This window comes from Bacteroidota bacterium, assembly GCA_016715425.1.
GTDB lineage: Bacteria > Bacteroidota > Bacteroidia > Chitinophagales > BACL12 > JADKAC01.
The window spans coordinates 807,402-865,072 of record JADKAC010000005.1; the positions used below are offsets into that span (position 1 = coordinate 807,402).

General features: G+C 33.9%; 59 protein-coding genes, 1 tRNA gene and 1 pseudogene (1 of these 61 only partly in view). 32 read left to right on the forward strand and 29 right to left on the reverse strand.

Features of this window, described 5'->3' with window-relative positions; all coding sequences use genetic code 11:
• The 3 genes and pseudogenes from IPN31_09220 to IPN31_09230 form a co-directional block, all read right to left on the reverse strand.
• Positions 1–150, reverse strand: a pseudogene (locus IPN31_09220) (ImmA/IrrE family metallo-endopeptidase) (it extends 969 nt beyond the left edge of the window).
• A gap of 489 nt (positions 151–639) precedes the next feature.
• Positions 640–1,320, reverse strand: coding sequence for a hypothetical protein (locus IPN31_09225; protein ID MBK8682066.1), 681 nt, complete (start codon positions 1,318–1,320; stop codon positions 640–642).
• Positions 1,321–1,337: 17 nt separating this feature from the next.
• Entirely contained in the window at positions 1,338–1,712 is a 375-nt protein-coding gene (locus IPN31_09230; protein MBK8682067.1) for a hypothetical protein, read from the reverse strand.
• Between the two features lie 737 nt (positions 1,713–2,449).
• On the opposite strand from IPN31_09230, the gene IPN31_09235 reads away from it, so the two are divergent.
• The 15 genes from IPN31_09235 (at position 2,450) to IPN31_09305 (ending at position 12,645) form a co-directional block, all read left to right on the forward strand.
• The gene (locus IPN31_09235) at positions 2,450–2,926 is read left to right on the forward strand and encodes a hypothetical protein (protein MBK8682068.1); all 477 of its coding nucleotides are present in this window, start codon (positions 2,450–2,452) and stop codon (positions 2,924–2,926) included.
• 10 nt (positions 2,927–2,936) lie between these two features.
• Positions 2,937–3,845, forward strand: coding sequence for a hypothetical protein (locus IPN31_09240; GenBank protein MBK8682069.1), 909 nt, complete (start codon positions 2,937–2,939; stop codon positions 3,843–3,845).
• Positions 3,842–4,018, forward strand: a complete 177-nt coding sequence (locus tag IPN31_09245) for a hypothetical protein (GenBank protein MBK8682070.1) — start codon at positions 3,842–3,844, stop codon at positions 4,016–4,018. The genes IPN31_09240 and IPN31_09245 overlap by 4 nt, the downstream gene beginning before the upstream one ends.
• A 609-nt stretch (positions 4,019–4,627) precedes the next feature.
• The gene (locus tag IPN31_09250; GenBank protein MBK8682071.1) at positions 4,628–4,888 is read left to right on the forward strand and encodes a hypothetical protein; all 261 of its coding nucleotides are present in this window, start codon (positions 4,628–4,630) and stop codon (positions 4,886–4,888) included.
• Between the two features lie 331 nt (positions 4,889–5,219).
• Positions 5,220–5,609 carry a hypothetical protein gene (locus IPN31_09255; protein MBK8682072.1) on the forward strand — a complete coding sequence of 130 codons (390 nt, stop codon included), beginning with the start codon at positions 5,220–5,222 and terminating at the stop codon, positions 5,607–5,609.
• A gap of 649 nt (positions 5,610–6,258) precedes the next feature.
• Complete coding sequence (locus tag IPN31_09260) at positions 6,259–6,522, forward strand: hypothetical protein (protein MBK8682073.1); 264 nt, start codon at positions 6,259–6,261, stop codon at positions 6,520–6,522.
• The gene (locus IPN31_09265; protein ID MBK8682074.1) at positions 6,519–6,809 is read left to right on the forward strand and encodes a hypothetical protein; all 291 of its coding nucleotides are present in this window, start codon (positions 6,519–6,521) and stop codon (positions 6,807–6,809) included. Before IPN31_09260 ends, IPN31_09265 begins: the two co-directional genes overlap by 4 nt.
• A gap of 402 nt (positions 6,810–7,211) precedes the next feature.
• Positions 7,212–7,640, forward strand: a complete 429-nt coding sequence (locus IPN31_09270) for a hypothetical protein (protein MBK8682075.1) — start codon at positions 7,212–7,214, stop codon at positions 7,638–7,640.
• Positions 7,641–7,900: 260 nt separating this feature from the next.
• Positions 7,901–8,284, forward strand: coding sequence for a hypothetical protein (locus tag IPN31_09275; GenBank protein MBK8682076.1), 384 nt, complete (start codon positions 7,901–7,903; stop codon positions 8,282–8,284).
• Positions 8,285–8,317: 33 nt separating this feature from the next.
• Positions 8,318–8,890 (forward strand): hypothetical protein, encoded by a 573-nt coding sequence (locus IPN31_09280; protein MBK8682077.1) that lies wholly within the window; start codon positions 8,318–8,320, stop codon positions 8,888–8,890.
• 619 nt (positions 8,891–9,509) lie between these two features.
• The gene (locus IPN31_09285; GenBank protein ID MBK8682078.1) at positions 9,510–10,166 is read left to right on the forward strand and encodes an RHS repeat-associated core domain-containing protein; all 657 of its coding nucleotides are present in this window, start codon (positions 9,510–9,512) and stop codon (positions 10,164–10,166) included.
• 93 nt (positions 10,167–10,259) lie between these two features.
• The gene (locus tag IPN31_09290) at positions 10,260–10,550 is read left to right on the forward strand and encodes a hypothetical protein (protein MBK8682079.1); all 291 of its coding nucleotides are present in this window, start codon (positions 10,260–10,262) and stop codon (positions 10,548–10,550) included.
• A 671-nt stretch (positions 10,551–11,221) separates the two neighbouring features.
• Entirely contained in the window at positions 11,222–11,614 is a 393-nt protein-coding gene (locus IPN31_09295; GenBank protein ID MBK8682080.1) for a hypothetical protein, read from the forward strand.
• 273 nt (positions 11,615–11,887) lie between these two features.
• Positions 11,888–12,289, forward strand: a complete 402-nt coding sequence (locus tag IPN31_09300; protein MBK8682081.1) for a hypothetical protein — start codon at positions 11,888–11,890, stop codon at positions 12,287–12,289.
• An 11-nt stretch (positions 12,290–12,300) separates the two neighbouring features.
• Positions 12,301–12,645 (forward strand): hypothetical protein, encoded by a 345-nt coding sequence (locus IPN31_09305; protein ID MBK8682082.1) that lies wholly within the window; start codon positions 12,301–12,303, stop codon positions 12,643–12,645.
• 197 nt (positions 12,646–12,842) lie between these two features.
• Here the strand turns inward: IPN31_09305 and IPN31_09310 are convergent, their stop codons facing one another.
• The 13 genes from IPN31_09310 to cdd all read right to left on the reverse strand — a co-directional run bounded on the left by IPN31_09310 (position 12,843) and on the right by cdd (position 20,935).
• Positions 12,843–13,256 (reverse strand): hypothetical protein, encoded by a 414-nt coding sequence (locus tag IPN31_09310; GenBank protein ID MBK8682083.1) that lies wholly within the window; start codon positions 13,254–13,256, stop codon positions 12,843–12,845.
• A 13-nt stretch (positions 13,257–13,269) separates the two neighbouring features.
• Complete coding sequence (locus IPN31_09315; GenBank protein MBK8682084.1) at positions 13,270–14,238, reverse strand: hypothetical protein; 969 nt, start codon at positions 14,236–14,238, stop codon at positions 13,270–13,272.
• A gap of 150 nt (positions 14,239–14,388) precedes the next feature.
• Positions 14,389–14,844 (reverse strand): hypothetical protein, encoded by a 456-nt coding sequence (locus IPN31_09320; protein MBK8682085.1) that lies wholly within the window; start codon positions 14,842–14,844, stop codon positions 14,389–14,391.
• Between the two features lie 306 nt (positions 14,845–15,150).
• Entirely contained in the window at positions 15,151–15,459 is a 309-nt protein-coding gene (locus IPN31_09325; GenBank protein MBK8682086.1) for a hypothetical protein, read from the reverse strand.
• A gap of 44 nt (positions 15,460–15,503) precedes the next feature.
• Positions 15,504–15,836 carry a hypothetical protein gene (locus tag IPN31_09330; protein ID MBK8682087.1) on the reverse strand — a complete coding sequence of 111 codons (333 nt, stop codon included), beginning with the start codon at positions 15,834–15,836 and terminating at the stop codon, positions 15,504–15,506.
• A 240-nt stretch (positions 15,837–16,076) separates the two neighbouring features.
• Positions 16,077–16,532, reverse strand: coding sequence for a hypothetical protein (locus tag IPN31_09335; protein ID MBK8682088.1), 456 nt, complete (start codon positions 16,530–16,532; stop codon positions 16,077–16,079).
• Between the two features lie 110 nt (positions 16,533–16,642).
• The gene (locus IPN31_09340) at positions 16,643–17,206 is read right to left on the reverse strand and encodes a hypothetical protein (protein MBK8682089.1); all 564 of its coding nucleotides are present in this window, start codon (positions 17,204–17,206) and stop codon (positions 16,643–16,645) included.
• A 79-nt stretch (positions 17,207–17,285) separates the two neighbouring features.
• A complete protein-coding gene (locus IPN31_09345) occupies positions 17,286–17,594 on the reverse strand; it encodes a hypothetical protein (protein MBK8682090.1) in 309 nt (102 codons plus the stop codon).
• 122 nt (positions 17,595–17,716) lie between these two features.
• Entirely contained in the window at positions 17,717–18,166 is a 450-nt protein-coding gene (locus IPN31_09350; protein ID MBK8682091.1) for a hypothetical protein, read from the reverse strand.
• Between the two features lie 3 nt (positions 18,167–18,169).
• Entirely contained in the window at positions 18,170–18,505 is a 336-nt protein-coding gene (locus IPN31_09355) for a hypothetical protein (protein MBK8682092.1), read from the reverse strand.
• Positions 18,397–18,981 carry a hypothetical protein gene (locus tag IPN31_09360; GenBank protein MBK8682093.1) on the reverse strand — a complete coding sequence of 195 codons (585 nt, stop codon included), beginning with the start codon at positions 18,979–18,981 and terminating at the stop codon, positions 18,397–18,399. Before IPN31_09360 ends, IPN31_09355 begins: the two co-directional genes overlap by 109 nt.
• Positions 18,982–19,137: 156 nt before the next feature.
• A complete protein-coding gene (locus tag IPN31_09365; GenBank protein ID MBK8682094.1) occupies positions 19,138–20,193 on the reverse strand; it encodes a hypothetical protein in 1,056 nt (351 codons plus the stop codon).
• Between the two features lie 268 nt (positions 20,194–20,461).
• Complete coding sequence (gene cdd / locus IPN31_09370; GenBank protein MBK8682095.1) at positions 20,462–20,935, reverse strand: cytidine deaminase; 474 nt, start codon at positions 20,933–20,935, stop codon at positions 20,462–20,464.
• Between the two features lie 81 nt (positions 20,936–21,016).
• Here cdd and IPN31_09375 point away from each other — a divergent pair, with 81 nt between their 5' ends.
• Entirely contained in the window at positions 21,017–22,357 is a 1,341-nt protein-coding gene (locus tag IPN31_09375; protein MBK8682096.1) for a saccharopine dehydrogenase NADP-binding domain-containing protein, read from the forward strand.
• Positions 22,354–22,830, forward strand: coding sequence for a GNAT family N-acetyltransferase (locus IPN31_09380; GenBank protein ID MBK8682097.1), 477 nt, complete (start codon positions 22,354–22,356; stop codon positions 22,828–22,830). Before IPN31_09375 ends, IPN31_09380 begins: the two co-directional genes overlap by 4 nt.
• On the opposite strand, the gene IPN31_09385 is transcribed toward IPN31_09380, so the two are convergent.
• From IPN31_09385 to IPN31_09410, 6 genes are all read right to left on the reverse strand, one after another.
• Positions 22,810–23,301, reverse strand: a complete 492-nt coding sequence (locus tag IPN31_09385; GenBank protein MBK8682098.1) for a septal ring lytic transglycosylase RlpA family protein — start codon at positions 23,299–23,301, stop codon at positions 22,810–22,812. The two genes, IPN31_09380 and IPN31_09385, sit on opposite strands and share 21 nt — an antisense overlap.
• 62 nt (positions 23,302–23,363) lie before the next feature.
• The gene (locus IPN31_09390; protein MBK8682099.1) at positions 23,364–23,873 is read right to left on the reverse strand and encodes a methylated-DNA--[protein]-cysteine S-methyltransferase; all 510 of its coding nucleotides are present in this window, start codon (positions 23,871–23,873) and stop codon (positions 23,364–23,366) included.
• Between the two features lie 25 nt (positions 23,874–23,898).
• The gene (gene clpX / locus IPN31_09395) at positions 23,899–25,131 is read right to left on the reverse strand and encodes an ATP-dependent Clp protease ATP-binding subunit ClpX (protein ID MBK8682100.1); all 1,233 of its coding nucleotides are present in this window, start codon (positions 25,129–25,131) and stop codon (positions 23,899–23,901) included.
• A gap of 3 nt (positions 25,132–25,134) precedes the next feature.
• Positions 25,135–25,824 carry an ATP-dependent Clp endopeptidase proteolytic subunit ClpP gene (clpP, locus tag IPN31_09400; GenBank protein ID MBK8682101.1) on the reverse strand — a complete coding sequence of 230 codons (690 nt, stop codon included), beginning with the start codon at positions 25,822–25,824 and terminating at the stop codon, positions 25,135–25,137.
• A complete protein-coding gene (tig, locus tag IPN31_09405) occupies positions 25,814–27,190 on the reverse strand; it encodes a trigger factor (GenBank protein MBK8682102.1) in 1,377 nt (458 codons plus the stop codon). The genes clpP and tig overlap by 11 nt, the downstream gene beginning before the upstream one ends.
• Positions 27,191–27,240: 50 nt before the next feature.
• Positions 27,241–27,322: transfer RNA gene (locus IPN31_09410), tRNA-Leu, on the reverse strand.
• 144 nt (positions 27,323–27,466) lie between these two features.
• Here IPN31_09410 and IPN31_09415 point away from each other — a divergent pair.
• Genes IPN31_09415 through IPN31_09425 form a run of 3 tightly spaced genes read left to right on the forward strand, consistent with a single transcriptional unit; the run spans position 27,467 to position 30,563 of the window.
• On the forward strand, positions 27,467–29,665 hold the full coding sequence (locus IPN31_09415; GenBank protein MBK8682103.1) for a bifunctional (p)ppGpp synthetase/guanosine-3',5'-bis(diphosphate) 3'-pyrophosphohydrolase: 2,199 nt from the start codon (positions 27,467–27,469) through the stop codon (positions 29,663–29,665).
• A 4-nt stretch (positions 29,666–29,669) separates the two neighbouring features.
• A complete protein-coding gene (locus tag IPN31_09420; GenBank protein ID MBK8682104.1) occupies positions 29,670–30,200 on the forward strand; it encodes a transcriptional repressor in 531 nt (176 codons plus the stop codon).
• Between the two features lie 3 nt (positions 30,201–30,203).
• Positions 30,204–30,563, forward strand: a complete 360-nt coding sequence (locus tag IPN31_09425; protein MBK8682105.1) for an STAS domain-containing protein — start codon at positions 30,204–30,206, stop codon at positions 30,561–30,563.
• A 1-nt stretch (position 30,564) separates the two neighbouring features.
• Here the strand turns inward: IPN31_09425 and IPN31_09430 are convergent, their stop codons facing one another.
• Positions 30,565–31,413 (reverse strand): hypothetical protein, encoded by an 849-nt coding sequence (locus tag IPN31_09430; GenBank protein ID MBK8682106.1) that lies wholly within the window; start codon positions 31,411–31,413, stop codon positions 30,565–30,567.
• 82 nt (positions 31,414–31,495) lie between these two features.
• On the opposite strand from IPN31_09430, the gene IPN31_09435 reads away from it, so the two are divergent.
• The 3 genes from IPN31_09435 to IPN31_09445 are packed head-to-tail and all read left to right on the forward strand — an operon-like array spanning position 31,496 to position 34,688.
• Positions 31,496–32,764, forward strand: coding sequence for an adenylosuccinate synthase (locus IPN31_09435; protein MBK8682107.1), 1,269 nt, complete (start codon positions 31,496–31,498; stop codon positions 32,762–32,764).
• A gap of 4 nt (positions 32,765–32,768) precedes the next feature.
• On the forward strand, positions 32,769–34,073 hold the full coding sequence (locus IPN31_09440) for an anthranilate synthase component I family protein (GenBank protein MBK8682108.1): 1,305 nt from the start codon (positions 32,769–32,771) through the stop codon (positions 34,071–34,073).
• Positions 34,074–34,097: 24 nt separating this feature from the next.
• Complete coding sequence (locus IPN31_09445; protein ID MBK8682109.1) at positions 34,098–34,688, forward strand: T9SS type A sorting domain-containing protein; 591 nt, start codon at positions 34,098–34,100, stop codon at positions 34,686–34,688.
• Here the strand turns inward: IPN31_09445 and IPN31_09450 are convergent.
• Positions 34,675–35,952, reverse strand: coding sequence for a tyrosine--tRNA ligase (locus IPN31_09450; protein ID MBK8682110.1), 1,278 nt, complete (start codon positions 35,950–35,952; stop codon positions 34,675–34,677). The genes IPN31_09445 and IPN31_09450 overlap by 14 nt on opposite strands.
• 107 nt (positions 35,953–36,059) lie before the next feature.
• On the opposite strand from IPN31_09450, the gene IPN31_09455 reads away from it, so the two are divergent.
• The 3 genes from IPN31_09455 to IPN31_09465 are packed head-to-tail and all read left to right on the forward strand — an operon-like array spanning position 36,060 to position 42,892.
• On the forward strand, positions 36,060–36,731 hold the full coding sequence (locus IPN31_09455; GenBank protein MBK8682111.1) for a hypothetical protein: 672 nt from the start codon (positions 36,060–36,062) through the stop codon (positions 36,729–36,731).
• A 7-nt stretch (positions 36,732–36,738) separates the two neighbouring features.
• Positions 36,739–37,839, forward strand: coding sequence for a PorV/PorQ family protein (locus IPN31_09460; GenBank protein MBK8682112.1), 1,101 nt, complete (start codon positions 36,739–36,741; stop codon positions 37,837–37,839).
• Positions 37,840–37,852: 13 nt separating this feature from the next.
• On the forward strand, positions 37,853–42,892 hold the full coding sequence (locus IPN31_09465; protein ID MBK8682113.1) for a hypothetical protein: 5,040 nt from the start codon (positions 37,853–37,855) through the stop codon (positions 42,890–42,892).
• A 98-nt stretch (positions 42,893–42,990) separates the two neighbouring features.
• Here the strand turns inward: IPN31_09465 and IPN31_09470 are convergent, their stop codons facing one another.
• Both IPN31_09470 and IPN31_09475 read right to left on the reverse strand, forming a co-directional pair.
• Entirely contained in the window at positions 42,991–43,209 is a 219-nt protein-coding gene (locus IPN31_09470) for a type II toxin-antitoxin system HicB family antitoxin (protein ID MBK8682114.1), read from the reverse strand.
• A 99-nt stretch (positions 43,210–43,308) separates the two neighbouring features.
• On the reverse strand, positions 43,309–44,796 hold the full coding sequence (locus IPN31_09475; protein ID MBK8682115.1) for a S41 family peptidase: 1,488 nt from the start codon (positions 44,794–44,796) through the stop codon (positions 43,309–43,311).
• A gap of 297 nt (positions 44,797–45,093) precedes the next feature.
• On the opposite strand from IPN31_09475, the gene IPN31_09480 reads away from it, so the two are divergent.
• Positions 45,094–45,957, forward strand: coding sequence for a DMT family transporter (locus IPN31_09480; GenBank protein ID MBK8682116.1), 864 nt, complete (start codon positions 45,094–45,096; stop codon positions 45,955–45,957).
• Here the strand turns inward: IPN31_09480 and IPN31_09485 are convergent, their stop codons facing one another.
• Entirely contained in the window at positions 45,958–47,121 is a 1,164-nt protein-coding gene (locus IPN31_09485) for a phosphoribosylformylglycinamidine cyclo-ligase (GenBank protein ID MBK8682117.1), read from the reverse strand.
• Positions 47,122–47,371: 250 nt separating this feature from the next.
• Here IPN31_09485 and IPN31_09490 point away from each other — a divergent pair, with 250 nt between their 5' ends.
• The 5 genes from IPN31_09490 (at position 47,372) to IPN31_09510 (ending at position 52,955) form a co-directional block, all read left to right on the forward strand.
• Complete coding sequence (locus IPN31_09490; GenBank protein MBK8682118.1) at positions 47,372–47,905, forward strand: hypothetical protein; 534 nt, start codon at positions 47,372–47,374, stop codon at positions 47,903–47,905.
• Positions 47,906–48,056: 151 nt separating this feature from the next.
• Positions 48,057–50,159, forward strand: coding sequence for a polyphosphate kinase 1 (gene ppk1 / locus IPN31_09495; protein ID MBK8682119.1), 2,103 nt, complete (start codon positions 48,057–48,059; stop codon positions 50,157–50,159).
• Positions 50,156–51,067, forward strand: coding sequence for an exopolyphosphatase (locus IPN31_09500; GenBank protein ID MBK8682120.1), 912 nt, complete (start codon positions 50,156–50,158; stop codon positions 51,065–51,067). The genes ppk1 and IPN31_09500 overlap by 4 nt, the downstream gene beginning before the upstream one ends.
• 167 nt (positions 51,068–51,234) lie before the next feature.
• On the forward strand, positions 51,235–51,909 hold the full coding sequence (locus IPN31_09505; GenBank protein ID MBK8682121.1) for a response regulator transcription factor: 675 nt from the start codon (positions 51,235–51,237) through the stop codon (positions 51,907–51,909).
• Positions 51,909–52,955 (forward strand): sensor histidine kinase, encoded by a 1,047-nt coding sequence (locus IPN31_09510; GenBank protein MBK8682122.1) that lies wholly within the window; start codon positions 51,909–51,911, stop codon positions 52,953–52,955. The genes IPN31_09505 and IPN31_09510 overlap by 1 nt, the downstream gene beginning before the upstream one ends.
• Positions 52,956–52,985: 30 nt before the next feature.
• Here IPN31_09510 and IPN31_09515 read toward each other — a convergent pair whose 3' ends face one another.
• Together IPN31_09515 and IPN31_09520 are read right to left on the reverse strand one after the other, a co-directional pair.
• Positions 52,986–55,841 (reverse strand): TonB-dependent receptor, encoded by a 2,856-nt coding sequence (locus tag IPN31_09515; protein ID MBK8682123.1) that lies wholly within the window; start codon positions 55,839–55,841, stop codon positions 52,986–52,988.
• 159 nt (positions 55,842–56,000) lie between these two features.
• Positions 56,001–57,662 carry a T9SS type A sorting domain-containing protein gene (locus IPN31_09520; protein MBK8682124.1) on the reverse strand — a complete coding sequence of 554 codons (1,662 nt, stop codon included), beginning with the start codon at positions 57,660–57,662 and terminating at the stop codon, positions 56,001–56,003.
• Between the last annotated feature and the right edge of the window lie 9 nt (positions 57,663–57,671).

Below are 57,671 nucleotides of genomic sequence, written 5' to 3' on the forward strand. Positions count from 1 at the left end.
AGGGTCAATGTAATAATTCAAACCTTTGCCGAAAACTTTATCAATTTTTTTCAATAAACTGGTGTTGATTTCATTTTTAAAAACATCCTCTGCGGTAAACTTTCTCTTCAGGCCTTTGCTTAGAAGTAATAAAAATTCTTGCCTCTCCAACTTGTAGAGTTTAAGCAGGTGATTTATCCGTTCTATATTTATTCTGATGGTTGTCAAGAATTCTTCTGTGTTGTGTTTGCGAACATATTTATTTTAACTCTTGTACTGCAATTTTTGTTTGTACCTATTCGGAAAATTACGAAGTAAAGTCTAATAATGTAATTGGCGATTATGGACTCAAGATTTTTTAAGTTTCCGCAAGGGGCTTGTCGCTTATAAAAGACTTTGACTATTGACTTAGAACATTGACTCAAAAAACATTGACTGTTGACTAAGAACATTGACTAAAAAAATAAAAGTTTCGAGTATAAGATTTCGGGTTTCGAGTTAAATAAAAACTCAACGCTGATTATTGATTTTTTTTTCGATTACACGATTTCACGATTACAACGATTACACGATTACACGATTACACGATTACACGATTCGACAGTTCGACATTTTTTACTCACTACTCACTACTCACCATTCACCATTCTCCCTCCACCCTCAAGGTATCACTGCTGAAACAGCGTTTATAATCCATTGACCACCCTGACCTGTAGCATTCATCCAGCGACTGTATGTCCATATTCTACGACCACTCATGCCCGAATCGAAATTTAGCATTACAGGACTGCGGGTAGCCATTATTCTCATCGGACAATCTGCCGGACTTGCAGGTGCATCTCCATCCACTTTATAATAGAATTCGCAACTAGCCGCACCCTCGGGTTTACCACGGCGGCTGCTGCCATTGGCTTCCGGCTGCTGGCGGAAATTCAGCAACAGGGTGCTTCCATTGCCGGGCATTATTTCCACCATGGGTAGGGTAGAAGGTGCAGGTATTTTGGTGCGGGTTTTATCTCTCGGCTTTATATTCATGCTCACTCGATCAGCATTTGTTACTGCACTGTTTAGTTGTACCCATTGTTGCACAAACGGACGCAGTGCAGCCTCATATTGCTTTCGAGCCACTGTTTTTGCCATTACCTGCGCCTTACTGCGGTTGCCCCTGTCTTTAGCTACAAGCCATGCCGCAGCCCAAGCGGTTTGTAATACTTGTAAGTTACTTAGGTTGGCAGCCGGAATATTCCAGCCTAACATGTTTGTGGTGCTTGTACTTACTACAACTTCTTGAAAAATATTGAACTCAATGTCCTGCGGTGGAATTATATCATGCTTTAGCATTGTGAAATATTTAAGGGTTAAGAAATATTTGAAAGCGTATGTTTTCCGACAGCGATGATCCTGCTAATTTCTTCTACCGGCCTATAAACAGGGGGTTTAGTGACTATTTCTTCATTAAAAGCGAACAAATATTGGCTGCACTTATTTGATAAATTAGCTTCCGAAAATGTTTCAGGGAAGGTTTTTAATGTTTCCGGGAAGGTTCTAAAAGTATCCGGTAATGTTTTTAATGTTTGCGGGCATGTTTTAAATGTTTCCCGATGCATCAATAAAGTTTCCGGGAAGGTTTTAAAACTTTGCGGGAAGGTTTTTAATGTTAGCCGATACATCGAAAAAGTTTGCGGGAAGGTTTTTAAAGTTTGCGGGTATATCGAAAAAGATATTTGATGCATAGCCTATTCTTATCTATTGCTCTTTATAATTCTTTGGAAGTAAGTTATTGTTTCCTAAAGTTAAGTGCAACAGCAAATACCAATCAGGAACATTTTTAGGGATATGTGATGAGGTAAAATTGAGGTGGGGGAGGATTCTTTTCATTTCAGTAAGGGGCATAAATACCGCAGGGGGGTGTTTATTCATTTTATAACAGGCGACAAGCCCAATTCGGAAAAAAAGATGGGTCAAAAATTCGTAAAGGAACAATTGATCAATATAAGATTGTATTAGGAGAAATAATCAGATTTCAAGAAAAGGAAGGGATTCGTTTACGAATTTTTAGTTTAATCCGAAGTAGTAAAAGGGTATTGAAGTCCGAGCGATTGTATTGGAATCGTTTCTATAAAAATATTCAGCTCACCTTTATTCGTTAGGTTGTTTTGATAATTATGTCGGACTTCATTTTAAAATCATTAAAACATTTTTTAATTATCTAAATACTGAAAAATTAATTTTTACAGGAAATTTCCAAAAAATTTTTATGTTCGAAAAAAGAGTGTCCCCATAATTGTAATTTCTCCTAAGCAATTACAATTTCTTATTCACGATGTTGAATTTGAAACTTCGCTTCCTTTGTATTTGCAATATACCAAAGACACTTTTGTGTTTGGTTGTACCGTAGGTTTAAGATTTTCTGATTTAATGTCGCTCACCAAAACAAATGTTGAATGCACTTCACTTTCTTACTATTTGAATGTCCGATCTGGTAAAACTTCTTGTAGATACACGTATAAAATTACCAGAATATGCGGTGGCAATTTTAATGAAGTACAGAGGTAGAAAACAACTATTACCTCAAGTTAGCAACAACACGCTAAATGAGAATATAAAGGAACTATGTTTAAAGGCAGGTTGGTGCCAAGAAGTTGGCAAGAAAAGGGAAAAGCATGGAATCACAAAGAATCTATACAAAAATGGAAAGGCTTATCGCTTCTGCGATCTTGTTTCCTCACATACCATGAGACGAACTGCGGTAACAACTCTTTTAAGCTTAGGAATGCCAGAAACAATGGTGAGAAAAATATCTGGACATGCGGCAAACAGTCCAGAGTTTTACCGCTATGTTAATTATGCGCAACAATTTATTGATGCTGAGCTAGACCGCATTTATCAAGAAATTTTACCTTCTAAAAATACCTCTAAAATTGCTAAAACGACACTTTTTAGTTAATTTTATTTTCTTGGAAGAATTAGGATACATAACGTTTTTGGGTGTTTTACCTCACTATCCCTTTGGGATGTTAACGCCGGGCAGAAATTGGAGCTCTGGAAGTGAGTATAGGTTTGGGTTTAACAGCAAAGAGAGCGATTCTGAAACCTACGGGGATGGTAATATTTATGACTATGGGTTTAGGATTTATAATCCACGATTAGGAAAGTTTTTGAGTGTTGATCCATTAATTAAAACTTATCCAATGTTGACACCATATCAGTTTGCAAGCAATACACCAATAGCAGCAATTGATTTAGATGGACTAGAATCAGAAATTAAAATAATTAAAAATACATATTTTATTGAGCTAAAAAATGTTGATTTTTCATTTGTAATAAGAAACTCCGATCAATATTTCACTCAAGCTGCTGGAAACAGATCGAACTACGAAGATTTTGGTATTAATACACAATTATTTGACAAAAATGTTAATGATTTAAAATACTATACCGCATCAACTCCACAGCCATCAAACGATTACACACCACAGGGTTTTAATGTTGTAGATGGAGTTAATATAAAAGGACGTAGTTCTAATAATACATTTTATTTTTCAGAATCTAATTCGTGCGGGTGGTCCTGTGGATCAGGAGACGTTCCAAAGGATAGCCGTTTTGGTTTTGGTGGAGGAATACCATTGATAGTGAATGGACTCAAATATGGTGAAACAAATTTATATAGTAAAGATGCTCCTGATAATTTGCCGGTAACCGGATCTACAGGGCATAATAATGAAAAATATCTTGTTCAAAGAAGTAACAATGGATTTAAGTCTCAAAATGCTAAAGATTTAACCACAGGTAAAACCATTTTAGGATTTCACTCTCAAACTGATAAATGGATGATTGTGTCTCAACAAGATGGAAAACAGGTATGAGTTATTCTCAAATTCGAGATTATTATTATAAATTAGGATATGATAACGTTTTAGGATTTGATGGATCAAGTTCATCAACTTTAACTCAAGATGGAAATACATTGGTAAAACCAAAATCATATAAAAATTCTTCTATACCCACCGGACTTAATTTATCCGTTCCATATAAATAAATTTTATGAGGAAATTGTTGCTTTATTTTCTATGGTTTTTGTTATTTGTAATTACAATAACAAGTTGCAGTGAATTCCGAATAATTTCATATACACCTGATAGTAATACCGATTTGATTAGGATTAATCAAATAAATTTTCTTTCTTCCTACTTATCATTAGCGTTAATACTAATTTTAATAATCTTCAATTTTAAAAAATATATTAGACTTACTTTTGGAATACTTTTACTTTGCATTTGGCTATATAGTGGAAGGACTATTGCCTTGAAAATATGGCCTGAAAATGAAGCATATGTAAGTAGTGGTTTTATATAATTGAAGTAAATCACAAACAACTGTGCAAGGGTTTTAATTGTGAAATTATTATAAATGAGAATACTAAAGCTACAATTAATAAACCTTGGAATTTAAATGTAGAGAATGACTATTGCAATAAATCATACTTTATAGGGCCTCTAACATGGAAAAGTTCCAAATTAGTTGTAGAAGATTTATTGAAATAAATTATAGCTGTTTTAAGCTTGAGTACATTTTACTCCTAAAAATTTTTAACTCATTATCCAAAATTTTTCAATAAATATTTACAAGGAAAACCTTACTTTATAATATGAACCAATCCATTTCCGCAAAATCACCTCATTATCCCTTCGGGATGTTAACGCCGGGCAGAAATTGGAGTGCTGGAAGTGAGTACAGGTTTGGGTTTGGTGGGCAGGAGCAAGTTGATGAAGTGTATGGAAATGGAAATAGTTATACTGCTGAATTTTGGCAATATGATCCACGGTTAGGAAGGAGATGGAATGTAGATCCAATTTTTAAATCTTATGAATCACCTTATGCTACCTTAGGCAATAATCCTATTTTTTAATTGATCCCTTAGGAGCAGATACACTAAAAGCACCCACAGGGGAAAATTTAATGCAGGTGAAGGATATAAATCTACTAGTGATGGTAATATATTATTTGGTGAAGGTCTACAATCAAAGAAATTTGATATTAATTATGATGGACCTATTCAATTAGAAGGCGGGGGCGGATATGTTGACTATGATGGCGAACTTCCAGAAGAAGCAACACTTCTTATGGGCTCTGTATATAAGGAAAATAGATCTTTTACTCAAAATCCTAATGGTGGTTCCTAATATCTAATACGAATATTATGCTTGGTATAGCTCAAAATCTTTATTTTAATAAACAGTTTGATACATGGATGGGTAAAGATTTTAAAGATACGATCACAAGAATGGGGTGGTAATGGAGCTACCGGCGGTAAATATAAGTTTGCGAAAACTACAAGCGATTATTTAAAATGGGGAGGTAGGGCGTTAGCAGTTACTAATGCAGTTCAAATTGAACTTGAAAGAGAATCAGGTCATATTAGCAACTATACAGCAACTATGGAACAAGCATCTAATGTCATAGGAACTGCGGCGCCTGGAATTTATGGGCTTAGTTGGTCAATAGGGTGGGAAGCGGGTAGAGGAATTGCACAAACAGAAGGTTGGTTAGATTTTAAATATCAGTTACAAAAAAATGTATTCGGATGGGATGTCCAAAGATCAGAAATGTGCACAGCTTGTCCTAAATAAATAAAAAGGTATTACCGTATGTTTGATGTTATTTATTATAATTATTATTTATTTTATCAAAGATTTAAGGTCGAAACACAACCCGAGTTAACTGCTACCTTTATTTTAAGTATATCTCAAGCTTTTTTTTTAAATGGGTTACTTGCGATAATATTTTCATATTTATATTGCCGTCAATTAGAGATGTGGATTAGAATCGGTTTAATTGGATTAATTTTTCTAATTAATTATCTTATTTACCATAAGAACTCACGTGCAAAATTGGTAATTGATACAAAGCCCACATTCTTAAAGAATAAAAATCTATCAAAAGTCCTTTCTTTAATGTTTTTATAATCACTTTCTCTACAATTTTCTGGTCTCCTGAAGTTATTAAAAATATTCTAGAAAATCATTGCAAATAATGGATAAAAAATTAATTTAATATTCATTTTACTTGAATTCAATTTCTCAAATCCCCGTCAGCTTAGCCGCTTTAATCCGCTCATTAATTGTAAATAATACGCTCCTATGCTTGTTTATTTAATTTTTGAATATCAAATATTCGATTTATTTATCAAAGTTTAAACTACAAATGAATTAAATTCAAACCGTAACTTTATAATATGAATCCATCCATTGCTTCTCCCTCTCTCTCTATCCCTTTGGGATGTTAACGCCGGGCAGAAATTGGAGTGGAAGTGATGGTGGGTATAGGTTTCGGTTTAATGGACAGGAGAGTGACGACGAAATAAAGGGCAGTAACAATTGCCTAGATTTCGGTGCACGCATATATGACTCAAGATTATGTCGATTTCTATCTATTGATCCCAGATTCTCGGACTATTCATGGCAGACTCCTTATGCATACTATTCTAATAATCCAATTAAAAATGTTGATGTAAAAGGGGAAGGTGGCCCAGTAATGAAATGAGTACTCCAGACGGTGGGACTATAACATTACCTGATGGAGCTACAGGATATACTTTGGGCACTGAACAGGATTGTATAGATGTTTGTTTCGCAGATGGGACAATATTTGGTGTAAATGTTACTTCTGGAAGTTTGAAATCATTTGAGATAGATGGATCGTTTTATGATGCAAGATGGGATAAAAGTGGAAATTTTACAGGTTATGCAGAACAACCTTCTTGGGGAGAAAACAACTTTACCGTCGCAAAATTACTTATGATCATTCAACAATTACCAATTCCAATTTAGTTTGGTCACCTAATGACGGATCAACATCATTAGAAGCTGGCGCAACGGTAGCTACATTTGGAGGAGACTTACCACCTTCAGTTATAGCAGGGATAGTAACTTCTGGAGTAGTTTATACTCTGTCATCCATAGCAATTGCGTCAGATATTCATCACCTCGACATGCAGAGACCCTCTATGGATTTTGGAGGAATTTTTCAATCAAATAAAACCGAAAAAACATTAAACGATTTGATACCAGGGGTATTAAAGCATCTCCTAGTTGGCATGATCCATATGGTGAACTAACTCCTCCTGAGATTGAAAATTTAGCTAAACAAGGTGACAAGAAGGCCAAAAATATGCAGAAACTTCTGCGTAATCAAGAAAGATTGTCGGAAAAAAATAAAAATAAGAGAAGGAAATGAAAATAAAAGAAGTCATACTAACTCAGATCGAGCTAATCAATAATTTCATTTTAGAGTTAGATCGAATTAGTATAGAAATGGGAAAAGAGAATGTCAATGAAGATTATATTTTGGACTTATACTTGAATCTCTTAAAAAAGTATCCAGGAAACCCGGTTATATTAAAAAAGTTTGCTGAATTCTTGCAGCTAATTTCTTCAAAGTCTTTATATACACAATATAAATTAGATGACGTATCAAATTTATATGAAAACCTAACAAGGTTGAATCCTTCTGATATTGATCAGGAACTTGAACATTATTATTTCATGTATAATGTTATGGATGAAGTATCAAAAGCGAAAAGTATTTTAATGAAAATTAAAAATCAAATGAAACAAATTTCTGATGCTGAAAATTGGCCAGACGCAGTTTCGGATAGTTGATATTATGGATTATTTGATTGCTGCTGAAAATTTAAGTAAATGTAGTTCGCCATTCAATTACAATTAAGTCAATCAAATTTATTTACTAAAAAAATTCTGTTGCCAGAGGTTCCGCTCCCGACTTCTATGACAAAGCCAAATCATTATTTAAGATTATTTTTTATTTAATGTGTTTCTTCACCATTTTAAAAAATGATATGTAAAAATTTGAATAAATAAATTTAATTTTTAATCACTATAGAAATTCCTATTTTTATAAATTGAATTCTGCAAGTGAAATAAAATATTTAGTGATAAATAATCCATATCCCTTCGGGATGTTAACGCCAGGCAGAAATTGGAGTGCGGGAAGTGAGTACAGGTTTGGGTTTAACGGACAAGAACAGGTAGATGAAGTGTATGGAAACGGGAATTTAAATACTGCAATGTTTTGGGAATATGATACAAGATTGGGAAGGAGGTGGAATGTTGATCCAGTAGTTGTACATTGGGAAAGCAGCTATGTTACCTTCTCAGGAAGCCCAATAACGAAAACAGACATCAACGGAGATAATGCAGATTGGGTTGAAAAGAAAGACGGAAGTATTGCATGGGATGATAATGCTAACAGCCAATCTTCAACAAAAGAAGGGAAACCTATTTAGGTAAGAATTTAACTTTTACTTTCAATAGCACTATTGACGCAGGGCTTTGGGACGGACCAGGTGGAAGTAGCCCGGCGGGGAGATAAATTAACTTCAACACTTTCACTATCTGCATCAGAAAACTCAAAAGGACAATTAACAGGTTTGAATGCAACATCTTCTGTAAAAATTGGCGATACTCCATTTGGAACCGCAAGAGATTATTTTCCGGGCTTAGGGAGTAATCAAAATAAGTTTACTTTTAGTCAATCATCAAATGCTGATGGAACTTTAGGCGGATTCAGTTTAAATTTTGAGCAACATGCAAGTGTTTCCCCTATAGAGCAGTTGGGCCTAAAAGTAATGGGATATGATATTGTAAATGTAGCTCAAGGTATTTCTTTGAATTATTCTAGCAGTAAACTTTCAATTTCAGCAGCGACAGACGTTTTTCCTTCAGCATCTTTAGCGGTTAATGGTATACAACTTTTTCAGTATGACCAACCTTCATTTAAAGCAACTCATGGTAGAAATAGCAGTTTTATTGATAACGGCATGGGAGGAGTTGAATTAGAAACCACCCCAAGAAGACCTGCACCATCACTTATTAAACGGTACTCAAAATAGGGAAAATGCTAAAAAGTTCAGTAGTAAATATATTGTTGTTTTGGTTCATTAAATACGTCATTTTTTACCTCTTTATGATGTTTAATAATAGTAATTACGCTTTATTAAAAGTGAACGAGATTAAGACTGGAGAAGACTTGTTTTATTACTTGTGGTTGTTCTTGTTTTTGCCTATTGTTTCTATTGTAGTTTTTACTGCTCCAACATATTACTTATTTAAAGTTAAGGGTATTATATACGTCATTTTAATTGCATGCTTAGTAATTGTCATAGAATATTTTATGTACACTTTGCTTGCCTCACAGGCTAATTGGATTAACGGAATTTACAATGGTATTATTACTGTTATTATTTTTCTATTATTCTTTTACAAGCCAATGAAACTTCGTATTGAACATGGACGGTAAGAAGGATTTACAGCTGTCTTGTCCAATTTAGTGCAACAAATTTAAATCTTGCAAAGATTTTAAAATTTGATCACTGCTACAATAGGGTTTTAAATATTTATAATGATAAATAAAACTGTTTTAACGTTGAGTACATTTTACTTCAACTTGTGGTCAATTCAATCGTTAAATTAAACTCTCAATTCTTCCAAATGTATCATTACATTTATAAGATGAAACCATTTAATTTTCTACCTCCAGACCCCTATCCCTTCGGGATGTTAACGCCGGGGAGAAATTGGAGCAGCGGAAGTGAATACAGGTTTGGGTTTAACGGCAAAGAGAGCGATTCAGAAACGTATGGTGAAGGAAATATTTATGATTATGGTTTTAGGATTTATAATCCACGTTTAGGAAAGTTTTTGAGTGTTGATCCTCTGGATAGAGTCTATGTATGGCTATCACCTTATGCATTTGCTGACAATAGCCCAATAGCTTATACTGACTTAGATGGTCTTGAACGATATTATTCTGCCAAAGGAATTTATGCTGGGCCAATTGGAAATTCTACCGAATTAAGAGTGCTTTCTGACGAAGGAATGAACGAATTTAAAAACTATCAAAATGGCATTTGTGACCCTAATTACTTGTTTGATTATGAGAGTTATTCGTATCATTCAGCAGATCAAGAGGTACAAACCTCTATTTCGAAAACAATTTATCAAGATTTAGGTAAAGGAGCTATTGCTAAAAAAATATTCAAGCCGATAAATTTTCCAAAAAATCCACCAGTAATGGAAACAGATCGAAATGACAAATCAGGAACAATTACTGTTTACTCTCAGAAACAATTTGCCGGAGAATATTTAAATGACAATTATTATAACTAACTCGCCACTTTTAACCATGAAAACCAACATGTAGCCAACATTCAATCGAGTAAAAGCCCTGGAATCGATGGATTCACCCATTTTGATATAGGTATGAATATGGTTAAAAATAGTGGAGTTTTTGGCCAAACTACTCAAGGTTTTCAGACTTATACATTTAATAGAAATCTACATGGATACCTACAGGAGCAAAGTAATTATTTGTCTCAACGATTATTTAATAGTGATGACCCACTAAAAGAATATAAAAATTCTGAGTATCAGTATTATTATAAAAAATATATTAATAATGTGGATGAATTTAATAAAAACTCAAGCGGAATTAAAATAAAAGCCCATGATAAGCTAATATTAGCAAATCAAATTATAGAAGATAGAAAATGAAGATATTTTATACCTTTCTTATAATAATTTTTTTAGGGTGCACCCAATATTCTAGAATTATTCCAGAAATTACCAACTTAGAAATTATAAAGATTGATCGGAATAAGTATGATTGTATGGAATGTTTAATTAAAATTAATTTACAAGTTTATAACGGCACAAGTATGGACTTGCTCTATTGTAAAATGCCTTTATCGAATATTTGTACTAGAACTCCAAAAGTGATGATTTTACGCTTGTTTTGGATACTGCCAAAATACCTCCCTTCGCTTGGGATTTTCACTTTAAGGATGCAAGGGAATTGCCACTTTTTTATTATGACTTAGTTGATACTTGTAGGGTTTGTAATGATAGTATAAATATATTTTGGAAGTCCTCTTCTAAAAATAATATTGATTTATATTTAAGTACACTAGCATTTTGCTCTGATACAAATGTTATGAGGAATTTTATCAATATTTGGCGGATTCTGATTTTTATATAAGATTTAATAATCCTATAGATAATAAAATAATATATGCAAGGAAATCAGACAATTTTTTATATAATATTATTCAAGCACAATAGGAATTGTCGGGAATATATAGAAGCACATTTCAGAATGTTTCAAAAAGCAATTAAAAATTAACAATAATCTCAATACAAATATTGTATTTCATTAATTCAATTCAGTGAAAATACTATTAAATATCAAAGCCTCACATCACTATCCCTTCGGGATGTTAACGCCGGGAAGAAATTGGAGTGCGGGAAATGAATACAGGTTTGGGTTTTCCGGAATGGAGCAGGATAATGAATTACATGGAAATGGAAACAGCTATGATTTTAATTTTAGAATTTATGATTCAAGAGTAGGTAGATTTTTATCTACTGACCCTTTAGAAAAAGAATTCGCATGGAATAGCACCTATGCTTATGCAATGAATAGAGTAATTGATGGTGTTGATTTAGAAGGTTCTGAATATGTAGATGGTGATGAATCAAGAGTTTCAATCGTTGATGGGATTATCAAACTCAAGCTTGAAAACATGACGGGCCCTATAGAAATGTGGTATATCAAATGAGGCACATGGAAATGATCCAGGAGTAATTTTAGAAGTGCTTGACGTAACAATTACAGATGCTACAAATGCTTATAATCAACCATCAATTGTCTATCATACAAAAACAGAACAAATAGATAGGCAAGGGAATAAAAAAATTCTATTGATAACACCCAGTCTAAAACGTCAGCTGTTACTTATATAATCACTTCTAACAAAGCGCTCAGTCGAGCAAATGCAGCAATTGCAGTTTTAGGCTATGCAGAAGACTATCTTAATGGAAAAGCGCAGGCTATGATAGATGAGGATAATAATCTAATAAATCAGCATACAAAATTTGCTCATCAGGCTTTAAATGCTGTTAATAAAGCCTCAGGTGATGGAGGTTATATAGAAAACAACTTTATGTCTGGCAAAGAAACAGGTACTCATTTGAGCAATATAGCTAATTTTATTTTAAGTGGAACTGTTGGATATAGTGATGAATCAATAGCACAAGATGCAGGTTTTTCAAATGTAAGTGATTATAATAAAGCAATTAAAGACACTGCCATTCCAATTATGAAAAACATATCTAATAATTACAAAGAGTTTGGTACATATAAAACGGAATTTACTGGTGGCGGAGGTCTTGATGGCTTTAAGGGAAATGAGGTGCCAGTGTTCCAATCATTAAAAACAGAAGATAATAAATAATTAATTTCTACGTGAAATATAATATTCTTTTATTGCTATTAGGTGCATTTAGTATTTTATCTTGCAATGAATGCACAGATTCTTTTGCTTATGAATTCATTCAGGATGATATGAAAGCGGGAATTTTAAATCCTCAAACCGTTATTTTTTTACCATTGGATAGTGTCGTAATAATCAAAGAAAATAAAGATATTTCAATTTCCTCAAGATATGTTCAAGTATCAAAATGGGCAATTGACTCAACAGATTTCATTTACAAAGTGAAATGCTTAGGGCGTGGTGAATGGGAAATATTAGAAAAAGAAACTACAAGCCGGTTTTATAAAATAAAAGGGACACAATATCAAATACAATAGATGATTTTTTTCGGATTCAGAATAACAATAGTCTTTATAAATTTAAAGAGTAATTAGAAAATTAAAAGTATATGTTTATTCAAAGTAAAATAACACAAGGTTAAAACGGTTTTGTTTATATTTTTATTTGTATTAATTTTGTTTGAACCCAGCTGGAACAAAGACCCTCTAGGGCTTTGTTATTTCTGATTTTGTTTTTATTTTCTCTTAAACTCATATCGCTCTCCTCCTTCTTCTCCCTTCCATAAAAAAAGATTGCGCCAAGGTGGTTTATTTTCCAGAAAATTACTTCCAGAGATTAATAATGAGTGACCGTATCTATAATGTCGATTGGAAGTTTCAGTAAAATCTAAATCAACTTTCCAAGGAATTTGGTCCCATGATTTTCGCTCTTTTTCAATTGTCCATTTTCCATTACCCCCAAACTTTTCCCCTTCATACTCATCATGAAAAAATAATTCAGCAGGTATTGATGTGGCTGTAAATGTTCCGTCGTCTTTAAGAATTAACTGAGCACCATCAGCGTTAAACCATATTCCTGTTATTTCATTCTTTGCAGGAACCGAACCCCACAGCCAATAAACAGAAACGGGAATAAGATTATCAGACATGTCACTGGTTGTTTCATTTCATATTGATTGTTTCTGTCCATTTAAAATCCTGATAAGTTTCTGACATAGGACCTACTTGCAAATAATTATTTAATGGAGTGCCGATGTATTTGCTCCACCACTGTGTATAACCAATAAGAGGCGGATGTGTTGCTGAACTTATAGATGACCGGTTTGAAACCATGAACTCTACTGTTGCCACTTTCTTCTCAACATCAACCGCTGTTACTTTATATGTCAAAGAGAAAGAACCCAAATAAGTTACTGCAAGATTTCCTGTTTGTCCTGCTGTAGCCAGTGTTGAATAATCTCTCATATACTTGGGAACACCTTCAAGTCCTCCTAAGTTATAGTCATTGTTATCTTCCAATTTACCTCCTGTAGCAATACGATTTGCTATCAATTTTCTTGTTTCCTCAATATGCTCATGTGTTTTAAGTAATTCAGTGAAAGGGTCACCATTAAAAAAGTGATGCTCTAATGGTCCCTGTCCAGTTAGCCACTCTTGACCCACTTGAAACGGAGTAGCATTATCATAAGCTTTTCTATTTACACCATCATGCCATTCAGCTCCCGGACCTTCTTTGGGTATTGTATTAAAGCCCCATTCTTTTGCTACTTGATAAACATCCGGAGTTTCTGCTAAGTCATGATTTCTTGAATATCTCCGTGCTGCTCTCTCTGCTCTTTTTTCTGACCCATAAAGACCGAAGGGGTCATTATAAAGTATTGGATTATTATTAAAAGTGGAGTAACTGGATTGCCATGAGAAAGGAACAGGGTCAAGATTCCACCTTCTGCCCAATCGTGGATCATACTGCCAAAATTCCGCAGTATAACTATTTCCATTTCCATACACTTTATCTACCTGTTCCTGTCCGCCAAACCCAAACCTATACTCACTTCCAGAGCTCCACTGCCGTCCAGGCATTAACATCCCAAAGGGATAGTGAGGTGAGAGTGATGAATTGTACTTATTCATGTTATAAATGTAAACTTTACTTTCTAATCAATAAGAGTAAAATTTTTTTATAATAAGAGACCAAAATGACCTGTTCAATTTTATACATAGCAAAGTGCTCCCCAAACAATTTTAATAGTTTTTCAAAAATTACATGAAAAAATAAATTTATTACTTTGTTTGAATATTAATAGAATTTTCTTCAAATAAGCGTAATAAATATTCTCCTAAGTCATAACTACTATAATTACCTTTTACTCCTCCTGTATTGCATCCGGTATGTTGTAAAATTCTCGCATAATGACTCAATCCAATATAAATTATAAAACACTCCTCTTTCCCATTACAATAATTGAAAATACGAATGCTGGCAATTTTAGATTTTTCGTCCCTAATACCTGAATCAGAGTTCTCAAATATTTTTTTAAACTCACTTAAGTGAATTTTGTCAAAAATTTTTAATGTGTCGCTAGAATAAGAGAAGTCAACTTGAAATGTATGATTCACCATAACAATTAAAGAATCTGTTTGTAAGCAATTAAATTTTAATTGAGAATCGTTTCTATTTGGTAAGCAAGAAAAGAATAACCAAATAAATACAATCATATAAAATAATAGCCTAATCATTTGTCGATCTTTGTTTCTATTTCGCCAAGATATGTTGAATAGATTCCAGTTCTCATGAGGGAAACCCCGGGAGGATCTGCTTTTACAAGGACAGATTTCCCAGTCATTGTGGGTTTCAATGAACCTCGGAGTTTTGATTCAAATAAAACAGGATCATTACAAGTACCCCAAAAACATTCAGGATTAGAAGTACCATAGGAGGTTACATTTGAACCTGCAGCAATTCCATAAGACCATGAAGTTTGAAATGACCAACCTTTGAATAGGTCTCTATCTAAGGAATAATATTTTGAAACATTATCATCCCTAGCGGGATTGTAATTTACTTCTCCCTTTCATAAATGAAATGTCCGGCGTGCCTGCTCCTAGCCCAATGCCTGCGGAGAAATATGCGAAAGTTTTTCCTTTATCATCACCCTTATTTATATTTACTATATCTATTTCCATTTGACCACTAACAACCAAACCCATCGAACCTGAAATGGATGCCATTTTTGCATCCGCATTGTAAGGTTTATTGACATCACCAAAAATGGACGTTATTTCAGGATCATTTAGAGTAATTGGGTTGATAGATTTAAGATCTATTTGTTGTTGAAGTTCCTTTGGTAGCATATTATAGTTGATAATAAAGGATTGATCTAAAGCCGTCCCAATTTTCAAAATGGATAGCTCTTAGCTCCTTTTTGCAAGTAAAATGTAATTGTGTCCCCGCCAGGATCTGTTATGTAAATCGGGCAGTTATTAAATGCAGAATATGGACTTAAAGCAGGATATTTTGATTGAGCCGGATCCACACTCATCCACCTCCCCAACCTTGCATCATATATCCTCGCTCCAAAGTCATAAGAATTTCCTTCTCCATACATTTCTGAATCGCTTTCTTTGCTGTTAAACCCAAACCTATATTCACTTCCAGCGCTCCAATTTCTACCTGGCATTAACATCCCGAAGGGATAATGATGCTGAGGTGATAAAGTGGTTAGGTTCATCTTATAAATTTAAAGATAGAATTGGAATTATTAAATTGAGGATTATGGCAAATGAATTTATAATAATTAGTAATGAAAATTACGCAGGGTTAAAACAGTAATATTTATTTTTTATTGAGTTTAGAATCCGGATGATATTAAAAAAGAAAAACAGACTTTCTTTATTATGCTTGATGCTTTCATCTGTAAGAAAAATTAAATGTTTCGCTGGGGCATGTGTTGCAGAGTGTGGAATAAAGCTTACTGCCTAATAAATAAATTGTTCCTCTCTATATTGAACAGAATACTTTCTATTCTATATACCCACTCAACCACATGATATTCTTCCTCCACATCCTCATAAAAAATATCAGGTAATTCCGTTTCATACAAACTTGAACCCGATAACACTTTAATTTTTAAATAGTGATTATGTAGCAGTTCAGCTTGGATTGTTGTCTCCTCTTCATTAATTAAATTCTCATTTGTAAAATAATATTTGAATATATCTCCTGTCACGTCCACAGACTTATAAATGCCTGACGCATCAAACTTTTTTAGTTGAGTTTTTCCTTCATTTACCCAAAAAATATATGCAGCTTCAGAGATATTCCCGATGCAACCATAACAGCCCTTTATATAATATAGAATAGTATCAACGTCGTATCTTGAAAGAGAATCAACCGTCCTACTCAATTCCTCACTAGGACTAATCACCTGCCTGCTGTTAATTTTTACCTGCTTAGCTGCATTGCAGTTAAAACTTGTATAACTTAAAAAATAATTATCATTATTAAGTATCGCTTCATAAAATTTATTTTATATAATTACAGACCGTAAACAGTGTGTTTTTCGGCTTTACCGCCAAGATATTTTGGATCGCCTATTTGAACATCTAAGCCTGCTTTCTTGGCTCGCTTTACTTCCTTTTTTGTTTCATAAGTTCCGATCTGATAAACCTGCCGAGCAACGGTTTCGAAGGCCTCCACTATATCAGCATGCTTAACACTTATAATTTGAGGCTGTGTAAAACGGTAATAAGCATGACCACCAATTTCATGCAAAGTATTCAAACCTCGTAAATAGGATGGCGCTGCTACAAGGCCATTTATATATCTCTCGCTATAGATATTAAAACTGTTGTAATTAGGATTTTCAACGACTCCTACAGTTTTGGGATTTCTAGCTACCCACGTTTTTTCTCCTGTTTTTAATGTCGCTCCGTTCAAGGATGATTCTCCTAGGCTCATATTATTTAGTTCAGCTATTGGCTCATTAAAATCTACAACCATAAGTTCATTCACTTTCTCGCTATTTACGACACCGCCCAAATGATCGATAACAAAGAGTTGATCCTCATTATATTTTGTTCTGTCAAAATTATTATCCATAGTTACTTTTCCTTTTTCTTCATTGTAACCAAATGGATTATTTGCGCCTAAAGAAGCTGTTAACCCCTCCTGTAAGATTTTATTTCCCTTCCTGGCTGGTTTTCACGGTATCTCCTAAAATATCAGTAAAGAAGATCGGATTATTGCTGAATGTTGAATATGAACTCCATGAAGGATTAGGTTTCGGGTCAATATTCCACCTTCTTCCTAACCGTGGATCATACTGCCAAAACTCCGCAGTATAGCTATTACCATTTCCAGACACCTCATGTACTTCCTCTTGACCTCCAAACCCAAACCTGTACTCACTTCCCGCATTCCAATTTCTGCCCGGCGTTAACATCCCGAAGGGATAATGATTTGAAGGAAATGAATATGATAGTTTCATTAACTAAATATACTGTTTATGAAGAATATAAATAAATTCAATATCGCATGGTTTTACATTTTTATTATTTATTAACGAGGTAAAAACCCTATTCATATAACACTTTGAAATGTAAACATCATCTACAATGGATGATAAGCTTTAACCTTTGAATTGTTTTGTTGATTTCGTTCAATCTCTATTTGCAAAACATCAAATAATTCTATTGTATTGTTATAATTTCCCTGAATACTATCTTTCCATGCAATAAACCTAATATTATCTATTTCTTTAATATTGAAATTAGAAATAATTCCTGTTTTTTCAAAAGATCCCATAATTCCAATAATTTCAACTTGTTTATTTGGAAGAAAATTTAAGTAGGCTTGCATTCCACTATTAAGTCCACTATACTCAGCCTCTACAAACATTTCTGGAAAATTTTCATTATCAAACTTTCCATAGAAGAAAAGTATTTTATTTCCTTTGTTTATTCTTGTAATTGTAGTCTCATTATATTCGTAATATATTGCAGTTTCTTTTGAACAAGCTATAAAACCAAATATTATTACTAAAAATAAAATATATCTCATTGTTTAGCTACTTTTGAAATATGATTTACCTGCTTCAATACCCATGCGAGATAGTTTATCTTCTCCATTTACCTTATCCAATATAATACCAGTGCCTTCGACAGGACTAAAAGTGATATTAATTACATCTGTGGCAATCATTAGAAATGATTTACCTACACTATTTCCAGAAATGTTATAAGTCCCAAAGCCATAATCTAATATTATATTAGGAACGATAGATTTTTGAGCTACTGCACCTGCTGTAAAATTTCCAGCATCTCTGGCTGAAGCATATTTACCATATAGCTTAGAACCATAATAAGGATTACCACCGGAGCCTTTGTTTTTATATCCCAATCATGTCCAGACCGTGCATTCCAACCATATTCTATTATACTTGGGTTTTGATTTAAAATTCCACTCACTTGGTTTGTTGCCCAATTAGAAGTAAAATCAATTTTAGCACCTAATCCAGGCTTAACGGATCCGTCTTTTTCATATGCATCAAAATCAGCAAAACCCAGTGGAGTAAAGGTTTCTCCCATTTTAGTACCGCCAGCTGATGTATTCTTAAAGCTATAATTTTGATCAAAATTTTTCTTTGCTCCGTTCCCCATCCCATCATGTTTATATACACCTAAATCACCATCGTCTTTTACAGCTATAACATTTCCATCTTCATCAGTGTGCGTCGAAGGATTGTTACCTTTTGAATCTTGAAACCAAATTGGGTTTCCCTTATTGATAGCATAAGGGCTTTCCCATTCTTTTAGGATCGGGTCGGTGTTCCAACGTATTACTACTCTTGGGTTATACTCCCCAAAACTCAGCACTGTAGTGATTTCCCTTACCTGAAATTTCGTCTGTTTTCAATTGCCCGTTAAACCCAAACCTATATTCACTTCCAGCACTCCAAGTTCTACTTGGCATTAACATCCCAAAGGGATAGTAATCTTGAATGTTTAATATATCAGCGGTAAAGTAATCTATTAGACCATCCGAATCATCGTCAATAGCAATTTTTTATCAGAAATTACAGCCAAAACATTTCCCAGATGATTAGTTATTTCGTAACAATTATCTCCCCTGAACTTATTTGTTGTAATGTGTATGCCTTGAATACTATCTAAACTTTCGCTATCACATTTACAACCAGTAACCGGATCATATAATATTTTATCCGGTTTCCAATATCCCAGTCTTGAACTTCCGTAAATATGCGCTTCATCAAACCAAAGTGTGTCATGAGATTGTGTATAGACTGCAAGAATGTTTCCCTGAGGATCTCTGGCATACCAAGTTGTTATAACCTCGTTGTTATCTTTTGTTACAATTTTTGCCACTCTATTGCCCATTGGATCATATAGAAATTTCAATTCATCCTTTGTGCTTGCAGAAGTCCTGCTTATACTATCAACCTTTCCAGTTAAGGTCCATAATATTGTGTCTATTTCTTCTGAAGCATCACGAGCTAAATTACCGATTTCATCATATTTATAATTAGTACCGCTTTGATCATCTATATCAACTGAATAGTTAGAGCTTCCGACAATATCATCCACTCTTTTCAATTGGTTTGTATTTGCATAGTAATTATAGGTGAGACTATCCATTCCGATCGGACTGTTTCCATTCCTGTTATAGGTTTGAATGTTGCCATTTGCATCATAAGAAACTCTTTCTTTCCATTTAGTGGAGGCCGATCCTCCATTTGGCCATGAATAAGATGAGGCATTAAAGTTTGTCCAAACATCCATTCCTGTCAATCTATTGAGTTGATCATACTGGTAGCTATATCCCAGAGTTTCATCGGTAAGGTTTTCAAGAGCATAAGTTGCTCGTCGGATATTGCCATTATAAAGTGATGGGCTGGAGTTTCCGAATCCACCAGAGGCTCCTATACTTGCTATAAATTTTGAATTTCCAATTGGCTTGTAATCATCTTTAAAATAACTAAGTGAGAAACCCGCAACATCTCTACCGAATCCCCAATGCGTACCGGCTTTGCTATCTAATCCCATATCTTTTCCTTGAATAAAAAACATTTGAATTATTTCTTTAATTTACTTTACTCCTACGAATACAATCAAATAATATTTCCTTCGCTGTCTTCAAAAAATACCATATAACCATTTTGTTCTCCAACAGGTGTTTGAGCAATGAGAAATGAATAATCAGTAATCAATAATCAGAAATCAGATATGAGAAATCAGTAATCAGTAATGAGTAAACCGTTATGAATTTTTTTAACCCGGAACCTGAAACCTGAAACTAGGAACTTTTTTTTGTCAAAGTCAATGTCAATAGTCTATGTTATTTTACATCCAGCATAAACGGCAACGGCAATAAGTTTTCCATGCTTTCAGAAATCCAAACCATACCATCAATATGTCCTAAAATAATTCGAATGGGGGATTGTTGATTTATTTCATATTCTGAAATTACTTGTCGGCACGAACCGCATGGAGCAATGGGATGGTCTGCATATTTTTCAGTAGTAATTGCAATGGTTTGAATAGGTTCTTTTGGGTATTGAGATCGTGCTGAGAAAATGGCAACTCTTTCTGCACATAAGCCGGAAGGATAAGCTGCATTTTCCTGATTGCTTCCAGAAATAATTGTATTATTCTTCAATCGTATTGCAGCTCCAACTCTGTATTTGGAATAAGGTGCATAGGCAGTGTTAATTGCAAGGGTTGCCATAGTGAGCAGTTCCTGATCCTGATCATTCAACATTGCAAATGGCATTTTTGTAATCACTATTTTAATTTCTATTTCTGATTTCATTAGCAACTAAATTAAAAACTAATTAACGATGTGAAAAATTTATCGGGAATTTTAAATATTACCTTTGAGCACATAAATATTATGAAGAATATATTAATACTTGGAGCGGGAAAATCATCCACAGCACTTATCAGTTTTATGCTTTCGAAAGCAGAAGAAAATGATTGGTTAATTACGGTGGGAGATATTTCAAAAGAAGCAGCAGAAGCAAAAATTAATAATCATCCCAAAGGAGCGGCTACTTATTTTTCGGTAGATGATGATGTAATTCGAAATCATTCAATCAGAGAAGCGGATATTGTGTTATCCTTATTGCCACATAATTTGCATGCGGTGGTTGCAGCAGATTGCGTGAGATACAGACGTCATTTTTTATGTGCATCTTATGTAAGTGATGAAATGAAAGCACTACATACTTCGGCAGAAAATGCAGGAGTGTTATTGTTGAATGAATGCGGTTTAGATCCCGGTTTAGATCACATGAGTGCTATGCGTATTATTCATGAAATTCAAAATAATGGTGGAGTAATTACAGCTTTTGAATCTTATGCCGGAGGATTAATTGCGCCGGAAAGTGATGATAATCCCTGGCATTATAAATTCACCTGGAATCCTCGCAATGTGGTGTTGGCAGGGCAGGGGGTTGCAAAATTTATTTGGGGGAATAAAGTAAAATATGTGCCTTATAATAAATTGTTTGAACGCTATGATGAATTGCAAGTAGATGGTTATGGAATTTTTGAAGGCTATCCTAACAGAGATTCTTTGAAGTATGTGGACACCTATCAGTTAACCAATTTGCATACAATGGTTCGGGGCACATTGCGCACCAAAGGCTTTTGCGATGCATGGAATGTATTTGTTCAACTTGGAATTACAGATAATTCCTATCAAATAGATGGTCTGAAAGATTTAACATGGGTGGAATTTTTAAAGCTTTATATCCCACACGACGCTTCATTATCGGTACCTGAAAAATTAGCGCAGTATTTAAAAATTACTGACCGGCCGGATATTCTTGAGAAATTGGAATGGCTGGGATTATTTAGCAATGAACCAATAGGAATGGAATCAGGAACACCTGCAGATGTGTTATTAAAACTGTTGGAGAAAAACTGGAAACTGAAAGATGGCGACAAGGATATGTGTGTGATGAAACATCTGATTGAATATACAAATGCAGGTAAAAAATATATAGTACACAGTAATATGGTCGCAATAGGAGAGGATGAAAAAATTACGGCTATGGCGAAAACAGTTGGATTGCCAATGGGAATTGCTGCTACTTTAATATTGCAGGGTAAAATTTCAGAGGTGGGTGTCGTTATTCCTGTTAAGCCTGAAATCTATAATCCCATCCTGGATATATTAGCTCAAGAACATAACATTGCATTTCAGGAATCTACAGAAACAATCGTATGAAGCTGTTTATTTATCCGATTGACAAGAATGCTATTATTAAAGAAATAGACTACGGCTCCAATGACTATAATGCAATGGTACAATTGCGATATGATGTTTTGAGAAAGCCCCTAAATCTGCATTTTACACAAGAACAATTAAAACAGGATGTAAATAATATTCATCTTGGTTATTTTATTCATTCGAAACTTGTAGCATGCGTAATGTTACTTCCAGAACAGGACGGTAAAATGCGTATGAAGCAAGTGGCAGTTCAAATGGATTTACAGAATTCGGGTATTGGAAAAAAAATAATTCAAGCTTCGGAAAAGTATTCCATTCAAAATGGATGTACATATATGTATTGCCATGCGAGAGATGTGGCTATCCCATTTTATTTAAAATCTGGATATTCAATAAAAGGCGAGGAATTCTATGAAGTGGGGATACTGCACAGATATATGGAAAAGAAATTAATTAACGCTGAAAATTAAATAATCCACCTTTTGGTTTCTCAAAAGAAAGATATTGAATAAGAGGCATTTTAGGATACATAGGGTATTGAGGATAGCAGTGGGGTCAGGAATAATTTCAATTTTAACTTTTGTTAATCCGTCATGTAAATAATCCAATTGCGATGCTGCTGTTTTAGAAAGATCAATTGATCGTTTATTCCATTGAGGCATCCGATCGTTAATTTTCACAATTACTGTGGAATCATTACTCAGGTTTGTAACCTTTACCCAAGTTCCTAATGGTAATGATTTATGTGCTGCGGTAAGTTTTGTCTGAACGAATATTTCACCATTAGCAGTTTTACGACCTACAAATTTATTATGATAATAGCTGGCTGTGCCTGTTTCAGTGGATTGGGCGGAGGAAAACTCCGGTGCTGCTATAAGAACTATAAGTGTTGCAGCGGTTAATGCCCATTTATTAAATTTATTCAAAAGCGTTATTTTCATTATTACGAAATTATTGATTCTTGTTAAAACGTACTATTTGTTTTCAACAATCCTCCAATTGGTCAAAAATCACGCCCGAACAATTCCTTAATTCCGTATTTACAATTCTTTTCAAAATCTAGCAACCACCGTTTTTTTTCCAAACCACCCGAATAGCCCACCAAATTTCCGTTTTTTCCAATCACTCTATGGCAGGGAATTATAATCGCTATCGGATTATTGCCATTTGCTGTACCGACAGCCCGGGAATAATTTGGGCCGCCGACCATATTGGCTAATTCCAGATATGATATTGTTTCTCCGTAAGAGATGGTTTCAAGTTTCCTCCAAACTTCTTTTTGGAAGTCAGTTCCATGTGGCTGCAAAGGAATATTAAATGTTTGTAGTTTGCCTTTAAAGTATGCATTCAACTGACTTGCGGCCTCTTTCAATAAAGGCGATAAATTATTATCAGTAGTTGATTCCGAAGGATTTGTAAAAGATGCCGAGACCAAGTGATGATTGTGATCCACTAGCTTTAAGTTACCAAAAGGTGTTCGAATGGACAAAGATGTTGTACTTAAATTCTCCATTTGCATGGATGAAAATTACCGAAGTTTAACTAGCTACTTTCAATCTGTTAATTCTTGATTCTTTAAATCTGGATTCAGCATATTTAATATCAAGCACAAATTCATTGGAGTGCTTTTGGGAAGGTATATCAAACATAATATCTGTAAGTAAAGCTTCGCAAATAGATCTTAAGCCTCTTGCACCAAGTTTAAACTCCATGGCCTTTTCAACTATAAAATCTTTCACTTCCGGTTCCACAATCAGTTTGATGTTTTCCAATAGAAAGAGTTGTTCATATTGTTTTAAAATCGCATTCTTTGGAACGGTAAGGATTTCTCTTAATGCATCAAAAGTAAGTGGGTCTAAATGAGTTAGCACAGGTAAGCGACCAATTAATTCAGGTATCAAACCAAAACCTTTTAAGTCTTGAGGAGAAATATATTGCAATAGATTTGAATGGTCAGCAGTTAATTCTTCATTATTGCGAAACCCAATTAATTGGGTAGCAGTGCGTCTTGCAATGATTTTTTCAATGCCGTTAAAAGCACCACCGCATATAAACAGAATATTTTGAGTGTTTACTTTAATCATCTTTTGCTCAGGGTGTTTGCGTCCTCCTTGCGGCGGAACTTGCACCTCCGTTCCTTCCAGCATTTTTAAAAGCGCTTGTTGCACACCTTCACCAGATACATCTCTTGTGATAGAAGGATTATCGCTCTTTCTGGCTATTTTATCAATTTCATCTATATATACAATTCCTTTCTCTGCAGCGGCCACATCATAATTACACACTTGCAATAATCTGGATAAAATACTTTCTACATCTTCACCTACATAACCAGCTTCTGTAAAAACAGTAGCATCCACAATTGTAAATGGCACATTAAGATAACGGGCAATTGAGCGGGCAAGCAATGTTTTGCCGGTTCCTGTTTCACCTACTACAAGTATGTTGGACTTTTCAATTTCAATTTCCTCATGCTGGCGTTGATTCAATCTTTTATAATGATTATAAACTGCAACAGCAAGTATTTTTTTTGCTTCATTCTGACCAATAACATATTGATCAATGAAATCTTTGATAGCACGAGGCTTCATGCTATTCTGCATCGTAAAATGATATTTACGGTCAGATTGATTGAATTCTTCGTCAATCAGTTGTTGTGCCTGAGTAACGCAGTTTTCGCAAATGTGTCCATCTTGTCCGGCAATCAGAATGTTTACTTCTGTTTTTGCTTTGCCGCAAAACGAACAAAATTGTTCCTCTTTTTTCTTCATGAATTAGCTTTTACGTGGATTTCTGCTAAGTACTTCGTCCACCATTCCATATTCTTTTGCCTCATTGGCTGTCATCCAATAATCACGATCTGAATCTGCTTGCACTTTATCATAAGGTTGGCCTGTATGATTGCTGATGATCGTATAAAGTTCAGTTTTCAGTTTTAAAGTTTCTCTTAATGCAATTTCCATATCGCTTGCCTGACCTTGCATTCCGCCTAAAGGCTGATGAATCATCACTCTGCTATGAGTCAATACAGATCTTTTTCCATCACTACCTGAGCAAAGAAGAACTGCTGCCATACTGGCTGCGATACCAGTGCAAATTGTGGCTACATCCGGAGAAACATATTGCATAGTATCATAGATGGCAAGGCCACTGTAAACTACTCCTCCCGGACTATTAATATAAATTTGAATATCTCTTTTGTTATCTACTGAGTCCAAAAAAAGCAATTGAGCCTGTACCACATTTGCAACGTAGTCATCAATAGCTGTTCCCATAAAAATGATTCTATCCATCATTAAACGGGAGAAAACGTCAATAGCCTGAGCATTCATTTGTCTCTCCTCAATAATATATGGGGTAAAGTTTGTTACATGTAAACTTGATGTTTTCATATAACTGTCCAGAGTGTTGCTGGACATTCCCAAATGTTTGGTTGCGTATTTTAAAAATTCATTATTCTGCATATGTAACTTCCTTATTTAAGTTTTGATATTCCTCCAAAGTAGTCATTTCGTCAATGGTGGTGATATATCCTTTTAATATTTCAAAAAATTTCTGCTGCATAACACGGTCATGCATATTTTCTACAAATGTTTTATCATTAAGATTATTTTGAACTATGTAGTTCACTAATTCTTCTCCCATGGAACCGTAAGTGCTTCTTACCTGCATCATTGTTTCTTCAATTATTTCTTCTTTGGTCGCTTCAAGAGAATTCTCTTTTCTTACCTTTTGAAAAATCAATGATTGTTTTAATCGGGTTTTAAATGTATTAAATTGTTCTTCAAAGGACATTTCATCTAATTCTTTTTCCATGGTGGCTCTAAACCACTTTTGTAGGAAGACTTCCGGAAGGGGTACTTCGGTTGTATCTGTTAAATACTTGTAGATATCATTTTCCAAAGCTGTTTCCGTCATCCGGTCATTATAGGACTCAATAATATCTTTAATCTTATTTTGCAATTCTTCCTCGTTACTCACCGGGCCATATTCTTTGGATAGATTTTCAAATACTTCTGCATTTAATTCTGCAGGTTTTAGTCTTACTATCTTCTCCACTTTACATTCAAAAGATGGACTCATGGAATCTAATTTTCCCAAATCTTCCTCTTTCATTTGTAAAATGTTTTTAGCCACATTTGTTTTTTCTCCATTAAAGACGGCAAATAGATCCGGTATATTTTTAACTGCGTCTTTTTCAATACCATTAAATAACTCCACGCCGCTCTCTGTAAGCATTTCTAAATTGAAATAACTATCTGTATCAATACCATTTTCAATTGGAGTGCCGTCTGATTTCACTTCTTGCAAATGCACATACACTACATCACCTTCCATAGCACTTTCTACTTCTTCCTGAGTGCCCAAACGTTTTAATATTCTGCCCACTTCAGCCTCAATCTCTTCCAGCTTAGCAGGAATACGATAGCGTTTAAAAGCTGCGGCACCTTTAAATACTTCAGATACATTTAACTCAGGTTGAATACCCAATTCATACTTAAATGTATAAGGCTTGTCGGAATTATAATCTATTTCAACTCTCTCATCCTCTGAAGGCAAAGGGTCGCCTAATATTTCAATATTAGATTCTTTAACATAATTGCTTATTTGTTCATTTACCAATCTGTTTAATTCATCGGCAAGTGCTTGATCGCCATATAATTTTTTAACCATACTTATAGGCACATGTCCGGGTCGGAAGCCTTTTATAGTAGCTTTTTTGCCTAAATCTTTAATGGATTTATCAAATTTAGGTTTGTAATCTGCAGGGTCTATTTCAATGGTTAAGCGTAAATGTAGGGGACCTAAATTTTCTGATGAGATATTCACGATAAAAACTTGTTTTGATTAAATAATGAAAACTTTTGGATTTATGAATGTGCGGGTGGAGGGACTCGAACCCCCATGCCTTGCGGCGCCAGATCCTAAGTCTGGTATGTCTACCAATTTCACCACACCCGCAATTCGGCGTGCAAATGTAGTTAAAAACACACGAAAACTTCTTTGAAATGCAGATGAATCTTTAAAACTGTTTTATACAGCATCGTGTTAGTATCATTGCATTGAATAAGTATTTGTACTGTAATTTAGATTTTGAAAAACCTTATGGAAATAGTTCAGCCAAAAAATGTCGAGCAAGAGAAAAAAGATATTTTAAAAGAATATCGCAATCTATTGCGATCACTTCGGGATGGAATTACAAGCTCGGAGAAAAAACAACTGCGTCTTGCTTTTGAAATGGCGATGGAGGCACACAAGGATATGCGTAGAAAATCCGGTGAGCCTTTTATTATGCATCCGTTAAGAGTTGCTCAGATTGTTACCAGAGAAATGGGTTTAAATGCTACTGCTGCAATTTGCGCATTGTTGCATGATGTAGTGGAAGATACTGAACTTACCCTGGATGATATCAAAAGAGAGTTCGGGATTAAGGTTGCAAAAATTATTGATGGTCTCACAAAAGTTTCAGGGGTTTTTGATCTAACCAGTTCTATTCAAGCAGAAAATTTTAAAAAATTATTACTCACCCTTGCAGATGATGTGCGTGTGATTTTGATAAAAATTGCAGACCGGTTACACAACATGCGGACTATGGATAGCATGCCCCGAAAAAAACAATTAAAGATTGCTTCGGAAACAATGTATCTGTATGCGCCACTTGCGCACCGCTTGGGCTTTTATGCGATAAAAACTGAATTGGAAGATTTGGTAATGAAATATACTGAGCCGGAAAGCTATGGAGACATTGTAAAAAAACTTGCAGAAACCAAACGTGAGCGAAGTAGATATATCAATGAATTTTGTAAGCCAATTAAAGACAGATTAGATGAATCGGGTATAAGCTATAGCATGTTTGGGAGACCAAAATCCATTCATTCTATTTTTAATAAAATGCAAACCAAAAGTGTAACGTTTAATGAAGTGTATGATCTGTTTGCAATTCGAATAATAATTAATAGCGTACCCGAAAAAGAAAAAGCAGATTGTTGGAGAGTGTATTCCATTGTAACTGAATTATATCAGCCAAATCCTGATCGTTTGAGAGATTGGGTGTCCACACCAAAAGCAAATGGTTATGAAAGTTTGCATACTACAGTGATGGGAAATAAAGGCCGTTGGGTAGAAGTGCAAATTCGTTCCGGGCGAATGGATGAAATTGCCGACAGAGGTTTTGCTGCACATTGGAAATATAAAGAAGGAACTACGGATAAAGCATTAGATAATTGGTTGAGAGAAATTCGGGAGTTATTGCGTAATCCGGATTATAATGCATTGGAATTTATGGATGATTTCAAAAGCAATTTATTCTCAAAAGAAATTTATGTGTTTACGCCAAAGGGAGATTTAAAAATATTACCTCAGGATGCTACAGCTTTAGATTTTGCATTCGAGATACATACGGATGTGGGTTATCATTGTATAGGTGCAAAAGTGAATCATAAATTAGTGCCACTCAGTTATAAATTAAGTAACGGCGATCAGGTGGAAGTAATTAATTCCAGAAAGCAAAAACCAAATGAAGACTGGTTAAATTTTCTGATTACAAGTAAAGCAAGATCGAAAGTTAAAAATGCGTTGAAAGAAGAACGCCGTTCTGTTGCAATACAAGGCAAAGAATTGGTGGAGAAAAAATTGAAAGGAATGAAGGTTTCTTTTGATGATAAAAATGTAAATGAAATGCTGCACTTTTATCATCAACCATCATCGTTAGAATTTTATTTTAAAGTTGCAAAGAAGGAAATTGATCTTAAAGAACTGAAAGATTTTAAAATAACAGGCGGTAGAATTACAGCTCCATCAAATAAAAATAAAGAAGAAGAAAAAGTTGAAGTATTAAAACAAATTGCCAATGCCGAGTTACTGATATTTGATGAGTCGAGTGATAAAATAAAATTTAGTCTGTCGAAGTGTTGTAATCCTATTGTTGGTGATGAAGTGTTTGGGTTTATTACAATTAATGATGGTATTAAAATTCATAGAACCAATTGTTCGAATGCTACTGAAATGATGAGCAAGTATGGCTATAGGATTGTGAGAACACGATGGACTAATCAAAAAGAAATTGCGTTCCTTACCGGATTAAAAATAATAGGTTTGGATGATGTGGGTTTGGTAAGCAAAGTAACAAATATCATTAGCGGTGATTTACGTATGAACATGCAAAGTCTGACAATGGATGCAAAGGATGGTATGTTTGAAGGCAACATAAAAATATTTGTAAAAAATACTGATGAACTGGATGTGTTAATTAATCGTCTTAAAAAATTGAAAGAGATTGTGGAAGTAAAACGTATAGAAACATAATAGAATGGAAGAACATTTAAAAAAACAATTTGATGAAGTGAAGAATATTTTTTCAGCACATTTGGAAACACATGGCTTGAGAAAAACACCTGAACGGTTTTCCATTCTTGAAGAAATTTATTCACGAACTGATCATTTTGATGCGGAGAGTTTATTTTCTCATCTATTGAAAAACGATCACCATATTAGCAGAGCAACAGTGTATAATACGCTAGAGCTTTTATTGACTTGTGATTTGATAACGAAACATCAATTTGGAAAAAACCTGGCGCAATATGAAAAATCGTATGGCTTCAAGCAGCACGATCATATTATTTGTGTGGATTGTAAAAAGGTAGTGGAATTTTGTGATCCCAGAATTCAGCAAATACAATCTATGATGGGAGAATTGCTCAACTTTACTATTACTCACCATGCTTTGAACTTGTATGGCGTTTGTGGAAGTTGTCAGAAACAACGAGAAATGGAAGCAATTAATAATCCCAAAAAAATAAAATTGAAGCCTGATCAAATTAAAATAAACACACAAAATTGAGTTATGGAATATCGCATTGAAAAAAAGGAACTCCCAATCGCACTGATTGAATTAAATGGAAGATTGATTGGCGATTATCAGGTGGTAGATCTTACTGATGAAATAAATGAATTGATTGAAGATGGATTTGTATATCTAATTTTTGAATTATCTCATCTTGAATTTATTAATAGCACAGGATTAAATTTCTTTTTGAAAACACTCACGAAAGTGCGCAGGCAGGATGGCGAAGTGGTGCTAACTAATCTGAATGAATTGTTGAATACTTTAATGGTAACAACAAAGCTGAATTCATTTTTTGTAATTGAAAAATCCGGTGAGGACCCCGTAGCTTATTTTAAGGAAAAAGGTTTGATTTTATAATTTACTCTGCGGCTCGACGCAAACAATATTCCCAATCTACACTTGTAAGTTGCTTTATTTCCTCCAATTCATTTTGCGGTATCAATGGTTTTTTATTCACCCATGATTTGGGTAATAATAAAGCGGTATATAAAATAAAATATCGGAAAATAAGAACGGGTAATCTTGCAAGAAAAAATAAAATTCTGTTTTTTGGAAGTTGCTCTTTATTTACCGGAATTACTTTTGCAATTGCTTGCATATATTTTATTTGTTTTTCATTGTAAGATGAATGCACTTTTTTGAAATCGAGTTTTGAAATATCAATAGATGCATTACAATAATCTGCAATTTTTAAAATTGTGTTTCCCGGCTCTTTTAAAAAATCATCATAGATAATTATTAAAGGTTTGAAATTAAATATTTCTTCCAATAATTTTATTTTATTACCAAATTCTAAATCTTCCATCCGAAATCTTCCTCTGTTTTTCACAGGATCAATAAAGTCAGAAAAGGACCCTGTAAAACCATTTTTTGCAAATCGCCGGTATTGGCTGGCAATCCAACTATCTTGTCTGCGCAAGAATAAAATGGCATGAGTATCCGGATATTTTGTAGCAAACTTGATTACTTCTGTTTCAAACTGTTGGTCAAATTCTCTGGATATTAGAATTGACTCTGCATCAGTTTTTTCCAGTTCCTGAAATATGCGATAATATTTTCTGGATGGCACATAAGTAAGCCCCTTAAAATTAGGGAAAACTTTCTGCTGCATGTATTTAGAGGCTATTTTACCCAGACCTACATGGAGGTATATGGATGCTTGTTTATCTGTTTCTTTTTCCATTTCAAGCCCTAAAAATCCAAACAATCTTTGATTTATTGCAATGTGGATACAGCATAATTATATTTTAAACGAATTTTGTCGGTCTTAAACACAAGAATTAACAATTATGAAAGTAGATGTTTTATTAGGATTACAGTGGGGAGATGAAGGCAAAGGCAAGGTGGTAGATTATCTGGCTGAGCATTATGATATAGTAGCAAGGTTTCAGGGAGGACCGAATGCCGGACATACACTGATATTAAAAGACGGTGAAAAATTTGTGCTGCACACAATCCCTTCAGGAATATTTTTAGAAAACACTATCAATATCGTTGGTGGCGGTGTGGTAATAGATCCTGTTACCTTTCGTATGGAATTGGCTAAACTGGAAAAACATCATATTCAGTTTAGAGATCGCCTTTTGATTTCCAGAAAAGCACATTTGATTTTACCTACACATAAAATGTTGGATGCTGCTTCTGAATCTGCAAAAGGGGAATCGAAAATCGGTTCAACACTTAAAGGAATCGGACCGGCATATATGGATAAAACCGGTAGAAATGGTTTGCGTGTTGGTGATATTGAATTACCGGATTTTCAGGAAAGATATCAGCGGCTGAAAGAAAAACATTTGCAATTATTGCAGCATTATTCGGATACCATTTCAGAAATTCCGGGTGAAGCAGAATGGATGGATGCGATTGAATCATTGAAAGAAATTCAATTTATTGACAGCGAATATTTTTTAAATACGCATTTGCAACAAAATAAAAAAGTACTTGCTGAAGGTGCGCAGGGAAGTATGCTGGATATTGATTTTGGAACCTATCCTTTTGTTACTTCATCCAACACAATTACAGCAGGTGTATGCACCGGACTTGGTGTAGCTCCGCAAAGAATTGGTGAAGTAATCGGTATTTCAAAAGCATATTGTACTCGTGTGGGAAGCGGTCCTTTTCCTACAGAATTATTTGATGAAACAGGGGAGGAGTTGCGCAAATTGGGAAATGAATTTGGTGCAACTACCGGCAGACCTCGTCGCTGTGGATGGATAGATTTACCTGCTTTGAAATATGCAAATATGTTGAACGGTGTAACGCAAATTGCAATTACAAAAATTGATGTGCTGAATACTTTTTCAAAAATAAAAGTATGTACGGATTATCAATATGCTGGAATCACAAGTCAGGATATTCCTTACGATATTAATGGAGTGGAAATAACACCGGTTTATAAAGAATTTGATGGTTGGGAAATGGATATCAGTAATTGCAAATCAAAATCTGATTTGCCAAAAAACTTACGTACTTATATAGATTTTTTGGAAAACGAATTGCAAGTGCGCATCTCAATGCTTTCGGCAGGACCGGAAAGAGAAAAGCTTATTATTTTATAAGATTATGCAATCGTCTGTTAAAAGAAAATGGACTGATCATGTAGTGGATGCAAATACATTTAAATCAAAATGTATGCAATGGTCGGGCAATTTTTCAAAGCATATTATTCTGGATACATGCAGTAATACTTTATATTCAAATAGCAAATTTGATGTGCTGTTTGCTGTGGGTGAATACAAGAGTATAAATGTAAAATATGGCAATGCATTTTCGCAATTGCAAACATTTATTGATGAATCGCAGGATTGGCTGTTTGGATTTCTGGGTTATGATTTAAAGAATGAAGTGGAGAAGTTGCAATCCAATAATTCCGATCATCTTGAGTTTCCTGATTTGCTGTTTTTTGTACCAATTCATATAATTATTTTTAAAGGTGATACAGTTTCCATCGGCACTTTAGAATCAGAAAATATATTTCAAATAATTTCAGATACTGTTGTTCAAGATCCATTTCAAGAACAGGGCATTTCTACATTGCAAAGCAGAATTACAAAGCAAGAATATTTAGATACTATCGCTCGTATTAAAGAACATATTTTAATTGGTGACGTGTATGAGATGAATTATTGTTTTGAGTTGTTTGCTGAAAATTCTTCTATTAATCCTACGCAATGTTTCAATACTTTAATTGATTATTCTGCTTCACCATTTTCCGCTTTATTGCAATGGGATGCCTTATCAATAATCAGTGCAAGTCCGGAGCGATTTTTAAAAAAATCAAGAAGTAAAATTATTTCTCAACCGATAAAAGGAACAATACGCAGAGGAATTTCACAGAAGGAGGATGCTGAATTAAAACATCAACTTGCAACAAGTGAAAAGGATAAAGCAGAGAATGTAATGATTACTGATTTGGTGAGAAATGATCTTACAAAATTTGCAATGACAGGTTCTATTCAGGTGGATGCATTGTTTGAAATTAAAAGTTTCAGACATGTGCATCAAATGGTTTCTACCATATCTGCTGAATTGAAACCGGATGTGCAAATTACCGATGTAATTAAAAATGCATTTCCAATGGGTAGCATGACAGGTGCACCAAAAGTTATGGCAATGGAGCTGATTGAAAAATATGAAAGAACAAAGCGAGGTTCTTATTCAGGTGCGCTCGGATATATCACTCCGGAAAATGATTTTGATTTTAATGTACTCATCCGGAGCATATTTTATAACAGGGCGAAAAAATACATTTCAATACAAGCGGGTAGTGCTATTACATGGGATTCAGATGCAGAATCTGAATACGAAGAATGTTTATTAAAAGCAGAGTCTTTAATAGCAATTTTACAATCCTCAGCAAACCATTAATTTGTTTCACTGTTATTTTGCTATATGCGTTTTGCACTTCTCATATTTTCAGTTGCAATTTTTACTTCTGTAAAAAGTCAGCAGATATTTGATAATCTGAGAGCTTCGCAATTAGGTGACAGCATTTTAATTCAATGGACGTTACTTGCAGATTATAGTTGTAACGATATGTTATTGCAACGTTCTGTAAAGGATGAAAATTTTAAAACTATTTTTTCTATTTCCGGTATCTGTGGTGCAACAGAAAATATCAGCTATCAATATTTGGATGGAATAAATTTGCAATCAGCACAAAAGTATAATTATCGTATTTCGGCCTCCAGTGATTATTATATCAGTAACACAGCAACAATAATTTTTAATAACACAGGTGATAGAGATATTGTAATTTTTCCCAACCCCGCATCATCTGATTTTATTATTTCAATTAATAACAATCTAAGTATTCCATTACATGCAGAAATTATTTCACTTGATGGAAAAATCCTGTGGCAAAATGTTTTGTATAGTCACCTTGCAGAAATTCATTCAGAGCTGGCTAATGGAATTTATATTTTGAGAATAATTACTGATGATGGAATAATCCGTTATTCAAAATTTATTATTCAGCAATAATTAAAAAATAATTTTTCTTACCTCGTTGCACTAATAAATATTTGTTGTTTATCAAATCAGCAGATTGAATTAGCGCTTCACTATCTGTAATCTTTTGCTTATTAATACTCAATGAATTTTCTTGCAATGCCCGACGCAATTCGCTTTTAGATGCTATAATAGTTGTAGCAGTGGTGAGCAGGTCTGTAACAGAAATACCTTCTGAAATACTTACATTAAAAGTAGGCACTCCTTCAAATACATCTAAAAAAGTTTGTTCATCTAATTCCTTTAATGCTTCAGTAGTTGATTTACCGAATAAAATTTCACTTGCTTCCTGCGCTTTTATAAATTCTGTTTCTGAATGTACACGACATGTAATATCTTTTGCAAGCACTTTTTGCAGGTTGCGTAAGTGCGGTTCTTTTCTATGTTGCTCAATAATATCTTCCGTTTCTGTTCTATTGAAAAGTGTAAAAATTTTGAGATAATTTTCTGCATCCGCATCACTTGCATTCAACCAAAATTGATAGAATTTATAGGGGGATGTTTTTTTCGCATCCAACCAAATATTTCCACTTTCTGTTTTACCGAATTTTGTTCCGTCTGCTTTTTTAATGAGTGGAGTACATAGTGCAAATGCTTCACCTCCTTCCATTCTTCTAATTAATTCATTGCCCGTTGTAATATTTCCCCATTGATCGCTACCACCCATTTGCAACATTACCTGTTTGTGTTTCCACAAATAATAAAAATCATAACCCTGAATTAATTGATAGGAGAATTCAGTAAATGAAAGTCCTTTTTCCATTCTATTTTGCACACTATCTTTTGCAAGCATGTAATTGATAGAAATATGTTTGCCCACTTCCCTGATAAATTCTAAGAAAGAAAATTCCTTCAACCAATCATAATTATTTACAAGTTCAGCCGCATTTTCTTTGCTTGAAAAATCTAAAAATTTTTCCAATTGTTTTTTCTGACATGCAATATTGTGGTTTAAAATTTCATTGTCCAACAAATTACGTTCAGCACTTTTTCCCGAAGGATCACCCACCATACCTGTTGCGCCACCTACAAGTGCAATGGGTTTGTGACCGCAATTTTGAAAATGCAGCAGCGTCATTATCTGCACCATATTGCCCACACCCAATGAATCGCCCGTCGGGTCAAAGCCAATATAACCAGCAGTTGAGCCTTTCATTAATTGTTCTTCAGTGCCCGGCATAATTTCGGACAACATGCCTCGCCAACGTAACTCTTCTACAAAATTTTTTATCTGCATGTCGCAAATTTATTGCTTTCACATGATTTGAATCCAAACATGATTTTATAGGTTTAATTTTATCCTGAAAAAATAACAATGATTTTTCAACAGCTAACAAATTATAAATGAATTTTCTGTCGCACTATTATCATGAGCTTCCATGCGACAATCCCTATTTTATATGCGGAGTAATTCTGCCAGATATACTTTCAAATTTCAGCAAGCGCATAGGACATAAAATCAGAGTGAGTCCTAATAAAATTATATCTGTAGATAATAATGAAATAATGCGTATTGGTAAAGGAGTACAGCAACATTATTTGGTAGATAGGTTTTTTCATGAGTCAGATTATTTCAAAACAAATACTGCAATTATTGATGAAAAAATTCATGAATTGGATTTTGATGCAATTGAAAGAAGGCAGTTTGCATTTAGTCATGTGTTTCTTGAAATGATGATGGACAGATGTCTTTTGATTCAAGATAATTCAATAGCTGATACTTTGTATGCGCAATTAGATAAGGTAAATCTGAAGTTGTTAAAAGAATTTTTAAACACAAATTCTAACTATCCGGAGCATGCAGCCACTATTCAACATTTCGATCAATTTCGAAATTTGAAGTTTATATACCATTATGCGGATATTGCACGTTTTAGCGGCATAATGGATTCCCTGAATCAAAGTATCGGCAATCCGCCGTTCAATAATAAAGACAAGGAACAATTGAAAATACTTATACACCAAATGGAATCTGTACTTTTAATCGCCACATTCCCTAATTTTGTCAAAGCCTAAACAGACAATGAAATACCTATTATTAATTTGCATATCGCTATTATTTTTTGTAAAAATTTCAGAAGCGCAAACCGCACGTAAATACAGCAACGAATTTTTATCCATCGGTGTATCTGCCGAAGCATTGGGTATGGGCGGCAGTGTGGTTGCAGGCGTAGATGATGTAACAGCCGGTTATTGGAATCCTGCCGGATTGGTATTGGTTACTTCCGATTATGAAGTTGGGATTATGCATTCTGAATATTTTGCAGGTATTGCCAAATATGATTACGCCGGTATTGCAATTCCTTTAAAAGAAAAAAATAGTGCATTAGCTTTTTCAATTATTCGATTTGGTGTGGATGATATTCCAAATACATTATTTTTAATTGGTCCGGATGGCAGTATTAATTACGACAATATCACTTCTTTTTCTGTTGCTGATTATGGCTTCCTTGGTTCATATGCAACTAAGTTGGATTGGAATGATTTGCGAATTGGATTCAATGCAAAAGTGGTACATCGCACTGCAGGATATTTTGCAACGGCTTGGGGATTTGGATTAGATGCTGGTGCGCAAATGGATAAAAATAATTGGCAGTTTGGAATTATGCTGCGTGATATAACTTCCACATTTAATGCATGGTCGTTTGCATTTACGGATGCGGATGAGCAAGTGCTTGTAGCAACCGGAAATGCCCTTCCTGAAAATTCATTAGAAATTACAACTCCTAAAATAATTCTGGGTACAGGATATAATTTTGATATAGGAGAAAATTTTGGAGGTAAATCAGAAATAAATTTAGATGTTACCACCGATGGAAAAAGAAATGTATTAGTAAGTGCAGCACCATTTAGTATGGATCCACATTTAGGAATTGAATTCAATTATAAAGAATTTATTTATCTGCGAGGTGGCGTAAATAATTTGCAACAAGCAATTGCCGATGATGCCACAGAAGAGTCCTGGATTATTCAACCGAATATCGGTGTTGGGTTAGTAATTGGCCCGGTGAAATTAGATTACGCATATACCAATATTGGAAATCAGGGAGAGATATTGTATTCACATGTTATTTCTTTAGCTCTTGATTTTAATAAAAAAGTAGCCCCATTAAAAAATCAATAATCCCTAATTACTTATGGTAAGAAAATTACTCTTCGGATTACTATTACTAAATTTTTATTCAATTTCATCCAATGCACAGTCAGCAATTTATGGTGATGAATGGATTGAATATTCACAACATTATTTTAAAATTAAAGTAACTGCCGATGGTCTATATCGCATTTACTATCCGCAATTAAATGATGCACTTGCCGTATCGGGTTATAGTTTGGCATCTATCAATCCAAAAAATTTCCAGTTGTTTTATAGAGGACAAGAAGAATTTATTCATATAGAAGGAGAGGCTGACAATGTATTTAATGAAACCGATTACATTGAGTTTTATGGAAGATTTAATAATGGTGAAATTGATACACGACTTTATGAAGATCCAAATTTTCAAGCGAATACATATGCAAGTATGTTCACTGATACCAGTGTATATTTTTTAACCTGGAATTTTTCTGAAAGTAATAATCGGGTTGAAAATCTCTTTAATAATTTAGATGCATTGCCCACTGCTGAATCGCATTATCGTTTTCAGTCTTTTATGATGAATGGCACTGTGGGTGTGTTTAATAAAAGCACAAGTTATCTTTCGTATGGAGTGCCATATCTTGAAATTTATTCATCAAAATTTGAAGAAGGTGAAGGTTATACAGAATCCAGATTTGCAAACTCAACTCGCACAAAAACACTCACAACTACCAATGCATATTTCGGCGATGATGCGGATGCAGTTACTTTAAAAACTGTGGTTATCGGTAATAATGATGTTTCGCATCATTATACAATTACAGTAAATGGAGTTGTGATGACCGATACCAGTTACTTCGGTTTTAATATGGCGAAGTATAATTTTATTTTGGATACAATTAAAGCATCCAACACAATTGCTTTTGCTTCGCTTGGTGGTTCTACAGATTATTTGCGCAATGGATATATTGATATTAATTATGCCCGCAGTTGGGATTTTAATAATGCATCTCGTGTCGGATTTACTCTTGCCAATTCCGCAAGTGCTACTAAATATTTTGAAGTAACAGATTTTAATGAGAGCGCTACTAATCCGGTGTTATATGATTTAACCAATCACAAACGAATTATTGGAATCGTTGAAAGTGATATTTCTAAATTTCATTTATCTTATGATGCAAGTAATGCTGATATGTGGTTAAGCAGTCAGGATACTTTGGTTGATATTTTAAAAATAACCAGTTTAACTCCGGTTACATTTAAAGATTACAGTATTGTTGCTAATCAGGGAGATTATATTATTATAACAAATCCGGTGTTGTATGCGGATATTGCTACGGGTGTGAATTGGGTGCAGGAGTATGCAAATTATCGTTCATCTTTTGCCGGTGGTAATTACAATGTGTTGATAATTGATATTAATTCTTTGTATGATCAATTTGCTTATGGAGATAAAAAAAATCCATTGGCTATCAGAGATTTTTCTTTGTATGCTGCCGATAGTTTTTCTGTTGCTCCAAAATATGTATTCCTAATAGGTAAAGCAATCTCTTATGATTATAATCGCAACTCAACTACAAATAATAATAATAATCTTGTACCTACTTTCGGAACACCCGGCTCTGATATATTACTCACTTCAAGATTAGGAGAAGTGTATCCTGAAATTCCTGTGGGCAGATTAGTAACAAGAACAGGAGATGATGTGCGCAAATATTATCAGAAAGTTGTAGAGTATGAAGCCGTGCAACAAAGCTCTATGCAAACGATTGAAAATAAAGCATGGATGAAAAATATTCTGCACTTTGCCGGTGGATTAAGTGTGTATGAACAAACGCTGTTTAATAATTATCTGATTGCGTATAAAAATATTATTCAGGATACTTTGTATGGTGCCAATGTATTTCAATTTAATAAAGTTAGTACCGATCCGATATATTATAGCACTGATACCTATATTGATTCATTAATTAATAGTGGTGTTTCCTTATTAACTTTTTTTGGTCATTCATCCGCCAACTCTTTTGATTTTAATATTGGTGATCCGAACAATTTGGAGAATGCAGGTAAGTATAATATTGTGTTCGGGAATGGATGTTATACCGGTGCCGTGCATGAAACCGGAGGTACATTAAGTGAAGATTATATTCTTGCAGAAAGCAAAGGTTCTGTGGGTTTTCTTGCAGCCGCCACTTATACTTTAGCGAGCAGTTTAAATACCTATGCAAAATATTTTTATAAAGATCTTGGGATTTATAATTATGGAGATGGCATTGGAAAAATAATGCAATCGGTTACGGATAGTATTGCGGATTATCCCAATGTGTATGATAGACTAACTGCTGAACATACTACCTTAAATGGTGATCCTGCTTTAACATTAAATACACATCAGAAACCGGATTTTGTAATTGAAGAGCCCTCCGTAACTTTTAATCCTGAAATAGTTTCTACGGTTGATGACTCGCTACAAATACAAGTTGTTATTACCAACATCGGGCAATCCGTGAATGCAATTATTTCCACTTCAATAAAACGCATTAATCCATTGGGAACAATTACGGAATTGAACAAAGAAATTGAAGCGCCTTATTTCAGAGATACACTTGTTTTTAAATTTCCAATAGACAAACTAAATGATGTCGGCATAAATGCATTTACAATTTATGTAGATAATTTATTGGCAGTGGAAGAAATGGATGAGATGAATAATGTGCTGAATATTTCAACGAATATTATTTCTGATGATGCATTGCCGGTGTATCCTTATGAGTATAGTTTAATTAACCAGGTGCCGGCTTATCTCGCCGCTTCTACTTCAAATATTTTTGCAGATTATAAACAATACCGATTTGATATTGATACTACAGAGTTGTTTAACAGTGCTCTTAAAAAAACAAAAACTGTTGTAAAATCCGGTGGCGTTTTATATTGGGATAATCCGAATATTACATGGATAGATAACACCGTGTATTATTGGCGAATAACTCTTGATACAATTTATGATAATGATCCGATATGGAGAAAGAGTTCTTTTCTGTATAAAAATGGCCCTGAAATTGGCTGGAATCAAAGTCATTATTTTCAATATTTAAATGATAGCTATTATCAAATGTTGATGAATACAAATCGGAATTTTGCATTCGTTAATGATATAAAAAATTATCAAGTGAATACCGGTATTTATCCTGTAACCGATTGGACAGAAGTAACGAGTTATATCAATGGAGAAGAAATCGCATTGGGTTCTTGTGCAAGCAATGGCTTTGTGATTTTTGTAATTAATCCATTAACAGGATTGCCCTGGACCACCTATGAAATAGGTGATACAGGCTTTGGACCTTATGGTGATGTGTATTGTGGTGATGATGAATTTCGTCCTGTTATTCAAATGAATACCAATACACTTGAATCAAGAACTAATGTCTATAATCTGATGATGGATTCTGTTCCTGAAGGTTTTTATTTTTTATGTTATTCAAATAACTACGCAAAATTTAATGAGTGGTTGGATGATACAACTGCAACAGGTGGAACAAGTTTATTCGATGCATTTTTAAGTTATGGAGCAAGTGAAATTTTAGATCTCGCAGAGTATGATGTTGATCGCTCTTATATTTTCTTTGGAAGAAAAGGTGATCCTTCTCTTGCTCAGGAAATTATTGGTGATTCAATCGGCAATAAAATTTCTTTTTCTACGGATATCATTGGCAGATGGTATAAAGGTGATGTTACAAGTACAAAGGTGGGTCCGGCATCGCAATGGGATAAAGTGCTTTGGCAATTTACTGATCCAACAGGAGAAGCTTCTGATTCTACATTTTTAGAAATAATAGGAGAAGATTGGAATGGCAATCAAACAATGTTAGCAAATAATATTACGGCAGATGAATATGATTTAAGCAGTGTTGATCCAATTATATATCCTTATCTGCGATTAAATATGTTTTCGCAAAATGATTCATTGCGTATTCCTGCGCAAATAGATTATTGGAGAGTTGTTTATACTCCGGTTCCGGAAGCTGCATTAAATCCGGGAAGTCATTTTGTGTTTTTGCGGGATACAATTGATCAGGGACAACCCTTGCTTTTTGAAGTGTCCATTGATAATGTGAGTGCATGGAATATGGATAGTATATTAATTAGTTATAGTGTGAGAGATAATAGTAATAATGTAATTCCCATTACTTATCCCAGACAAGATTCGCTTTTTAAATTCAATAATATGATTACTAAAATGAGTGTGGATACCTGGGAATTACCTGCGGGAAAAGCAACATTAATTGTTGAAGTAAATCCGAATAATGATCAACCGGAACAATATCATTTTAATAATATCGCTTACCTGCCATTTTTTATAACAGGAGATAATGCAGATCCGTTGTTGGATGTAACTTTTGATAACGTGCATATTTTAGATGGCGATATTGTTTCTGCAAAACCTGAAATAAAAATTAATTTGAATGATGAAAATCGTTTCCTTGCATTGAATGATACATCACTATTGGATATCTCTTTTAAATATCCTGATGGCACTGTAATGAAAATGTATTTTAATAATGGACTGATGGAATTTTTTCCGGCAGATTCCAATAATCTGGATCAACAAAATCAAGCGGAAGTAATTGTGAAAAATATTTTTAATAAAGATGGAGTGTATGAATTATGGATTACAGCAAATGATGTTAGCGGCAATCTTGCGGGTGGTGGAATTGATTACAGAATAAGTTTTGAAGTAATTAATAAACCGATGATAAGTAATGTGCTGAATTATCCCAATCCATTTACGACACAAACACATTTTGTATTTACACTCACCGGAAATGAAGTGCCTGATTATTTTAAGATTCAAATAATGACGGTAACAGGTAGAATAATTAAAGAAATATTAAAACCTGAATTAGGTCCTATTCATATTGGAAATAATATTACTGAATACGTTTGGAATGGTACGGACAAATTTGGTGATCCGGTTGCGAACGGGTTATACTTATATAGAATAGTAGCAAAGCTGAATGGTAAAGAGCTTGATAAATATAACACAGGAACTGATCAGTATTTTAAAGCTGATTTTGGCAAAATGTATCTTGCCAGATAACGATTTTTGAACATGGAAATACATTGAAAAGAGCGGCTAATTACCGCTATTTTCATTTTAGAAAAGGGGTGATTATAGATTGAAGTAAATAGATATTATTAATTAAAGCTTAAAGAATATTCGTAGGTGTTACTGTCTTCAGGAATTGATTCTCCTCTATCATGAAGTTCTTCTATATAAAGTTCAATTGCTTCTTTTGCCATAGTAATAGCCTCATCTAAATCTTCACCATAAGTAATACAACCGGACAGTGCGGGAACAGACACAGTAAATCCACCTTCTGTTTCCTTTTGTAAATGTATTTTATAGGTGTACATATTTTATAGTTTAATTCTCTTATTCTGTTTGCTATTATTCTTCAGAGAGTAAATGTTTTTTTAAAAATAAAAATCTAAATCCTCAAATCAGTTCAGCGCTTAGTTAACTGCTATTTTCATTTTAGAAAAGGTATCATCATTTAAGCTTTCAATTGCTTTTTTATATGCATCATCATAACTATTATAAACAATCCAAAATGCTTCGAAATCATATAAGTCACGAGCAAGACTTGCTTTTAATATCTGTGTTAATTTCATTTCACAGGTTTTATATTGTTCTTCATCATAAGGCACTTCTTCACCTTCGGCATATTTGAAAAATTTATCCCACACTTCTTTATTCACTTCGAATTTCGAATTGAAATCAAAAGGAGTGGGGTACATAGTTTTAAATTCATTTCTATTATCATTTATATATTCCAATGCAAACTGATTTACAATTCCTTTACCAACCACTTGCGCATAATAATCAGTTGCCCAAGATGTGTCGAGTGCAATATAAATGTCGGGCATTATTCCACCACCGCCATATACAATTCTATCACCGCTTGTAAAATATTTTAATGAATCCGGAAATGCAATTAATGAATCTGCAGTTAATTCACCATCTGACAAACGATGTCCAAGTTCTTCTGCATACACATCTAAACCTTCATCATACGGTTTTTGAATACTACGACCTGATGGAGTATAATATCTGGATACAGTTAAACGGATTGCAGAACCGTCGGTCAAATTAAATGGACGTTGTACGAGTCCCTTTCCGAATGAACGTCTTCCTATTACTAATGCTCTGTCCCAATCTTGTAATGCACCTGAAACAATTTCACTTGCGGATGCAGAACCTTCATCTATTAATACAACTACTTTTCCTGTTTCCATACTGCCTACAGAAGTTGCAACTGCATCTTGCCTTGGATATGCACGACCTTCTGTATAAACAATCAGTTTACCACTTGGTAAAAATTCATCCGAAATATCTATTGCAGCATTTAAATAGCCACCACCATTTCCACGTAAATCGAAAATCAGATTTTTCATTCCTTCAGCTTTCAATTCTGTGATAGCTTGTTTAAATTCTTCTGTAGTAGTTGCTGAAAATTTACTTAATCGGATATAACCAATTTCCGGACTTATCATATACGAAGCATCAATACTATATAGTGGAATTATATCTCTGGTAATTTTAAATTCAAGATTTTTCTTTGAACCTCTTCTTGAAATTTCTACATCAACCACAGTTCCTTTTTTCCCCCGCAATCTATCCATCACTCCCTTGTTATTTATTCCGGTGCCGGCTACATTTTCTCCATCTATCACTACAATTTTATCGCCGCTCAAGATGCCCACTTTTTCTGAAGGACCACCGGAAATTGTATTCACTACATTAATAGTGTCTTTTAAAATATTGAATTGAATACCCACACCTTCAAAATTTCCTTCCAACGGTTCATTAGCTTGTTTTAATTCGTCTTCTGAAAAATATACAGAGTGTGGATCTAATTGAGTGAGTACTTCATTAATTGCATCGTCAACCAACTTACCTGAATTAATATCATCCATATATTTGGATTCCAGAATATCCATGAATCTGCTGAATTTTTGTTTCGCCTGATCGGGAGTTAATGTAGATTCTGTTGTTGTGGGTTGACTAAAGGCAAAAAAGGATATAAAAAATATCCCTGCTGTTAAACTTGATTTAAGTGCTATTTTCATATTACGTTTGTATATATCAATAAAGGTAGAAATTGATTCTTATTGTTTTAAACTTTAATCACTATCGATTAGTTTAAGATTAACATTCTTTAACTCGAAATTTATGTGCGCTGTCATTCTGATTGTATTTGATATTAAATTTTTATGAAGATAATCGCAGTGTATTATATTTTGCTGGCAACTCTTCTGTTTGCAATTATGAATGTATTGATTAAGTATCTCACACATATTCCTTCTTATGAAATTGTGTTCTTTCGTTCTGTAATTTCATTTGTAATTACACTCGGTATTTTGATGCGATTAAAAATATTTCCTTTTGGCAGAGGCAATCGTTTTTGGTTAATAGTGCGAGGTCTTGCCGGCTCTGCTGCATTGTTATTATTCTTTTATACGTTGCAACATTTACCTTTAGCCACTGCGGTTACCATACAATATCTCTCACCCATTTTTACAATTTTGTTTGCTTCTATTCTGATAAAAGAACCGGTTCACTGGAAACAATGGATATTTTTTTTGTTAGCATTTGCAGGTGTATTTGTAATAAAAGGATTTGATCCCAGAGTTTCACTTCCACTACTTGGATTCGGAGTGTTGTCTGCAATATGTGCTGCCTTTGCATATACTGCGGTGAGAAGTGTAAGAGATAATGAACATGCATTGGTGATTATTTTTTATTTACCCCTTTCAACTCTGCCATTAATTACACCTTATACTATTATGCATTGGACAGCACCTCATGGTTTAGATTGGCTATTGTTATTTGCTGTTGGAATACTTACACAGTCTGCGCAATATTTAATGACAAGAGCTTATCAAATTGAAAAGGTGGGCAATGTTTCGCCATTCACTTACACCGGAATAATATTCGCAATTATTTTTGGTTCATTAATTTTTAAAGAAACATATTCCTTGCAAGTTATTCTTGGAATTGCTTTGGTGTTGACAGGTGTGCTATTGAATTTTGCTTTTGTAAATGGATATATTTCTACAAAAAAATTAAAAATATTTGTGAGAAATTTTCCAGGCTTTTAATCAGTACTCCAATAATTCATTACCTGCATGAATAGTGAGTTTTTTACCGCTTTGTTCTTTGCAATAACCAATCACCTTTGCATCAATATTATAAGATTTTGAAATTGCAATTATATCATTTGCAATTGCGGGTTCTACATATAATTCCATGCGATGTCCCATATTAAATACCTGATACATTTCCTTTAATCCCGAACCGGATTCCTGCTGAATTATTTTAAACAACAAAGGCATCTCAAACAGATTATCTTTTACAATATGAATATCATTTACAAAATGCAATACCTTGGTTTGTCCGCCACCACTGCAATGAATAATTCCCTGAATCTGATTTTTAAAATTTTTAATTACATCTTTCAAAACAGGTAAATATGTTCTGGTGGGTGAGAGCACAAGTTTGCCCAATGTTGTTCCTGCTTCATCAATTACATCTGTTAATTTTCTGCTTCCTGAATACACTACATCCGCAGGTAAATTTGTATCGTAAGATTCCGGATATTTAGCAGCATAATCATTGGTAAAAATATCATGACGTGCAGATGTTAATCCATTACTTCCTGTACCGCCATTATAAAAATCTTCATAAGTGGATTGTCCCGTTGATGATAACCCAACAATTACGCAACCTGGTGTAATATCATTTACTATTAACTCGTTGCGTTTAATTCTTCCGAAGGCAGTAATTCCTACATCAATTGTTCTTACAATATCACCTACATCGGCAGTCTCTCCACCTGAATGAAATAAATGAATATCTGATGCAGCCATCCGTTCAATAAAATCTTGCGTACCTCCAATAATTTCTGCAAGTATTTCTCCTGGAATCAATCCTTTATTTCTGCCAATAGTGGAGGAGATAATAATATTATCTGTAATGCCAACGCAAGCCATATCATCCACATTCATCACCAATGCATCTTGTGCAATTCCTCGCCACACAGATATATCACCGGTTTCTTTCCAATATAAATATGCGAGTGAAGTTTTGGTGCCGGCAGTATCTGCATGCATTACATTGCAATACAATTCATCGTCGCCAATTATATCGGGCAAAATTTTACAAAATGCATTTGAAAATAAACCTTTATCCAGCATTTGAATTGCTTTATGTACATCTTCTTTTTGTGAGGATACGCCTCTCTTTTCATATTTATTTTCCTGCATGCCGCAAATTTAGCCAATCACATTTCGTTTATGTAAAGCTTGAATGTTATTTGATTTATTGTCACCGATATTCTATTTAAATAATTATTCATTCCACCTATAATTGAAATAAAGTATGGATTTCTTACTTAGGAAGGAATCTTTAGAAGTCACATAACACTTTTAAGTGTCGGTTCAAACGCACCATTTTTCAAAAGGATTGTCACTTTGGCTTTCTTTAATGGTATATTTTTGAATCATTGTTTTTAAAATGAGAAACACACTTCTGATATTATCAATTGTAATTGTAGGATTTTCTTCCTGCTCAGAGCCACTAGTAGATAAGGCTGAAATAAATCCGAATTTAATTCGATATGGAAATTTCGAGAATCAAACATTGTCGTTGGATTTATGGTCTAATGATGGAGCAGGAGAATTTAATATTGAAGATATGGAATCTTATGAAGGAAAATTTGCAATGCATTTAAACCCTGAAAGCTGCATGCAATTATTTTACAATGAGGCAGTTTATGTAGAGAAAGAAAAATTATATGAATTATCTCTTGCAATTAAATTGGATGGTGAACAAACTAACTGTTCAGGTGGTTTAATCATGCATATTTTTCAGGGTGAGAAAACACTTCTACAATTTAATATTGATAAATCTAATGCAGAACAATGGGTGGTGAAGAAATATTATTTCACACCAATTTCTGATGACATGCTGGAATTTGAAATTATTTCCGGTGTGCACAATACATTTCTCGACGATGTACAGTTACGTCTTGTCGGGGAATTCAACTAAGAGGATTGCCATTCCTAATAAAGTGTAAGTTGCTATCGAAATCAACCCGAGGACGATAGCAACTTCTTTTTTTATATTTTCTGAAGGGTAATACTTTTATAAAATCTCTATTTTCTTGTTCGCTAAATTTGCCTCATATCTGTTTGTTGTTATGAAGAAAGAAAAAGTAAAAAGCCCAAAGTATAAAAGAATACACCGTGATTTAAGCTGGCTTTCTTTTAATGAGAGAGTATTGCAGGAGGCGGAAGACATACGTGTGCCTTTAATAGAACGACTGCGATTTTTAGGTATTTATTCTAACAACCAGGATGAATTTTTTCGAGTGCGGGTAGCCACTTTAAAACGCATGGCTCGCATAGAGAAATTGCAGATGAAAGAATTTGAATTCAGCCCCACAAAAATTATTCATCAGATACAAAAAAAAGTATTAGTACTAAAAAATCGATTTGATGAATTGTATTTAGACCTTTTACAGGAATGTAAAAAAGAAAATATATTTATTTTAAATGAGAAGGAGTTAAATGCAACACAAGGAGCGCTGGTAAAACGATTTTTTATTCAACAGGTCCGCAGTAAATTATTTCCTATAATGATAGATCAGGTAAAAAAATTACCTGTGCTAAGTGATAAATCTATTTATCTGGCGGTGGCTCTTACAAAAAAAAATGGTAACGGTTTCGCTTCAAATTATTCATTAATAGAAGTGCCGGATATTAATCCATTGCGATTTTTTGTGCTTCCAGAAAGTGGCGATAAAAAATTTGTAATCCTTTTGGATGATGTTATCAGATATAATCTGCCGCAGATATTTCAAATGATGGATTATGATTCCATTGAATCCTATACTATTAAAATAACTCGTGATGCTGAATTAGAATTAGATATGGATCTTTCACAAAGTTTGTTGGAGGTAATTCAAAAGAGTGTGAAGAAGCGGGGGAAAGGCGAGCCGGTTCGTTTTATTTATGATGCGGAAATGCCGGTGGCGATGTTAGATTTTTTTTCAAAAAAAATGAAACTGCAAAAAGGCGATGCGATAATTCCCGGAGCCCGCTATCACAACTTTAAAGACTTTATGAATTTCCCTGATTTGGGTAGAAATGATCTGTGTTATAAAAAAGATATTCCGATTGCGCATCCATTATTGCTTGCAGGTAAAAGTGTATTCAGTGTATTGCAAAAAAAGGATATTATGTTGCATCCACCATATCAATCCTTTGACCATATCATTGATTTTTTGCGTGAAGCTGCAATTCGTTCTTCTGTTACACATATCTATATGTCGTTGTACAGAGTTGCAAAAGATAGCAGTGTTGTAATGGCTTTGATAAATGCAGCACGCAATGGAAAAAATGTAACGGTGGTTATGGAATTGCAAGCAAGATTTGATGAAGAGAATAATATTTTTTATGCACATCAAATGGAAGAGGAGGGCGTGAAAGTAATTTTTGGATTAAACAATTTAAAAGTACATGCAAAACTCTGTCTTGTTGTAGATATTGAAAACCGTAAACAAAAACAATATGGAATTGTGGGTACGGGAAATTATAATGAGAATACAGCAAAAGTGTATACCGATATTTTTTTATTAACTGCTAAGCCTGAAATAACAAAAGAGATTAAGCAGGTATTTACTTTTTTCGAAAATCAATTTGCTGTAACGCCATATAAAAATCTCATTCTTGCTCCGATGTACATGCGACAGAAATTAAAGCAATTGATAAGCAGAGAAATGAAAAATGCAAAAGTTGGTAAACAAGCAGAGATATTTATTAAAGTAAATAATTTGGCAGATTCTGCTATCATCAAGAAATTATATAATGCCGGAAAGGCAGGTGTGAAAGTGCGGCTAATAGTGCGCAGTGTTTGCTCCATAGTGACTGAAGTAAATAATCTCAGTGATAATATTCAAGCGAGAAGTATATTGGATAAATTTCTGGAACATCCTAGAATATTTATGTTTGCGAATGGAGGGAAATCAGAAATATTTATTGGATCAGCGGATATTATGGAGCGCAATTTAGATTTTCGTGTAGAGGTGATGTTAAAAGTATTAGACGAAGAAATAAAAAAACAAATTACAGATATCATGGAGTTGCAATGGAAAGATAATATGAAAGCACGCAATCTTTCTTTGCAATATTTAAACGAATATATACCTCATGAAAAAGGAACAGAATTGATACGAAGTCAAAAAGCAATATATGATTATTTTACAAATTATTTCGACAATACAGTAAATCAAGCACATTGAAATTTGCAGCAATAGATATCGGCAGTAATGCAATCAGATTATTATTTGAAAATGTTTATGAAACAGATAATGGCCCTGTATTTTATAAAGATGAAATAGTGCGAGTGCCATTAAGATTAGGCGAAGAAGCTTTTACCTTAGGGTATTTCAGCAAACAAAAAATTGATTTATTAGTAAAGACAATGGAGGCAATGCGCAATCTGATAGAAGTGCATAATGTAATTGCATATAGAGCAGTTGCCACATCTGCAATGCGTGATGCAGCAAATGGTGCGGAGGTGATTGCAATGATTAAAAATAAAACAGGAATTAATATTGAAATTATTTCTGGCGATGAAGAGTCTAAGTTTATTTTACAATATCCATTGCAACAATCACATTTAAATCCACTTGGCGATTATTATTATATTGATGTAGGTGGAGGAAGTACGGAGCTTGCAATTATTAGTAATGGAAAATTATTGCACAACAAATCATTTAATATCGGGACACTGCGTATTTTAAATAATCAGGTTACGGATGATAGTTGGAAAGAGATGATGCTATGGCTTCAAAAAAATAAGACAGATCTCCCGGATATTGCGGCAATAGGTGTTGGTGGAAATATTAATAAAGTGATGAAGATGTATGGTAAGCCGGGTAAAATGTTTATTACACTTGCCGTATTAAAACATGTTGCATCTGATCTTGAAAAATTAACTTTAACTGAACGCATGATTGAGTTAGGATTGAAACCGGATAGGGCAGATGTAATTATTCCTGCTCTAAAAATTTATATCAATGTGTTGAAATGGGCCGGGTTAGATAAAATATTTATTCCAAAACAAGGATTGAGTGATGGAATAATTTCACAGTTATATAGTGATTATATTTCTTCAAAAGAAATTTCGGAAAGAAAGAAGAGCTAAAGAACTAACAAAAATTAGGGAGTAAGTTGTAAATTTATTTTTAAGGAAAAGCAATTACAGCACCCTAAGTGTTGACATTCCGGAATAATTAATATTTAATTAATATAGGTTTTTGAACTGGTAAATAAATTGCAAATACCTTTACTGTAAAATAAATTAAGCTTAACATGCAATTTAAAATTCTGATTGTAGATGATGAACCTGACGTAGTTGAATTTATTGAATACAATCTTTTGAAGGAAGATTATGAAGTGCATAAAGCATTTAACGGGAAGCAAGGTCTTCTTTTAGCAAAGGAAATAAAACCAGATTTAATTTTATTAGATATAATGATGCCCGAAGTTGATGGTATTGAAGTATGCAGAGAATTGCGGGCAATTCCTGAATTTAGCCAAACGCTGATAGCATTTCTTACAGCAAGAAACGAAGATTTTACTCAGGTACAAGGATTTGAGGTTGGTGCAGATGATTATATATCAAAACCTGTGAAGCCAAGGATTTTAACCAGCCGGATAAAAGCATTGTTGCGCAGGAAAATAAATGTACTTGAAGAAAATGGTATTCAAGTTTTTGGTGATCTTAAATTTGATAGAGAAAAGTATCTTGTTTATAAAAATAATATTCCTATTAATCTGGCAAAAAAAGAATTTGAATTGTTTCAATTGTTGACTTCTAAGCCGGGCAGAGTTTTTACTCGTTATGAAATATTCAGCGAAATTTGGGGTATTGATGTGATAGTTGGAGACAGAACTATTGATGTGCACATCAGAAAAATAAGAGAAAAAATTGGGGATGATTTTATTAAAACAATTAAAGGTATCGGTTATAAGTTTGACTTTTAATGAAAAATCCAACTCCTAAGCAAATTGTATTTAGATCAGCATTACTTATTTCTTTGCTTTATTGCGTGTTGTCTTTACTACCTTTTTTATTTCCACAGCTTAATTATATTTTTTACTACACTATAATTCTAACAGCTGCAATTTTTGTAATCAGCTACTTTGTTTTTTTTCGATTTCTGGAAGCATTTATTTATCGTAAAATAAAGTTGATCTATAAAAATATTCATGATCTTAAATCCACCCGAAAGCTTACAAGTCAAACTGTGGATTTACAAAAAGACATTATCTCCGAAGTAAATGAACAAGTGGTAAATTGGGCTAATGAACGCAATTCTGAAATTGAACAGTTGAAGAAATTAGAAATTTATCGACGTGAATTTTTAGGTAATGTTTCACATGAATTAAAAACTCCAATTACCAGCATTCTTGGTTATCTTGAAACACTAAGCGACGGTGGCATAAATGATCCTGATATCTCTACCGATTATTTAAATAAAGCGATACGCAATGTGGAACGCATGATTTCTACAATAGATAATTTGGAATCCATAGCAAATTTGGAAAGTGGTGAATTGCAATTAAAAGAGATTCCTTTTGATATAAATGATTTAACTAAACAAGTATTAATTGACATTGAATTACCTGCCAGGCAGCGCAATATTTCTATGGTAATAAAGGAAGGTTGCGATAAAACATTTACAGTTATGGCAGATAAAAATCTGATACGTGATGTGCTTACTAATTTATTAATTAATTCTATTAAATATGGAAAACCTGAAGGCAAAACAAGTATTGGATATTATAATATGGGTGAAAATGTTTTGGTTGAGGTTTCCGATAATGGTGTAGGTATTTCTAAAGAAAATTTAAATCGAGTTTTTGAAAGATTTTATCGTGTTGAAAAAAGTCGTAGCCGTGAATTTGGAGGTACCGGTCTTGGCCTTTCCATCGTTAAACATATTATTGAAGCACATAATCAAACAGTATCTGCACGCAGTACAATTCATCAGGGATCCACCTTTGGATTTACATTAAAGAAAGCGTAATATTTCTTTACAATTTCTAAGAATTTTGAATTATTTTATAGTCCAATATAAAGCTAAACTATACGTGCGGCCCGTTTCATATTGTTGAATTGTATAATCGTTTTCTTTATAGGAAATTGTTTTTAGATATTGCGAATTTAAAATATTCTTTACGCCAATTCTTATTCGAATATGATCTCCTATTCCCTTATTAATAAATGCATCTAACGTAGTTGCAGGTCGTTCATAAATATCGGGTGTTCCTGATTGACTTACTTCGCTTAATCTTTTTCCAAATAAATTATAGGTAACAATTGCATCTAATTTTAATGGTGTATTTGAATATCCTAAATTGGCATTAACCAAATAAGGACTTTGTCCCTGAAATGGTCTGTAATCCGGGAAATCAGGATTGAAATTTTGATTCACTGCCTTTTCTAAACTATCTAAATCAACTCTGGAATATATGTAGGAAAGATTTGTACTAAAGTCGAAATCTTTTAAACCAGAAGTTAGAAAACTTAGATTTTTTCGAAATTCAAATTCCAATCCATATACATACGCCTTCTCTGTATTTTTAAATTGAAATTCAGGATTTGCCGCCTTTGGATTGTAAACTAAAATAATTGGGTTTATGAAGTTTTTATAATAAGCGCTCACCGCAATTAACTCTCCTGCCTTTGGAAAAAATTCCCATCGTGTATCAAAGTTGCTGATGTTAGTTTTTTGTAACTCAGGATTTCCTAAATAAATCTCTCCTCCAATAAATTCAAAAGAAGCAAAAGGTGCAAGTTCACGCATATTTGGTCGGGCAATAGTTTTGCTAAATCCAAATCGTAAATTCATTTTATCATTTAATGCATGCACCATATTTATGGAAGGAAGAACATCTAAATCTTTAATAGCTCCAGGAGATTTTGAGGTATCCTGACTAGCAACATATATGTCAGTTGTTTCTAGTCTTGCACCTGCAATTAATTTCCATCCAGGTAAAAATTCGAATATTGCCATTCCATACCCTGCGGCTATTCCTTCATGTCCTGAATAATTATTTTCTTCCTGAGAATCATTTACTGTATATAGTCCAAAAATGTATTGCTCCTTATCAATATCATTTCCAATTATACCTGTATTATTAGGTGCAAAATATGTATCTGCATCACCTGCATAATTATTACCATCCCTGTTCAACATTTTAAATCTGTACTCATTAAAATCTCTTGTCTTATAACTGTAAGCACCACCAAATTTTAATTTATTGCTTTTACTAAATGTTTCCGCAAAAGGAATAGATAAATCAAACTTTCCCTGATATTGTTTGTCTTCCAATGTTCTCCAAAAATGAAATGGTTCATCATATTCGCTTGAAGTAATATAATATAAAGAATCACCGACATTTGTATTTGCAAAAAAGCGAAGATCAGGATCCTCTTGAGATGTATTAAAAATACTTGCACCCCATTCTAACTTTATTTCTTTTGCCGGATTTAATAAATGTTCACCAGCCAATTGATAGCTTAATAATGTTCGTTCTCTGAATCCAAGATTACGGGTTTCGAATGTTGCATCACTATTAGAAATGCCACCCGGCCAAGCACCATTTTGATATCGGCTACTTATTTCGGTATCATGATTATATAGAGTGGTAAATTCCAATTGGTTATTATTATTTAATTTATATGCAAGATTTATCATGCCACCAAGCTGCGGTGATTCTACACTGCGAGCATCATTTAAATCATAATATTTTGTAAGACCGGGCGCATTTGTTTCTCCAAGAAAATAGGATGCAGAAGTACCATCATTATAACTTCTGAATTCACGTTTAAAATTTACACCGATATAATAACCCAATGGATTGCCCAACACATTTTTGGTATTACCAACTGAAAATGCTACAGCATGATCTAAGGGTGCAGTCATTTGTCGTGGAGACATTATTGGAGATAAAGATTTGGATGCAGAATCTAAAATATTAGCTAATTCCGGATCCTTCCTGGCAGGAATATAAAACCCTTTTGTAAGTAAAGAATTTACATCTTCATTTTCTAAAATTTCAGGAATGGATTTCGTGCCATCATCATACCCTAACCAATCCAAGTTACCTCTATTCAATGTTAAAAATTGATTGTTAAAAGAACTTTGATCATTATATCCAAAACCCGTAGATAAATTCATTACAAAATCATCAGGAAAACTTTTAGTCGTGATGTTTACATTACCACCGGTAAAATTTCCAGGTAAATCCGGAGTGAAAGTTTTAGATGTAATAATATTATCTAATAATCCTGCTGGAATAATATCCATTGGAGGACTATTTTTATAAGGATCAGTACTTGGCAATAATTGACCATTCAATTGACTGGTAGTATAGCGATCACCCAACCCTCTCACATAAATATATTTACCATCAACTAATGAAGCACCTGTAACTTTTTTCATGCTTTCTGCTGCATCTGAAGAACCGTATCTTGCAATTTCCTGTGCAGAAATTCCATCTTGCACATTAATGGATTTTTTTTGTACAGATAACATTGAGTTGGCGGTATTTTCAACTTGACGAGCTTGAATTACAACTTCCTCTAATTCATTTTCTGAGGCGGCTAGTATCACATTTAAGGTAGTTTTTTCTCCCGGTTTTAAAACAATATCATATATAATTTGTGGCGAATAGGATATATAGCTCATGGATATTGAATATGTGCCTGCTTCCAAATCATCAATCCAATAATTGCCATCAAGATCTGTTGCAACACCTGTGGTAGTTCCTGTGATTACCACATTCACTCCAATTAAAGTTTCTCCTGTTTTGGAATCAGTTATTTGACCTCGTATGCCGCAGTTTTGGGCTTGTGTAGATGAAATTCCTATTATTAAAAGTAGAATTCCTAAACTGAAAAGTCGCATGTAGTGCTTAATTTGCCCGCAAAAATATCAGGTCAGTCTTAGCGAATTTTTAACTATAGATTAAGTGTAAGTTAACCTATACAAATAAAAACACTTGCATATAAAAAAAAGCCGGTTACAATTTGCAACCGGCCAATCAAGATTTCTATGAGAAAACTATTAATTAATAATGATTTTTGTTTCTGATATTCCGTTTAATGAACTCACACGTAATTGATATAAGCCAGAAGCAAGTTCGTCAGTTTCAATAGTGAAAGTATGCATACCTGCATTTAAAGTTTCACTATTTGCAATTTTAGTAACAACACGTCCTTGAATATCTACCAAAGTAATATTTACTTTTTCTGTCTTTGCAAGTGTTAATTGTAATGTTGCATTATCTATAACAGGGTTTGGATAAACAGCTATATCAGCATCTAATTTATTTAATTGATCAATAGCTATGGTTTCAGATAAATAACCATATTCAGAAAGAGCAGTCCAGATATCCATCCAATTTGTTTCGTTAGCAGCAAATGCTCCTTTGTAAGGAACAGTTGTAAAAAATTCATCAAGAGAAGTAGTAAGAGAAGTATTGTAAGCTGGACCTATTGCACTTGGTCTTGGATCTAATCCACCATTTGGTAAACGACTAATACCACCTATTTGCGGATTAACAATAGTATTTTCATTATCAGTAAAATGAGAAATCAAAAAAGCACAAGTAGGATCTTCTGCATCTGCAGTGGCACGAATCATTTCACCTACTACTAATCCATCACCATTTCCGAATTCATACCAAATATTGTTTTTCAAATTTAAAACACCATCTTCCATACGTTGGCGACTGTCAACACCAGAAGCTTCAGGTAAATCTTCTACTTCAATTGCATAAAAATTATAACTTGTTATAATACTATTTGCTATCGTTCCACCAGAAGCATCACGGAATAATAGAGCAGCAGGATTTGCAGCCGCAGCACTAATACCACTTCCAATCATTGTTACATTATATACTGTTGGATTTGAATAAGGTGTTTGTCCATCAGGGATAGCACCATCTAATTCGCCGCCATTATCTGCTTCATCAATATCTTGTAATACAAACCAAAATTGTCCATTACCACGAAATCCGGTATCCCAATCAAAACTATCATCCGAGTTACATGCTAATACAAGATTTTTGATATTAGGTGTTCCACCAAAAAATTCAACACCATCGTCAGAGCTGGCAAATATTTCAATATATTCCAAGATAGTTTCTGAACCTACACCACCAAGTGTTAAACCATTAATTTCATTTCCCGGAGCCAATTCAGCACCGCAATGTCGAATGGAAAGATATTTAATAGAACCACTATTATCGGAGTCATTCTCACCACCGTATTGTGCACGAATTTCATCAGTGGGTATGCCTTCAACTTGTGCAGGAGATGTTGCATTTCCAATGGTAGCATTGCCCAAAATAACTAAGCCCCCCCAAAGCGAACGGTCTTGTGCTGTAAGATCACTGGGGTCATTTACATCGTCTAATTCTGATGTCATAATTACAGGTTCTGATTGTGTACCATTCACATTAATTTTTGCACCTTGTGTAATAATTAAAGCAGATGCATTATCTGATGAGGTGGGTGTTTCTAATCCTTTTATCACAGTACCCGCTGCTATATTTAAAATTCCACCAGATTCTATATACACAAAACCATCTAAAAGATATTCCTTGTCTGGAGTCCAGTTATAAATTCCACTCCCAAGGTCTTCGTCTGTAATCACAACCTGTGATTGCGCAAATGCCATAGTTGCAAATGCTGCATAAATTGATAATAAAGTTAATTTTTTCATTGCATTTTT

Coding starts and splice junctions, on each gene's coding strand:
- IPN31_09320 (MBK8682085.1), bottom strand. CDS start 14,844: ATGATTAGGCTATTATTTTATATGATTGTATTTATTTGGTTATTCTTT.
- IPN31_09345 (MBK8682090.1), bottom strand. CDS start 17,594: ATGAAACTATCATATTCATTTCCTTCAAATCATTATCCCTTCGGGATG.
- IPN31_09235 (MBK8682068.1), top strand. CDS start 2,450: ATGTCCGATCTGGTAAAACTTCTTGTAGATACACGTATAAAATTACCA.
- IPN31_09315 (MBK8682084.1), bottom strand. CDS start 14,238: ATGAATAAGTACAATTCATCACTCTCACCTCACTATCCCTTTGGGATG.
- IPN31_09435 (MBK8682107.1), top strand. CDS start 31,496: ATGAAAGTAGATGTTTTATTAGGATTACAGTGGGGAGATGAAGGCAAA.
- IPN31_09285 (MBK8682078.1), top strand. CDS start 9,510: ATGAAACCATTTAATTTTCTACCTCCAGACCCCTATCCCTTCGGGATG.
- ppk1 (MBK8682119.1), top strand. CDS start 48,057: ATGAAGAAAGAAAAAGTAAAAAGCCCAAAGTATAAAAGAATACACCGT.
- IPN31_09225 (MBK8682066.1), bottom strand. CDS start 1,320: ATGCTAAAGCATGATATAATTCCACCGCAGGACATTGAGTTCAATATT.
- IPN31_09270 (MBK8682075.1), top strand. CDS start 7,212: ATGAAAATAAAAGAAGTCATACTAACTCAGATCGAGCTAATCAATAAT.
- IPN31_09520 (MBK8682124.1), bottom strand. CDS start 57,662: ATGAAAAAATTAACTTTATTATCAATTTATGCAGCATTTGCAACTATG.
- IPN31_09475 (MBK8682115.1), bottom strand. CDS start 44,796: ATGGATATTCTGGAATCCAAATATATGGATGATATTAATTCAGGTAAG.
- IPN31_09310 (MBK8682083.1), bottom strand. CDS start 13,256: ATGTCTGATAATCTTATTCCCGTTTCTGTTTATTGGCTGTGGGGTTCG.
- IPN31_09490 (MBK8682118.1), top strand. CDS start 47,372: ATGAGAAACACACTTCTGATATTATCAATTGTAATTGTAGGATTTTCT.
- IPN31_09485 (MBK8682117.1), bottom strand. CDS start 47,121: ATGCAGGAAAATAAATATGAAAAGAGAGGCGTATCCTCACAAAAAGAA.
- IPN31_09460 (MBK8682112.1), top strand. CDS start 36,739: ATGAAATACCTATTATTAATTTGCATATCGCTATTATTTTTTGTAAAA.
- IPN31_09250 (MBK8682071.1), top strand. CDS start 4,628: ATGAACCAATCCATTTCCGCAAAATCACCTCATTATCCCTTCGGGATG.
- IPN31_09450 (MBK8682110.1), bottom strand. CDS start 35,952: ATGCAGATAAAAAATTTTGTAGAAGAGTTACGTTGGCGAGGCATGTTG.
- IPN31_09440 (MBK8682108.1), top strand. CDS start 32,769: ATGCAATCGTCTGTTAAAAGAAAATGGACTGATCATGTAGTGGATGCA.
- IPN31_09230 (MBK8682067.1), bottom strand. CDS start 1,712: ATGCATCAAATATCTTTTTCGATATACCCGCAAACTTTAAAAACCTTC.
- IPN31_09260 (MBK8682073.1), top strand. CDS start 6,259: ATGTTAACGCCGGGCAGAAATTGGAGTGGAAGTGATGGTGGGTATAGG.
- IPN31_09445 (MBK8682109.1), top strand. CDS start 34,098: ATGCGTTTTGCACTTCTCATATTTTCAGTTGCAATTTTTACTTCTGTA.
- IPN31_09365 (MBK8682094.1), bottom strand. CDS start 20,193: ATGTTTTTTATTCAAGGAAAAGATATGGGATTAGATAGCAAAGCCGGT.
- IPN31_09245 (MBK8682070.1), top strand. CDS start 3,842: ATGAGTTATTCTCAAATTCGAGATTATTATTATAAATTAGGATATGAT.
- IPN31_09330 (MBK8682087.1), bottom strand. CDS start 15,836: ATGAACCTAACCACTTTATCACCTCAGCATCATTATCCCTTCGGGATG.
- cdd (MBK8682095.1), bottom strand. CDS start 20,935: ATGAAATCAGAAATAGAAATTAAAATAGTGATTACAAAAATGCCATTT.
- IPN31_09425 (MBK8682105.1), top strand. CDS start 30,204: ATGGAATATCGCATTGAAAAAAAGGAACTCCCAATCGCACTGATTGAA.
- IPN31_09325 (MBK8682086.1), bottom strand. CDS start 15,459: ATGCTACCAAAGGAACTTCAACAACAAATAGATCTTAAATCTATCAAC.
- IPN31_09265 (MBK8682074.1), top strand. CDS start 6,519: ATGAGTACTCCAGACGGTGGGACTATAACATTACCTGATGGAGCTACA.
- IPN31_09510 (MBK8682122.1), top strand. CDS start 51,909: ATGAAAAATCCAACTCCTAAGCAAATTGTATTTAGATCAGCATTACTT.
- IPN31_09350 (MBK8682091.1), bottom strand. CDS start 18,166: ATGAGATATATTTTATTTTTAGTAATAATATTTGGTTTTATAGCTTGT.
- IPN31_09290 (MBK8682079.1), top strand. CDS start 10,260: ATGAATATGGTTAAAAATAGTGGAGTTTTTGGCCAAACTACTCAAGGT.
- clpP (MBK8682101.1), bottom strand. CDS start 25,824: ATGCAGAATAATGAATTTTTAAAATACGCAACCAAACATTTGGGAATG.
- IPN31_09515 (MBK8682123.1), bottom strand. CDS start 55,841: ATGCGACTTTTCAGTTTAGGAATTCTACTTTTAATAATAGGAATTTCA.
- IPN31_09300 (MBK8682081.1), top strand. CDS start 11,888: ATGATAGATGAGGATAATAATCTAATAAATCAGCATACAAAATTTGCT.
- IPN31_09385 (MBK8682098.1), bottom strand. CDS start 23,301: ATGAAAATAACGCTTTTGAATAAATTTAATAAATGGGCATTAACCGCT.
- IPN31_09420 (MBK8682104.1), top strand. CDS start 29,670: ATGGAAGAACATTTAAAAAAACAATTTGATGAAGTGAAGAATATTTTT.
- IPN31_09465 (MBK8682113.1), top strand. CDS start 37,853: ATGGTAAGAAAATTACTCTTCGGATTACTATTACTAAATTTTTATTCA.
- IPN31_09415 (MBK8682103.1), top strand. CDS start 27,467: ATGGAAATAGTTCAGCCAAAAAATGTCGAGCAAGAGAAAAAAGATATT.
- IPN31_09470 (MBK8682114.1), bottom strand. CDS start 43,209: ATGTACACCTATAAAATACATTTACAAAAGGAAACAGAAGGTGGATTT.
- IPN31_09380 (MBK8682097.1), top strand. CDS start 22,354: ATGAAGCTGTTTATTTATCCGATTGACAAGAATGCTATTATTAAAGAA.
- IPN31_09375 (MBK8682096.1), top strand. CDS start 21,017: ATGAAGAATATATTAATACTTGGAGCGGGAAAATCATCCACAGCACTT.
- IPN31_09455 (MBK8682111.1), top strand. CDS start 36,060: ATGAATTTTCTGTCGCACTATTATCATGAGCTTCCATGCGACAATCCC.
- clpX (MBK8682100.1), bottom strand. CDS start 25,131: ATGAAGAAAAAAGAGGAACAATTTTGTTCGTTTTGCGGCAAAGCAAAA.
- IPN31_09340 (MBK8682089.1), bottom strand. CDS start 17,206: ATGGATAATAATTTTGACAGAACAAAATATAATGAGGATCAACTCTTT.
- IPN31_09505 (MBK8682121.1), top strand. CDS start 51,235: ATGCAATTTAAAATTCTGATTGTAGATGATGAACCTGACGTAGTTGAA.
- IPN31_09390 (MBK8682099.1), bottom strand. CDS start 23,873: ATGGAGAATTTAAGTACAACATCTTTGTCCATTCGAACACCTTTTGGT.